The sequence below is a fragment of the Gordonia araii NBRC 100433 genome (genome assembly GCF_000241265.1).
GTDB classification, from domain to species: Bacteria; Actinomycetota; Actinomycetes; order Mycobacteriales; family Mycobacteriaceae; genus Gordonia; species Gordonia araii.
In genome coordinates, this window is sequence record NZ_BAEE01000043.1 from 1 (window position 1) to 56,479 (window position 56,479).

The window sequence follows — 56,479 nt, forward strand, 5'->3', positions numbered from 1 at the left end:
ACGATCCGCGTGCCAGCGGGCGACAGATCATGGACATGAACCGCACGGTGTACGACATGGCCAAGCTCGCCCCGCGACTTTCGACGGCCCAGAACCTGATGTCGTGCGCGTACAGCTACACCATGGGTGACCCGGGATCGGAGATGCCCAAGGAGCACGGTGACCAGCGTCCGATGGAGAGGTTCGCCGTCGAGGGCGAGAGTGCGATGTACACCCGCGGCGAGTTCGCGGGATTCTCCGCAGACGGCCGGCCGAGCAGGGTCGTCCAGATCCGCAGTCGTGCGATGCCGGAAGCGGCGGTCCGCCAATACGGGTTCACGCTGATGTCGGGGACGAGGCCGGCCAATAAGATCTGGGTGATCACCGCCGAGGAGTATCCGGACATGGCGACCTGGGTGCCCGACTTGAGGAAGTGGAATCCGGCCGGATGACGAGGACGACGGGCTCGCGAGGCGCGTCTCGGCGACAGGCGGCCGTGCCTGCCCATTCGTTTGGCGGAGAAGTCCTTGACAGCGGTGGTGGGCCTTGGTTGGCTACGTGGAAATCGCGTTACGTCGCGCATGCACAGAGCACGTTTGGGGGATCCGTTGTTGAGTGATGTTCAGAACCGCCGGTTTGATCTGGGGCCGAAGAAGTGACGCCGACGACGCCGCGCGTGCCCGAGCCGCCCAATCCGACCACGACGACACCGCGTGCCCCGATGCCTGCCGAGCCGTTGCCGGTCCCGGCTCCACCCGGCGAGCCGGTGCAGCGCTCGGCGCAGTTCGGGATCCTTCCGAGCCAGGTCAGCGCCATCGAGCAGGGATGGCGGACCGAGAGTGGAAACGTCAGCGGTCTGGACTTCTCCTCGGCGGGTTCGCTGACGGGAGACGGCAGCGCGACCTTTGCCGCGATCCGGTCGGTTCCCTCGCCAGCGAAAGAGGCGACGGATTCCATCGGTAAACGACTGAGCGACATGGCCGACAAATTGAAGGCGTTCAATTCGCGCGCGGTCGAGACCGACGACACCGCGGCCGCCGGATTCCGCGACCTCACCGAGCGCTGATGCGCCCGACGATCAGCCAGCTTCGGGCATGGGATACGCCCGGGCTGGGGACCGCGTCGACCACGGTCGAGGGAAACGCCGGAAAGCTGGACACGGCGGTCGATACGGCGATGCGCGGAATCGACGACGCCGGCTCTTGGTACGGGAAAACCCGGGATGCGGCGTACAACCGGATGAGTCAGGAGCAGGACCACGCACGAGAGGTCCGCAACGTCCTCAATCAGATCGCCGACGAAGCGGGCGACGCCGCGACGGATCTGGGTTTCGCCAAGGACCACGTGATACGCGAAGTCGACGGTGCGATCATGGCCGGCTATGACGTGGGCGAAGACGGCACCGTATCGCACCCCGACCAGGACGAGGACACTGAGATAAAGGCGGAGGTGGACCGGCTTCAGGCTGTGATCACCGCTGGGCTGAACACGGTGAACGATCTCGACGACAAGTATGGCGGACGACTGCGGAGCCTGGTCGCGGACCTGAGTTCGATGGTGAACGGCCAGCCGGATCTCGTGATTCCGGGGATCGGGCCGATTGATCCGGACGCACTGGTTTCTCGCCTGAAAGGCATGACGCCTGACCAGCGCGCCGCGCTTCTCGGCGGACTGACACCCGAGCAACTGCGTCGGCTGGCGCAAGCCGATCCGGACGAGATCGGCAACATGGACGGGGTTCCGTTCCAGACCAGGATCGACGCGAACGAAGTGAACATCCGCAACGCCCTGGACGACGAGCGGAAGAAACAGCCGCCGAACAACGATCGGATCAGCCAGCTCGAGAAGATGCTGAAACCGATCGACGACCCGCTGGCCGGCCCCAAGGGCGCCGACGACGGAAAGACTGAACGCACCTTCCTGGCCTTCAAGAACAACGCGAACGGGCACATGATCGAGATCGTCGGAGCGATCGGCCCGAACACCGGGAACGTTGCGGTCTACGTGCCGGGAACCAACACGAATCTGAACGGCAGCCAGAGCAACCACAACGCCGCATGGAATCTGGCCAATCGCTCGGGCGGACCGGTCATCCTGTACATGAACGGCGATTTGCCCCAGAACATGTGGCCGAATACTTCCGACGACGACGCGTTCGACACGACGCCGGCCAACCGAATGGCGCCGGGTTTGGTGAGCTTCGGCCACGAACTCGATCGCACCCTCGACGGCGCGGCACCCAACGCGAAGACGACCTATATCGGCCATTCCTACGGTGGCTCGGTTGTCGGAACGGCCGAGCAACTCGGTCTCAATGCCGATCGCGTCGTCTACGCGTCGTCGGCCGGGACCGGTGTCATCGACGATCAGCCGTGGAGCAACCCGAATCCGGATGTCCAGCGCTATTCCCTCACGCCTCCGGGCGATCCCATCCACTGGTCCCAGATGGCGCCGATGCAGCACGGCGGCGACCCCGATACCGCCCCGGGTGTGCAGAGGATCGACAGCGGCTATTACGGGAACGGCGATCTCGTGGAGGGGCAGAGCGCGCACGGCAAGTACTGGGACGACCCGGAATCGGATGCGTTCCAGAACATGGTCAAGATCATCAAGGGCGAGGAGCCAGAGCCGTATGTGTGGCGGGCCCCCGACCATCCGCTGGACTTCCGCAGCCCGCCGCCGGTGATCTTGGCGCCGGGACCGCCCGAGCCGGTTCAGATTCCGCCGCGATGAGTGTTCGGCCGGCACGTGCGCGGTGGCGTTCGACGCGGATCGCGGTAGGCGTCATGATTCTCACGACGCTGCTCGGCGCATGCGTCAAGTCACCTGAGGAGGTTCCGGCGATGGACATTTCGCGTGCTGAGCTGTGGCGGACGATCAACCAGAATCTGCACGCCGTGGATCCCGACTGGGTGGTGACACCGTGGCCGGACACGCTGGTGCGCAGGTATGGCTGTGCGACGAATCCGGAGAGCCACATGCCGATGGGGCCACCGTGGCGATACGAGGTATCCCAGTGGAAGTCGGATCCGTCGCCGGAATATCTCGCTCGGGTGAGAGAAGGCCTCGATGCGCTCGCGCGCCGAGGTTTCGAGGTCGGTCCTCCGCCCAAAGTCGATGACCCGCGTGATCTCGCCGCCACGGACTCGCGAGGGTTCTCCGTCAGCGTGCGTTTCACGCAGTGGACCGGCGAGCCGCTGCGGGTCGACATCAAATCGTGGTCGCCGTGCGTCCGTCATCCCGGCGAAGTCGACGATTGGTAGCCGCGGGCTAGCTGGCGGCGAGCCACGCGCGCGGCGACCGGCCGAGTCGCTGGCTGAAGACCCGCGAGAACGCCGACGGAGTCGAATAGCCCAGCTCACCGGCGACCACCGATACGGCGGCCCCGCGTCGGAGCCTTTCCTGGGCTACGGTGAGCCGCCAGTCGGTGAGGTAGTCGGCAGGGGGCTGCCCGACCTTCTCCTTGAAGCGCGCGGCGAACGCGCTGCGGGACATATTCGCCCTCGCCGCCATCGAACTCAGCGTCCAGTCCTCACCGGGTGCCTCGTGCACGGCGATGAGCGCGGGCGCCAGCCGGTCGTCGGAGAGCCCGACGACGAGCCCGACGTCGAGGCGCAGTCGATCCGGGTTGGCGACGATCCAGCGGAACAGCTGAATGAGCACGACCTCGAACAACCGGTCGACGAGTAGACGTTGCCCGCACGAGATGCGGTCGACCTCGGCGAAGAGCAGGTCGAGCGTTGGACCCAAAGTATCGACTTCGTGGAGGGGGAGCACCGTGACCGACGGCAGAGCGCGCACCAGCGGATGAGTGGGGCCGCCGTCGAAATCCAAGGTGGCGCAGGCGAAGTCTGCCCCATCGACCGGGGCGTTGTGGAACGCGTGCTCGGTCGGGCGCGGATAGAAGAGCAGGCTCGGCTCGCCGACGCGGATGCGCTCGAGGGACCGGTCGGCGCCGGGATGCGTCACCTCCATATCGCCGTCGCGCAGCACGTGGAGGAATCCGCGTCCGGGTTGAGCGGGAAACGCGGTGACGCCGCACAACGGCCCGGTGTGGAACAGGCGCGTTCGAACGCGAAAACGTTCCAGCAGCGGGGACAGCCGATCCAGCGACGTCATGCCCGCTAGTAGATCAGACGATCAGACAAGTAATCAAGACTCTAAGCATCAATTCGTCTCCGATCATTCGTCATTCTTGAGCTACGGACACATCGTCCGGCTCGAAGAAATTGAAGGAGACGCCATGCCCAACGTTCCGCTGATCGACGCTTCCGCCGCTACCGGCGAGGTCAAGAACCAGCTCGACCAGATCAACGGCGCTTTCGGCGCTGTTCCGGCCATGTTCCAAGCCGTCGCCAATTCTCCCGCCGCGCTCACCAGCATGTGGGGAGCGTTCGGCGCTTTCGGCGGTGGCGCACTCGGTCCCGCGCTCAGCGAGCAGATCGCCGTCGCGGTGGCCAACCGCAACTCCTGCGAGTACTGCCTGGCGGCGCATACGGCGCTGGGAGGCAAAGCGGGCCTCACCCGCGAGCAACTGGCCGAGGCTCAGGTCGGCACCGCCGATGATCCGAAGACCACGGCGTTGCTCGGATTCGCGCTCAAACTGGTCGAAGAGCGCGGGCAGGTATCGCCCGCCGAGGTGGAGGGGCTGCGGCAGTTGGGCTGGTCTGACGAGGAGATCGTCGAGACGATCGGTCAGGTCGCCCTCAACCTGTACACCAACTACGTGAACATCGCGCTCGGCGTACCGGTCGACTTCCCCGCGGTCGCGCTGCGCTGACACGCGAAACGAACAAGCGCCGGGCCACTCGTCGGAGTGGCCCGGCGCTTGTCGCAGGAATCGGTCAGCGCAGGTGGCCCGGCACGAGCGCGACGGGCGCGTAGAAGGAGCGCTGCTTGGCCTTGGGATCGGCGGGGATGGAGGAGACGATGCCCACGACCTGGCCGCTACCGTTGCGGACGCCGCTGCCGCTGTCGCCCGGCCTGGAGCGGAAGTTCGTCGCGACCACGTAGGTGGACTGGTTTACCAGGAGCGCGGGCGGGAGCACTCGACATGCCTCGCTGGGGGTGAGGGGAGGGCATTCGACGGCGCGTGCGAGTTTCGGCCTGGGGTCGAGCACGACGCCCCGCGTGAGGCCCGTGGTGATGCCGGATTTGCTGACCGGCGAACCGGCGGCGACCCGGGAGCCCCAGTCGATGCTGTCGACTCGCACCCGGAGCCCGGGGACGAGGGCGATGACGCCGATATCGGCGCGGCGGCCGATGAGGTTCGCGGTGATGGTGCCGATCTTGCGCCGCTGCGCGTTGTAGACCTTGGTTCCGCGCTTTCCGCAGTGGCCGGCGGTGAGTGCTCGCGACGGGCTGATCACCGCGCCGAGGGTGCACTTGCTCGGTGTGACGAGTTGTCCGGCACCGAAGTCGACGAGGACCTTCTCTGTCCTGATCTCCATTCCGGAGGTGACGGGTGCGGTGGGCGCGGCCATCGCCGGGGTGGCCATGCCAAGGGTCAGCACTACGGCGGCGGGCGCCAGCGCGGCGGTCAACAGGGTGGAAGTGCGCATAGGTGATCTGCCTCAATCTTCGAGCAAACGAACAGTTTACTGAATGCTACATTCTTGATGTTGAAGCAGCAACACGAGCGGTCCGGCGCGAGTTCAGACCCGGCACGATCGGCACCGGTGCGACGAGTGGATCAGCGCAGGTTGCCCGGTACGAGTGACACCGGCGTGTAGTAGCTGCGCTGCAGCGGCCGCTGCTTGGAGTCGGTAGCGCCGATCGCCTTGGACGAGACGATGCCGACGATGGCACCGTCACCGCGGCGGACACCGGCACCGCTGTCGCCGGACTCGGAGCGGAAGGTCGTCTCCACCACGTAGGTCGACTGGTTGACCAGCAGGCTGGGCGGTGCGAACGCGCACGCGATGGCGAAGGGGCCGGGCACCGGGCATTCGACGGCCTTGATCAGCTTCGGCTTCGCGTTGACGACGACGCCTCGGCTCAGTCCCGTGGTGGCTCCGGACTTGCTCACCGCGGCGCCCTGGGCGACACGAGCGCCCCAGTCGATGTTGTCTCGCTTGACCCGTGCGCCCGGGACCAGTGAGATCACCGCGATGTCGGCGTGGCGGCCGATCAGGTTCGACGTGATCGTGCCGATCTGGTCGCCCTTGACGGTGTAGATCTTCTCGCCCCGCTTGCCGCAGTGACCGGCGGTGAGCGCCCGCGTGTTGCTGACAACGGCGCCGAGGGTGCACTTGGACTCGGTGATGATCGTGGTCGGGCGGCGGATCTCCATCCCCGACGTGATCGTCGCGCCGCCCGCAGCGGGGGCGGCGGCGGCCGGGGCGGCCATACCCACGGCCAACGCGACGGCGGCAGGCGCCAGGGCAGCGGTCAACAGGGCGGATGAGCGCATTATTTGTGTACCTCGATCTAGTGGTGATCTGACGATCTTTGCGACGCTGACAACTCAATTGAAATTAACGGCCGGACACGACGGGCGCAATTGGTAGACGAAGTTGTCACCTAGTTGACGCATAATTTGGATGTGATTCTCAGGTTGCGGGTAGTGGCGGCAGTTCTCACCGGACTGCTCGCCGCCGTGCTCTCGGGCTGTGGTCTGCAGGAATACCTGCTCGAGCAGATCGACTCGGTATCGGACGGCTCCGGACTGCCCTCGACCGTGGCGGTCGGAGAGACCAGCACCTATATCGACACTGCCGCGCTGGCGAAGATGCTGAAATTGCCGGTGCGCCACCGTGTCTCGATGCAGGGGTACTCGCGTGCCGCCTACGGTCCGCTATGGGACGACAACGTCAACGTCGAGTTCGGTCACAACGGCTGCAACACGCGTGATGACATCCTGCGCCGCGACCTCACCAATATCGTCATGCGGCCGGGCAATTGTTTCGTCTCGTCGGGAACCCTTTTCGACCAGTACACGGCCAGGACGATGCGTTTCTTGCGCGGGCCGACGACGTCGGGGGAGGTCGAGATCGATCATCTGGTCTCGCTGGCCAACGCGTGGACGACGGGCGCCCGCTTTCTCGACGATGACACGCGACGTAATCTCGCCAATGATCCGCGCAATCTGCAGGCCGTTTCGCGAGCCGTCAACCAGGACAAGGGTCCGATGGACGCCGCGGTGTTCTTGCCGCCCAACCGCGCGTACCGGTGCGTTTACGTCAATAGACAGATCGATGTGAAACTGGCCTACCGCCTGTGGATCACCCAGAAGGAGGCCAGCGCGATGCGCTCGGTGCTGATGACCTGCCAGAAGCCCGCATGACCCAACTGCCGTGCGCCGACCTCGATGTCGTCGGCCGCTTCGCCGAGTCGCTGCGCGCCGCCGTGTTCACCACCGCCGGGATCGACGATCATCTCGGCGCCGACGTCTCGGCGTCGCTGACGGGTGGTGTCAGCTGGCCGGCGGTCGCCGCAGTCGACGACGGCCGCCCGCTGTCGACGCTGATCGCACTGTTCCTGCTCGGGCTGTCTCGTCCGGCCGAAGAGGTGGCGGCCGCACTGCCCGGCGTCGGCGTCGACGAACTCGTCGCACAGGGGATCGTCGGCCTCGACGGTGGGGCGGTCGTGCCGATCCTCGACGTGCGGCCCTACGCCGACGACGCGGGTGAATACACGGTCTTCGCCGACCAGGATTCGGGTCGGCGATCCGGCACCCTCGCCGTCGATCACGTCCTCGGGATCGGCGGAGCGTCAATCTCCTTGGCGCGAGCAGTGATTCGTCGCCCCGTCGGGCGCGCTCTCGACCTCGGAACGGGCTGCGGTGTCCAGGCGCTGCATCTCGGCGCGCATTGCGAAGAGATCGTCGCGACGGACACCAACGAGCGCGCGCTCGCGCTGGCGGCGGCCACGGCACGAGCGAGTGGTCAACGCTGGGATCTGAGGCGGGGCGGTCTCTTCGAACCGGTCGAGGGCGAACGTTTCGATCTGATCGTCTCGAATCCGCCGTTCGTCATCGGAAGCGGCAGCCAGGATTACATCTACCGTGACTCCGGGGTCGCGGCCGACGGACTGTGCGCGCGGTTGATCGCGGAGTTGCCGGACCACTTGAATCCGGGCGGAACCGCGACGGTGCTGGCGAATTGGGCCGTCGCCGATCCCGATGACTGGGCCGCGCGCCCGCGAGAATGGCTGGCCCGCACCGGGTTGGACGCATGGGTGGTGCAGCGCGAGCTGGCCGATCCGATCAGTTACGTCTCGCTTTGGCTGGCCGACGCGGGGGAGTCGCCGGCACGGTCGGCGCACCGCGGCCGCGAATGGCTCGACTATTTCGCCGACGCCGGCATCGTCGCCGTCGGCATGGGAGTGCTGACGCTGCGCCGGCCGTCGGGAGCCGGCGCAGGTGGAAGGTTCCAGATCGTCGAAGAGATCACGGGTGCGGGCGAGGAGGTGACCGGCGACGAGGCGCGGGCCTTCTTCGACCGACAGGATTTTCTGGCCGCGCATTCCGACGACGAGCTGATGGGGATGCGGCTGTCGGCGATGCCGGTAGTCCTCGAAGAGCAGTCGCTACTCGGCGAATCCGGTTGGCAGACTGTCGGTTCTGCGCTGCGACGGCCCGGCGGACCCGGTGCCGTACTAGCGCTCGACGAGGTGTCCCGCGCCCTGGTGGCGGGTTGTCGGGGCCAGGTCGAACTGACCGACCTCGTCGCGCTGCTCGCGGCGCACCAAGGTGTCGATGCCGACGCACTCGCGCGGGCGGCCCTGCCGGTCGTGCGGGAAGCGATCGCCAGAGGGATCCTCTATCGCGCGGTGTGACCCCGGTCCGTCGCACCTCAGCGGTTCATCCGGCTGCGCCGGTGTACCACGGTCGACCGGAGGCGGTCGGCCACGATCACCGGAAGCCGGTGCAGCTTGTCGACGAGCAGGGCGCGACGGAACTCCGCCCACAGCCAGCACAGGCCGAAGACCCCGACCGTGATCAGCCCGGTCATCCACCACGACCACGGGCGTGCGACGAGGAAGATCGGTATCGCGACCAGCAGCACGGCCTGGAGAACGTAGGAGTCCAGGCTGCGAGCACCGGTCATGATGAGCGGCCGAAGCCAGTTGCGTCGACGTAGATGTGCGAGCAACCACGCGAAAGTTCCGTAGATCGCGGCGACCGCCAGCCAGGAGGCGAAGACGCGGGCGATGCGGAAGTCGACCTTGTCGGCGACCTTGTATTCGATGTGATGCCACGGGCCGGCTTTGAAGCTGAAGTAGAGGACGAACCAGCCGACGGTCGCGGCCAGCAGCAGCCAGGGCAGTCGGCGCACCAACCACTCGTCGACCTTCCATCGGCGCCAGTACCACCCCAGCACCAGCGCGGGAAAGAACATGATCTGCCAGGCGGCCCAGTTCTGGATGTCCAGTCCGCCGAACGCGATCGTCCACCAGTCCGACCAGTCGGGGGACCCGATCCATCGCCGGCCGGGTGAACTGGTGATGAAGAACCAGGCGGGGCTGTTGATCTGCGAGTAGGCGTAGAGCGCCACCGAACCGAGCAGGACCAGCCAGCCCAGGCCCCGCTTGAGCAGCGGCAGCATCAACCCCGCTGCCGCGAGGAAGACCAGGTACATCAGCAGGATGTCGCCCCCCGACGGCAGGTACCGGAGAAGTAGCGACAGGCCGATCCCGGTCTCGGCGTCGTTGACCGGGCGGAGCTTCACCAGGTCGTAGTAGCCGGCCAAACCGGCCGCGACGGCGACCAGGCAGATGAGCAACTGGCACAGGTAGAGCACGACCAGCCGTTTGCCGAGTCGGCGGTAGGTGAAGCCCCATCCTCGCCTGGCGATCCATCCGCCGTAGACGATGCCCAGGACCAGACCCGACAGCAGCACGAAGGCTGCCATCCCGTCGACATAGGGATAGGAGTGGGTGGGCCGGCCCAGCCAGGATTTCGCTCCGGCGAAATGGGCGGCGACCATGCTCCAAATGGCCAACCCGCGGGTCGCGTCTATCGCCCAGTCGCGGCCCGCGGGTGCCTTGCGCTCGATGCTCTGACCGCCGTCAGGTCGGTCGGCGCGCCTATTCCTATGTGTAAAGGTCGGCAATTGCCTGCTTGTGCGCCTCGTGGATGACGTTGCGCTTCAGCTTGAGCGTCGGGGTGAGTCCGCCGTTCTCCACCGTGAAATCGGTATCGAGGATGGTGAATTTCTTGATCGCCTCGGCCTTCGACACGGTCGCATTGGCGGCGTCGACCGCCGCCTGGATCTCCTGGCGCAGAGCGGCGTTGTTCGCGACGTCGCCGATCGGGGTGTCGGCGGGCAGGCTGTTGCGCTCCAGCCAGCCGGGCACGGCCTCCGGATCGAGGGTGATCAGCGCGCCGATGAAGGGCTTGCCGTCGCCGACGACCAGGCACTGGCTGACCAGGGCGTTGGCGCGGATGGTGTCCTCCAGCTGAGCAGGCGAGACGTTCTTGCCGCCGGCCGTGACGAGGATCTCCTTCTTGCGGCCGGTGATGGAGAGGAAGCCGTCGTTGAGGCTGCCGAGGTCGCCGGTGTGGAACCAGCCGTCGACGATGGCCTCGGCCGTTGCCTTCTCGTTCTTCCAGTAGCCGCCGAACACGACCGGTCCCTTGAGCAGGACTTCGCCGTCCTCGGCGATGGCGACGCTCATACCCGCGACCGGGCGTCCGACGCTTCCGACCTGCTGCGCATCCGGGCGGTTCACGGTGACGGCGGCCGTCGTCTCGGTCAGGCCGTAGCCCTCGAAGATCGGCACGCCGGCGCCGCGGAAGAAGTGGCCGAGGCGCGCGCCGAGCGGTCCGCCGCCGGAGACGGCCGCTTCGCAGCGACCGCCGAGGGCCGCGCGCAGCTTGCTGTAGACCAGCTTGTCGAAGACGGCGTGCTTGAGCTTGAGGCCCAGCCCGGCGCCGCCGGTGTCCTGGGCCTTGCTCCATTCGATGGCGGTCTCGGCCGCCTTGCCGAAGATCTTGCCCTTACCGCCGTCGATGGCCTTCTGCTCGGCTGAGTTGTAGACCTTCTCGAAGACGCGCGGCACCGACAGGACGAAGTCGGGGGAGAAGGCGGCGAGCAGGTCGACGAGGCTGGTGAGGTCGCTGGTGTGTCCGACGATCACGCGGTTCTCCAGCGCCGTGACCGCGATGACGCGGGCGAAGACGTGGGCCAGCGGGAGGAACAGCAGCGTGGACTTGCCCTCGCGCATCATCGTCCCGAGCGAGTCGGTGACCGCGGCGGCTTCGGCCATGAAGTTCGCGTGGGTCAGCACGACGCCCTTCGGGCGGCCGGTGGTTCCCGAGGTGTAGATGAGGGTCGCGGCGTCGGCGGCACTGGCTTTGGCGTTGCGCGCATCGAGGTCCGCGTCGGACACGTCCTTGCCGCGTTTGGTGAGCTCGGCGATGGCGCCGTCGTCGATGACGAGCGTCTCGCGGACGTCTTTGCAACCCTTGATGACGTCGGCATGCGCGGAGGCATGGGCCTGCGACTCGAGGATCACCAGCGAGGTGCCCGAGTCGGAGAGGATCCAGTCGACCTGGTCGGGGGAGGAGGTGTCGAAGATGGCCACGGTGGTCGCACCGGCGCGCCAGATCGCGTAGTCGATGACAGTCCACTCGAAGCGGGTCGATGAGAGCAGCGCGACGCGGTCGCCCGGCTGGACTCCCGAGGCGATCAGGCCCTTGGCGACGGCGTCGACCTCGTCGGCGAACTGGCCGGCGGTGACGTTGACCCACGCTCCGTTGGCGTAACGGCGGAACAGCGGCATGGTGGGGCGTTCGGCCCGGTAGCGCAACACGGTGTCGACGCAGGTCTTGGACTCGTCGATCGTGAAGTTGGCGGGCGTGCTGGATTCAATCATGTTGCTGCTCCCAAGCGGTATTGAACGCGGAATGTCTGATTTGATCGACTGCCACGGTAGCAAGTCCGTGTTGGCGGTCACAGCCGGTCTCCGCTGTTGGTTCGCGGATGAGGGTTCTGGGACCGGTCAGAGATAGAGTGAACAGTCATAATGACCGAGAATCACACTGAGTCCTTTGACGACTTGGGCATCGACGACCGCGTTCGCCGAGCCCTCGACGATGTGGGCTACGAAACCCCGTCGCCCATCCAGGCCGCAACCATCCCACCGCTGATGGCGGGTCGAGACGTCGTCGGTCTCGCGCAGACCGGTACGGGCAAGACCGCCGCGTTCGCCATTCCCATCCTGTCGCGTCTCGACACCTCGGCCCGCAAACCGCAGGCGCTGGTGCTCGCGCCGACCCGCGAGCTGGCGTTGCAGGTGGCCGAGGCTTTCGGCCGCTACGCCGCGCACATCCCCGAGCTTCGGGTGCTGCCGATCTACGGCGGCCAGAGCTACGGCGTGCAGTTGTCCGGGCTCCGTCGCGGCGCTCAGGTGATCGTGGGCACCCCGGGTCGCGTCATCGACCATCTCGACAAGGGCACGCTCGACATCTCCGAGCTGGAGTTCCTCGTGCTCGACGAGGCGGACGAGATGTTGACGATGGGCTTCGCCGAGGATGTCGAGCGGATCCTCGCCGACACTCCCGACAGCAAGCAGGTGGCGTTGTTCTCCGCGACGATGCCCAAGGCGATCGGGCGTCTGGCGCAGAAGTATCTGCACGATCCTGCCGAAGTGACCGTCAAGTCGAAGACCTCGACGGCGCAGAACATCACCCAGAAGTATCTCCAGGTCTCTCACCAGCGCAAACTCGACGCGCTCACGCGGGTGCTGGAAGTCGAACAGTTCGACGGGATGATCGTGTTCGTCCGCACCAAATCGGCGACGGAAGAACTCGCCGAGAAACTGCGGGCCCGCGGCCTGTCGGCGATGGCGATCAACGGCGACATGGTTCAGGCGCAGCGCGAACGCACGATCAATCAGCTCAAAGAGGGGTCCCTGGACATCCTCGTGGCGACCGACGTCGCCGCCCGCGGACTCGACGTCGACCGCATCAGCCATGTCGTCAACTACGACATCCCGCATGACACCGAGTCCTACGTGCACCGCATCGGACGCACCGGGCGTGCAGGCCGCTCGGGGACCGCGCTGCTGTTCGTCTCGCCGCGCGAGCGACACCTGTTGCGGGCGATCGAGAAGGCCACCCGACAGTCGCTGACCGAGATCGACCTGCCGACCGCCGAAGACGTGAACGCCCAGCGTGTGGCCCGGTTCGCCGACTCGATCACCGAGAATCTCGGATCCGACCACCTCGATCTGTTCCGCGGTCTGGTGGAGAACTACGCGCGCGATCATGACGTCGCCATGGCGGACATCGCCGCGGCATTGGCGCTGGAGACGCGTGACGGCGGCTTCCTGATGGCGCCTGACCCGCCGCCCGGCGAGCGTCCGCAGCGCGACCGGTCCGAGCGCGCACCGCGTCGCAGTGGAGGGTCGTTCGCGACGTACCGGCTGGCGGTCGGGCGCAAGCACAAGGTGACGCCGGGCGCCATCGTCGGTGCCATCGCGAACGAGGGCGGGCTCTCCCGCGGAGACTTCGGCAACATCAGCATCCGCGACGACTTCTCGCTGGTGGAGCTCCCGGCGAATCTCGACGCCGAGACGATGGCGGCGCTCAAGCACACGCGGATCGGGCGCAATCCGATCGACCTGCGGCCCGATATGGGGCCGCCGCGTGCACGCGGTGGCCGCAAAGGCGGTCATCGGGACGGCTACCGCAAGGCAAACCCCAAGGTCGCTGGGCGGCGCAACCGATACTGAGATCCCATCCTTGCCAGAACGTTATCTTTCCGTAATCTAGTGGGCGTGGAACTCGACGCGGCTTCGGCTCGTTGACCACGCGGACGACGGTATTCCGGAACGATTCGTGGAAGGCAGGGCAATTCGATGCGGGAGATCTCGGCGGCGCAGGCGATGGAGCAGGCGCAACGTGGAGATGCGGTCATTCTGGATGTTCGGCCACAGGTGGTCCGGCATCAGGGGAGTGTCCCGGGGGCGGTCGTCGTCGAGCCCGGTGAGCTGACCGGAAAGCTGCGCGCGAACCCGAGTGTCCGACCCGACGCGGAGGTCGCCGTGGTGGCCTTGAACGCCCAGGCCGACGAGATCGAGTCGCGGCTGTCCCGTCTCGGATTCACGAAGCTGGCCAGGGTTGCCGGCGGCTTCCGCGCCCTCCGCGACCGCTAGGCCAGTGCCCGCCTGATCAGATCGGCGGTTTCGTCGGGATTCGGATCCCTGCGCACGACGAGCCCCTTGGCGAAGGAGAGTTTGTCGCCCTTGTGGCGCGGTACGACGTGTAGATGAGTGTGGAACACCGTCTGCATGGCCGCGCGGCCGTCGTTGACGAGAAGGTTGACGCCGTCGGCGCCCAGCGCCTCGCGCATCGCGACGCCGACCCGTTGTCCGGTGGAGAACACCTTCTCGCCGATGCCGGTATCGAGATCGGCCAAGCCGCTCGAATGTGTTCTCGGCACGATCAGCGTGTGCCCCCGCATGACGGGTCTGATGTCCAGGAATCCGACGACGTGATCGTCGGCGTAAACCTGTCGGGAAGGTGCGGCGCCGGTGATGATGTCGCAAAAGATGCAGTCGGGCATGTGGCGGACCCTACCGGAATCAGCGCGCGCGCCGATGATAACGATTTGATAACGAATCACGATCGCCGCAGGTGAGAGGGTTGAGCCACCGGCGGTGCGTCGTGAACAGGAACTTTGACCAGGCGGTGTGAAGCAGGTCACGCGGCGGAAAATGTTACTCGCGAGGCTACTGGTGGGTATACCGACGGGTCACCCCAAAACATGAGGCTGACCTCATTTTCGCATGCGAGGATGGTTCTTCGAATCCCCGAGGAATCCCCCTGAAGCATGTGCAAGGAGCCCACCTGTGACCATCGACCAGCACCGAATCTCGACCTCCCGCACGGGTGCCCCCAGCACTGGGGAAGCGCTCATCGACCGGATCGCTGACGGAGAGGCGTACGCGCTGGCGTTCGGTGGCCAGGGAACGCCGTGGTTGCCGACGTTGGCCGAATTGGTGGTCGACGCCGAGTTGCAGCGGCACCTCGATCAGATTGTCGTCGCCGCGCAGCGACTCCTCGAACCGGTCCGTGCGGAACTCGCGATGGCCGCGCCGGATGGATTCGATCCGCTGCACTGGGTGGACCTGTTCGACGCCGCCGACCTCCTCGGGGATGAGGACGACGCCGCGGGGCATCTCCCCGACGAGGGGGCGCTGCGCGCCGCCGCCGCGTCGGTCCCGGGGATCCTGCTGGCCCAGCTCGCCGCACTGGCCTCGCTGCGGAAGCAAGGGCTCGACACCGACGAGTTCCCGCCGACCAGCGTGGTCGGACACTCGCAGGGATGCCTGGCCGTCGACGCCGTCCGCATCGGGGAGAATCTCGCGGACCACCCGGGCGAAGGGGCGATGCTCGCACTCGCACGGCTGATCGGCGCCGCCGCCACGGTGACCGCGGCGCGGCGCGGGCTCAGCGCCGCGGCCGACGGCTCGCCGATGCTGTCGATCGCGAACGCTTCGCCGGCCCGGATCGACCAGGTGATCGAGCAGTACCGCGCGGACACGGCCGAGGGGGAGGCCGGACTGCCCGTCGTCGCCCTGCGCAACGGTCGCCGCGGCGTCGTCGTCGCCGGCACGGCACACCACCTCGCCGCGTTGCAGGCCCGCTGCGAGCAGATCGCCGCCGCTGAAGCCGACGATCGCAAGCGCAAGGTGACCGGCGGCGCGCCGTTCGCCCCGACCTTCGACCCGCTGGGTGTTTCGGTCGCCTTCCACCACCCCGAGATGACCGACGCCGTCGACCTGGTGGCGGAATGGGCCCAGCGCTGCGGCCTGGATACCGCGTGGGCGCGCAGGCAGGCGAGTGCCGTACTAGTCGAGCCGGTCGACTGGGTCGCCATCATCGACGAGGTGACGGCCGACGGTGCCAAATGGGTCCTCGACCTCGGACCCTCCGATGTCGCGACGCGATTGACCTCGTCACTGATCCGCGGTGCGGGCGTCGGCGTCGTCCCCGCTTCGTTGCGCGGCGGCCAGCGCAATCTGTTCGCCCCCGGCGGCATTCCCGAGGTCGCCCGTCGCTGGGACCGCTACGCCCCCAAGCTCGCCGTCCTGCCCGATGGGCGTCGGGTGATCGACACGGCGTTCACCCGGTTGACCGGCCGGTCCCCGATGCTGCTCGCGGGTATGACGCCGACGACGGTGGATCCGGCGATCGTCGCCGCCGCCGCCAACGCGGGTCACTGGGCGGAGCTCGCCGGCGGTGGCCAGGTGACCGAGGAGATCTTCGCCGAGAACGTAGCACGGCTGACCGAACTGCTCGAACCCGGCCGACAGGCCCAGTTCAACGCCCTCTACCTCGATCCGTACCTCTGGAAGCTGCAGCTCGGCGGCAAGCGGCTCGTGCAGAAGGCACGTGCGCAGGGTGCCCCGATCGACGGTGTCATCGTCTCGGCCGGTATTCCGGAACTCGACGACGCGGTGGCCCTCGTTGATGAACTTGTCGAAGCCGGCCTGCACTACGTCGCGTTCAAGCCGGGCACGGTCGCACAGATCCGCGATGTCGTGCGGATCGCCGCCGAGGTTCCCCACCACCCGGTGATCGTCCAGATCGAGGGCGGCCGCGCCGGTGGCCACCATTCGTGGGAGGACCTCGACGACCTGCTGCTCGCGACCTACGCGGAGCTGCGGGATCGGGCCAACATCGTCATCTGCGTCGGTGGCGGAATCGGCACCCCCGAACGCGCCGCGGAGTACCTGTCCGGCCGCTGGTCGCTGGCGCATGACTACCCGCTGATGCCGCTCGACGGCATCCTGATCGGCACGGCGGCGATGGCGACGGCTGAGGCCACCACCAGCCCCGAGGTCAAGCAGCTGCTGGTGCAGACCGCCGGCTGCGACGACTGGATCGGCGCGGGTCACGCCGCGGCGGGCATGGCTTCGGGTCGTAGCCAGCTCGGCGCCGACATCCACGAGGTCGACAACAGCGCCTCGCGGGCCGGTCGCCTTCTCGACGAGGTCGCCGGCGACGCCGAGGCGGTCGCCGCGCGGCGCGAGGAGATCATCGCCGCGCTCGAGGGCACCGCCAAGCCCTACTTCGGCGATGTGACGACGATGACCTACGAGCAGTGGCTGCGCCGTTACGCCACCCTCGCCGTCGGTGAGCCCGGCGCGGACCTGCCGTGGGCCGACATCACTTGGCAGCAGCGTTTCACCGAGATGCTCCAGCGCGCGGAAGCGCGGCTGCATCCGCAGGATCGCGGCACCTTCGAGTCCCTGTTCGACGACGCGGTCGACGCCCACGCGAGTGTCGACAGGCTGGTCGCCGCCTATCCCGCGGCCACCAGCGACATCCTGCACCCCGCCGACGTCGCGTTCTTCCTCGGTCTGTGCCGTTCGCCGGGCAAGCCGGTGAACTTCGTACCCGTCATCGACGGCGACGTGCGCCGCTGGTGGCGCAGCGACTCGCTATGGCAGGCCCACGACCCGCGCTACGGCGCCGACGAGGTGTGCGTCATCCCCGGTCCGGTCGCGGTCGCGGGCATCACCGAGGCCGATGAGCCGGTCGGCGACCTGCTCGACCGTTTCGAGCGCGAGCTCGTCGACGAACTGACCACAGCCGGCGATCCGGCCGTCGAGGTCGACGCACGTCGCCGCCACCTCGCCGGTGCCGCCGGCCCCATCGCCGCCGCGCTGTCCGCCGCCGACGTGCGGTGGGCGCAGCGCATCGTGCCCAACCCCGTGCTGCGGCTGGGCGCCCCCGACCGCTGGGAGATCGTCGGCGAGGACCTGGCCGAGCACGCACCGTCGGGCGCCACGCTGCGCGCTCACGACGGCGGCTCGGACTCGTCGGTGCGACTGGACCTGGTCGTGCCGATCGGCTCGACCTCGACGACCATCCCGCTGACCGTCACCCCGGCCGTGCTCGACGGGGGTGCGCCGCTCGTCGGCATCGACGACGCGGGGACGGCGATGGGCGAGATCGTGCGCGTCGCCGCCGGCGGCGACCTGACGAGCACCGACGTTTCCTCCGACGGCGAGGTGACCGCGCGAGCGAGCGTCTCGTGGGACCCGAACCTGGTCGCCGACCACCGCGGCGTCACGACGGCCTCTCTGCCGTCGACGCTCGCCCCAGAACCCGGGCTCACCGTTCCGGACGTGTTCGTCGGTCTGAGCTGGCCCTCGGTGTTCGCCCTGGTCGGCGCCGCCCGGACCGATGCTGGGACCCCCGTCGTCGAGGGCCTCCTCGACCTCGTCCACCTCGACCACGCCATCGCTGTCCACGCTCCGGCGCCGGGCGAGCGCGCCGAGCTCTCGGTGACCGCGACGCTGCGCGGCGTCACCGACACCACCGTCGGCCGCGTGCTGGCCGTCGATGTCGAGCTGACCGACGGGGCGACGCGCCTGGCATCGATGCGGGAGCGCTTCGCCATCCGCGGCCGTCTCGGCGACGGCGACCTGGCCGACCCGGTGCGCGCCGGCGGACTGCCCGACGACGAGCGCGACGCCACGCGGAAGTTCCTGCGCGCGGCGACTATCGTCGCACCCCGCGCGATGGACGGCTTCGCGCTGGTCTCCGGTGATCACAACCCCATTCACACCGACGTCAACGCCGCCGCCCTGGCCGGTCTCGGCGAGCCGATCGTCCACGGAATGTGGCTCTCGGCCGCGGCCCAACAGGTCGTCACCGCCCGCGACGGCCGGCGCGCCGGCGCGCCGCGCGCCATCGAGGGCTGGACCATCCGCTTCCTCGGAATGGTTCGCCTTGGTGATCAGGTCGACGTCCGCGTCGACCGGGTGGGTATCGATCGCGGCCGCGAGGTCGTCGAGGTGTCGATGAAGGTCGGCGGTGAACTGGTCGCCGCCGCCACCGCGTTGCTGGCCGCGCCGCTCACCGTCTACGCCTTCCCGGGCCAGGGCATCCAGAGCAAGGGGATGGGCCTGGAAGCTCGCTCGCGCTCGGCTGCCGCCCGCGACGTGTGGGACCGTGCCGACGCGCACACCCGTGCGGCACTCGGCTTCTCCATCCTCGCGGTCGTCCGCGACAACCCGACGACCCTCGTCGCCAACGGCACGACCTACCACCACCCCGACGGCGTTCTGTTCCTGACACAGTTCACGCAGGTCGCCATGGCCACCCTCGGGGTCGCGCAGGTCGCCGAGTTGCGCGAGGCCGGTGGCTTCGTGGAGAGCGCGATCACCGCCGGGCACTCCGTCGGTGAGTACAACGCCCTCGCCGCCTGCGCCGGGGTTCTCCCGCTCGAGGCAGTCCTGGAGGTCGTATTCCAGCGCGGCGAGGCGATGCACCATCTGGTTCCGCGCGACGCCAAGGGCAACAGCGACTACCGGATGGCGGCGATCCGCCCGAGCCAGTTCGGCCTGGCCGATGACGACGTCGACGGCTTCGTCGCCGGTGTCGCGGCCGAGTCGGGGGAGTTCCTCGAGGTGGTGAACCTCAACCTGCGCGGTTCGCAGTACGCGATCGCCGGAACCGTCGCCGGTCTCGCGGCCCTGGAGAAGGAGATCGAGCGCCGCGTCGCCGAGTTCGGCGGCAAGCGGGCCTTCATCCTCGTGCCGGGCATCGATGTGCCGTTCCATTCGACGGTGCTGCGCGAGGGCGTGCCCGCGTTCCGGGAACGCCTCGACGACCTCCTGCCCGAGCACGTCGACCCGGAGATTCTCGTCGGGCGCTACATCCCGAATCTGGTGCCGCGCCTGTTCAACCTGAGCCGCGAATTCATCACCGAGATCGCCGAATTGGTGCCGTCCGACCCGCTGAACGACGTACTCGCAGACTTCGCGTCCTGGTCGGTGCGCCCGGCCGAGCTGACCCGCGTCGTCCTCATCGAACTCCTCGCCTGGCAGTTCGCCAGCCCGGTGCGCTGGATCGAGACGCAGGACCTGTTGTTCGGCCCGACGAGCCAGGGCGGACTCAACGTCGGCCGGTTCGTGGAAGTCGGCGTGAAATCGGCGCCCACCCTGTCCGGGCTGGCCAACAACACGCTCAAGCTGGACCGGTTCGCCGCGGCCGATGCCGACGTTCTCAACGTCGAGCGCGACAGCGCGGTCTTGCTCGGCGCCGACGAGGGCGCCGAGCCCGAAGAGGATGTCGCGCCGGAGCCGTCATCGCAGGAGCAGGCACCCGCTCAGGAGGCTTCGGCTCCCGCGGCCCCGGCGGCTGCACCCGCCCCCGCCGCGTCTACCGGACCCCGTCCCGACGACCTGGCATTCGAGCCGGCCGACGCGGTGCGCGCGGTGATCGCCCAGTGGACCAAGATCCGCGTCGAGCAGATCGGGGCCGCCGACACGATCGAAGCGCTCTGCGACGGCGTCTCGTCGCGACGCAACCAGTTGCTCCTCGACATCGGCGCCGAGCTCGGTCTCGGCGCGATCGACGGCGCGGCCGAAGCTCCGCTCACGGCCCTGGGCGAGTCGGTGAACACGCTCGCCCGCGGCTACCGGCCGCTGGGCCCGGTCCTCACCGACGCGGTGGGCGACCAGCTGCGTCGCATCGCCGGTCCGCTCGGGAAGCGCGCGAACTACCTCACCGAGCGCGTCACCGACGTGTGGCAGCTCGGATCGGGCTGGGCGACCCACGCCGCCGTCGCGGTGGCGTTGGGCACCCGTGAGGGCGACAGCGTGCGCGGCGGTAGCCTCGGCGACCTCGCCGACGGCCCGATCGGCAATCTGGCAGCGCTCGACTCCGTCATCGACCGGGCGATCCAGTCCGTCGGCACGGCTCACGGCGTCGCGGTGGCCCTGCCCGCGAGCGGGGGAGAAGCGGGCGGAACGGTCGATGCCGCCGCGCTCGGCGAGTTCACCGAGCAGATCACCGGTCAGTCGGGCGTCCTCGCCGTCGCGGCGCGCACCGTCCTGCGCCAGCTCGGCCTCGACGAGACCGCCGAGTACGATCTCGCGGTCGACGACGAGTCGGGTGTCCTCGCCGATCGTGTCGCGGCCGAACTCGGCTCGGACTGGGCACGCACCGTCGCGCCGGTCTTCGACGATCGCCGGACGGTGTTGCTCGACGACCGCTGGGCCAGCGCCCGCGCCGACCTGGCGCAGTTGTGGCTGGCCGACGCCGACGATCTCGACGCCGAGTTCGCCGATCGCACCGAAGCCTTCCGGGGCGCGGGCGAGACCGTGGCCGACCACGCGACGTGGTGGCAGGGCAAAGCCCTGGCCCGCGGCCGCGACGTGCATGCGCGGCTGTTCGCCCAGATCGCGCAGGTGGCACAGGATCCCGAGCCGGGCGTCTACGCCGACGACATCGCCGTGGTGACCGGAGCCGCCGACGGCTCGATCGCCGGAGCGGTCGTCGCCGGGCTGCTGCGCGGTGGAGCCACCGTCATCGCCACCACGTCGCGGCTGAACACCGATCGGCTGGACTTCTTCAAGAAGTGCTACCGGGAGAACGCGCGCTACGGCGCGGCGCTGTGGGTGGCGCCGGCCAACCTGGCCAGCTACACCGACGTCGACGCGCTCGCCGAGTGGATCGGCGAGGAGCAGTCGCAAACGCTCGGCGGCGCGACCGAGCTGATCAAGCCCGCCATGCGCCCGACACTGCTGTTCCCGTTCGCCGCCCCGCGCGTCGCCGGTGATCTCACCGATGCCGGTGCCCGTACCGAGGCGGAGATGAAAGTGCTGTTGTGGTCGGTCGAGCGCATGATCGGCGGCCTGTCCGGTCTGCACGCGGACCACAACATCGACGCCCGCCTCCACGTCGTGCTGCCGGGTTCGCCCAACCGCGGCATGTTCGGCGGCGACGGAGCCTACGGCGAGGCGAAGGCGGCGCTCGACGCCGTCGTCACCCGCTGGTCGGCTGAGTCGTCGTGGGGCTCGCGCACCACGCTGGCCCACGCCCTCATCGGGTGGGTGCGAGGCACCGGCCTGATGGGCGGCAACGATCCGATGGTCGCTGCCGTCGAGGCGGCAGGCGTGCGGACGTGGAGCACCGACGAGATGGCCGCCGAGCTGCTGGCGCTCTGCACGGCCGAGCAGCGCGAGTCCGCGCGGACCGCACCGCTGCAGGCCGACCTGACCGCCGGTCTCGACCCCTCGATCGACTTGAAGGCGCTTGCCGAGGCCGCACAAGCCGACGAGAACGGCGCGACCGACGCGTCGGCCGTCGCCGCCACCGGGTCCGCGGATGTCGCCGCCCTTCCGCACCCGGCACGCGCTCCGCACGAGGCACCGGTCGCCTGGCCGGAGATCGACGTCGCACCGGAGGACCTCGTGGTCATCGTCGGGGCGGGCGAGGTCGGCCCGTACGGTTCCGCGCGCACCCGGTTCGACATCGAGGTGTCGGGCGAGTTGTCGGCGGCCGGCGTCGTCGAACTCGCCTGGAGCACCGGGCTGATCACATGGGAGGAGAACCCGAATCCCGGCTGGTACGACGCGCAGACCGGCGATGCCGTGCCCGAGGCGGAGATCGCCGAGCGCTACCACGACGAGGTCGTCGCGCGCTGCGGCATCCGCCGCTACGGCGACGACGGCGCGATGGTCGACAACTCCTCGCCGCTGCTGGAGTCGGTGTTCCTCGACGAGGACCTGACATTCACGGTCACCTCCGAGGAGGCCGCGCGCGCCTTCGTCGCCGCTGACCCCGAGCACACCCGGATCGCCGCGGTGCCCGACACCGGCGAGTTCACCGTCACCCGCCTGGCCGGCACGGAGATCCGCGTGCCGCGCCGCTTCGAACTGAGCCGCACCGTCGGCGGGCAGATCCCGACCGGGTTCGACCCGGTCCGCTGGGGCGTCAGCCCCGACATGGCGAGTTCGATCGACCGGGTCGCGCTGTGGAACCTGGTCGCCACCGTCGACGCGTTCCTCTCCAGCGGGTTCACACCCGAGGAGTTGATGCGCTGGGTACATCCGACGCTCGTCGCCAACACCCAGGGCACCGGCATGGGCGGCATGACCTCGATGCGGTCGCTGTACGTCGACACCCTGTTGGGCGAGTCGAAGGCCAACGACATCTTGCAGGAGGCGCTGCCCAACGTTGTCGCGGCTCACGTCGTCCAGTCCTACATCGGCAGCTACGGATCGATGATCCACCCGGTGGCGGCGTGCGCCACCGCCGCGGTCTCGGTGGAGGAAGGCGCAGACAAGATTCGCCTGGGCAAGGCGCTGTTCGCCGTCGCCGGCGGGTTCGACGACCTCGGCATCGAGGGCATCGTCGGATTCGGGGACATGTCGGCCACGGCCGACTCGGCGGCGATGGCCGCGCGCGGAATCGACGAGCGCCGCTACTCGCGGGCCAACGACCGCCGACGCGGCGGATTCGTCGAATCGCAGGGCGGCGGCACGGTGTTGCTGGCCCGCGGCGATGTGGCGGCACAACTCGGTCTGCCGGTGCTCGGTGTGGTCGCGTTCGCGCAGAGCTTCGGCGACGGCGTGCACACCTCGATCCCGGCACCCGGCATCGGCGCGCTCGGTGCCGCCCGCGGCGAACTCGACTCGCCACTGGCGCGGTCGCTGCGCGAATTGGGTTGCAGCCCCGACGATGTCGCCGTCGTGTCCAAGCACGACACGTCGACCAAGGCCAACGACCCGAACGAGTCGAAGCTGCACGAGCACCTCGCGGCGGCGATCGGCCGCGGCGACGGTGCACCGCTGTTCGTCGTGTCGCAAAAGGCGTTGACCGGACACGCCAAGGGTGGTGCTGCGGCCTTCCAGCTGATCGGGCTGTGCCAGGTGCTGAGTGCGGGCATCATCCCGCCGAACCGGAGCCTGGACTGTGTCGACGACGACTTGGCCGTCTACGAGCACCTGGTATGGCCGACGAGCCCGCTGCACATGGACGGACAGTTCGAACTGAAGGCCGGCTTGCTGACCTCGCTCGGCTTCGGTCACGTGTCGGGTTTGATCGCCGTCGTGCATCCGGAGGCGTTCATCGCGTCTCTGCCGGCCGATGAGCGGGAGGCCTACCGCGCCCGCCGTGCCGAGCGGCTGCGCGACGGGCAGCAGCGCCTGCTGGAGGCGATGTGCGGCGGCGACCCGGCGTACAGCCGACCGTCCGGCCGTCGTTTCGACGACACCGCCGCTCAGGCCGAGAGCGCGCAGGAAGCCGCGCTGCTGCTCGACGGCGACGCGCGCCTCGACGCCGAGGGAGCGTATCGCCGGGGCGCCGGAATCGGCCCGCTCGCCGGCGCGTCCGGCGCCGGATGCCACCGGTGACCGTGGTGGGTGTGGGGCTCGACCTCGTGTCGATCCCCGAGTTCGCCGAGCAGTTGGCACAGCCGGGCACTCGGTTCACGGATGCCTTCACCGCCGGCGAGCGGCGGGACGCGCGGGCCGGGACCGGCGGTCCCGAACGCCATCTCGCCGCCCGGTGGGCGGCGAAGGAGGCCGTCATCAAGGCGTGGTCGGTGAGCCGTTTCGCGCGGCGACCGGCGCTGCCGATGATCGTGCACTCCGATATCGAGGTGGTGACCGACAACTGGGGGCGGCCGGCGATCCGGCTGTCCGGGGCGATCGCGGAGTTCCTCGCCGAGGCGCGGGTCCACGTCTCGCTCACCCACGACGGCGACACCGCCGCCGCGGTTGCGATCCTGGAGGAGGGTGCGCCCGAGTCGGACTAGCGCTGCGGCGCGCGCGTGAAGAGGCCCGGGTAGTCGACGACGAGACCGGCATCGTCGACGGTGATCGTTCTGCGGAAGTCGGAGTCGCGCGCTTCGTAGCGATACCGGTGGGTGTCCAACCGCGTGTACCGCTGCGGGTCGGGTGCCACCGTGAGTTCGTGGACGTCGACATACGCGGTGATGATGTCGGCTCGCCGTCCGATGTCGAGCGACAGGCGCCGGATCGGCAGGGTGTTGGTCAGAGGCGATGCGGAGATATCGACTTCGCGGGCTTCGGCGAGGTCCGGTCGCCGCAGCCCGTCGACTAGCCACGTACGGCCGACTCGGCTTACCGACAGGGTTCGCCGGTCGGTGACCAGCACGAGCGAGGTGAACTCCCAGGCGGAGGTGGCATGCAGCGTGTAGCTGCAGGCCACCGCGCCACCCGCCAGCACACTCGTGACGCGGGTGTCTCGTACATTCTCAACGACATGACACCGTTCCACGCTGGCGCCGTCGGCGCTGTGCCACTCCGCCATCGTCGTCGTGGTCACCGTCGTCGCCCTTTCGTGCGTGGGTACTCTCAACCCGCGCGATTCAGCGCGTGAGCTTGTCTTCCTCGCGCAACAGATAGCCGCCGAGCAGGCGCTTGAGTTCGGCTACGACGGCCTCGTGATCCTCACCGACCTGCACCGAGAAACTCAACGCGGAATAGGCGGTGTGCACGAGCAGGCGCGCCATCGTGGCACGTCGTTCGCGCTGGTGCGGCGTCAGCGGGGCCAGGATGTGCTCGACCTGCTCGGCCAGGGCCTGCTCGTTGAGGGCCGCGGTGGCGCGTGTGGCGGGCGTCGACTGGACCGCCAGCCAGACGGCTCGTCGCGACGGATCGTGCTGCCAAAGCGCGGCGAGGTGGTCGAGGAAGCGGTCCAGCAGGTTCACCCAGTCCAGCGACGGGATGGCCGATCCGAGTTCGGCCAGCTCGGCCTGCACGGCCACGGTGTCCTGCCGGTCGAGTTCGCAGACGATCACATACTTGTTGGCGAAGAACTGGTAGAGCGTGCCGATCGGTACGTCGGAGCGAGCAGCGATCTCCTCGCAGGTCATCGACTCGAAACCGACATCGATGAGTAGTTCGCGAGCGACGGCGAGCATCGTCTCGAATTTGCGCCGGCTGCGCTCCTGCGTGGGCCGGCGCCGGGGAACCAGCGGGCGCGTCGTCGACGGGTCGCCCATCGGGTAGGCCGTCCTAGACCTTGAGGTCGCGGCGCAGCTTGGCCACGTGCCCCGTGGCCCGAACGTTGTACTGCGCCAATGAAATTCGCCCATCGGGGTCGACGACGAAGGTCGAGCGGATGACGCCGGTCACCGTCTTGCCGTAGAGCTTCTTCTCGCCGAAGGCACCCCACTCGGCGAGCACCTTCTTGTCGGGGTCGGACAGCAGCGGGAAGGTCAGTCCGTCTGCCTCGGCGAACTTCGCGAGCTTCTCGGGCTTGTCGGGCGAGATGCCGACGACGTCGAGGCCCGCGTCCTGCAGCTCGGACAGGTTGTCCCGGAAATCACATGCCTGCTTCGTGCAACCCGGGGTCATCGCCGCCGGGTAGAAGTACACCACCACCCGACGTCCGGCGTAGTCGGAGAGGGACACCGGCTTTCCGGTCGAGTCAGGGAGCGTGAACGCCGGCGCGGTGTCGCCGACGGAGAGTCGCTGATTGTCAGGCATGGCCATCAGGCTAGTCCATTCGCGAGAGTGACCAGAGTAGGCTCGAAGCTTCGAACACGACCTTGAAAAGGAGTTCACCAGTGGCGAACGACACCGAGCGCATCGAGCAGGAGATCGCGCAGGCGCGGGAGAACCTCGCGGCCACTCTCGACCAGCTCGCCGACCGGGCCAACCCGCAGCGGATCGCCGAGGACGCCAAGGAGCGAGCCGTCGCCGTGGTCAGCACGCCAGCCGTCCAGATCTCGTTGACCGGTGTCGCGGTGCTGGCCGTGTTGATCGTGTTGCGCAAGCTGCGCCGCCGTCGCTGACCCGCGTCCCCGACCGGCCAGAACCTGTAGCCACCAGCGGATTTCGTGCGCGCCGCCGACGGTGATAATGTCTTGGGGTCGCATTCGCGAGCGCCATTAGCTCAATTGGCAGAGCAGCTGACTCTTAATCAGCGGGTTCGGGGTTCGAGTCCCTGATGGCGCACAAGAAAGGCCCCTGATCTGCGGTAACGCAAATCAGGGGCCTTCGCCGTTTCCCGGAGACCTCTTTGTCGACCTTCCAACGTCCGGCTTTGGACGCGTCCAGAGGCTAGCGGGACTTCTCGGCAACTACCGTTGTCATCAGCTGACATCAGGGAGGTCGCCAATGCGATGGCGAGGAGTCAATCATGTCGAGTTCGCGGTTCTTGATTACGAGGACTCACTGGATTTCTACGACGCCATGTTCGGATGGCTCGGGTACAGCAGCTTCTCCTCGCTCAACATGGAGTACGAGTCGACTTACTACATGACCAGGAACCACGTCAGCCCACACAGCTACATCGGGATCCAGCCGGCAGCGTCCGGCGAGCGGCTCAAACACAGTGATCAGGCGGTCGGGATCAACCACATCGCGCTGTGGGCGCGCAATAGGCGCGAGGTGGATCGGTTCTATCGAGACTTCCTGCTCGCCCGTGGAACGACAGTCACCGACGAGCCGAAGGCATACCCGCAGTACTGGCCCGGCTACTACGCCGTGTTCTTCGACGATCCGATCAATGGAATCCACTGGGAGCTGGCATGGATCCCCCGGGTTCCGTCACCTCGCCAAGCGTGGGCGTCCTACCGCGCGCTCGAAGGCTACGCGGACTCTCGGGATGACCTGGCGGACTCCGTGCCCGCCCTCGGGATGCAGGCGCGCCGCAAACTTCCTCGGCGGTAGCGACTGGTCGTGGCGCGAGATCAGCGTGCCTGCGTATAGCCCTGCGTACATCTCTGACGCACGCCCTCGACGCGCGCGCCCAGCCGAATGTGGCGCGACGCCGATGCTCGCCTACAATGGACACGAATTCGCTCGCGTCGCCGGTGTCCGTGCCTGGTTCGATCCGCGAGCGCTTCGGATCGTTCGCTCTTGATGGTTGGAGAACCAATGGGTAACCCCCGTGGCCACGCCCGGAATCGTCGTTTGCCGCTCGTCGTCTTGGCGGCGCTGATCGCGCTCGTCGGCCTGTTGAGTTCGTGCACCAAGGCGCCGACCTACCCGGACGCGATCAGCGACTCGTCGCGCTTCTCGGACATGGCTGCCCCCGAGCTGACCATTACCGACGGCGGCGCCGCGCTGAAGGAGAACGCCATTGGCGTGCAGCCCGGTTCACCGGTCAAGGTGACCGTCGAGCAGGGCTCGCTGACCAACGTCAAGGTCGCCAGCGGCGGAAAGATCATCCCGGGCGAGATCTCGTCCGACGGGGCGAGCTGGACCAACAGTGCCCCGATGGACTTCGCCAGCCGCTACACGCTGACGGCTCAGGCGAAGGGCGTTGGCGGCACCTCGGACATCCAGCGGTCGTTCACGACCAGTTCTCCCGCGAACTTCACCATGCCCTACCTGGTTCCGCGCAACGGCGAGGTCGTCGGCGTCGGACAGCCGATCTCGGTGAAGTTCGACGAGCCGATCAAGAACCGCAAAGCGGTCCAGGACGCGATCACGATCAAGACCGATCCGCCGGTCGAAGGCGCCTTCTACTGGATCAGCCCGCAGGATCTGCGGTGGCGTCCGGCCGAGTTCTGGAAGTCGGGCACGAAGGTGTCCGTCGAGGTCAACGTGTTCGGCCTCGACCTCGGCGACGGTGTGTACGGCCAGAAGAACGTGAAGTCGAACTTCCGCATCGGGCGGCAGATGATCATCACCGCCGACGACCGGACGAAGACGGTCGTCTTCGAGCGCGACGGCAAGGTCGTCCGCAAGATGCCGGTGGCGTTCGGCAAGGACGCGACGCCGACCAACCCGGGCGTCTACCTCATCGGCGACAAGCACGCCCACCTGGTCATGGACTCCTCGACCTACGGTGTGCCGATCAACTCTGCCGACGGCTACCGCACCCCGGTGGACTACGCCACGCAGATGTCCTACAGCGGCATCTACTTCCACGCCGCACCGTGGTCGCTGTGGGCTCAGGGCAACACCAACGTGAGTCACGGCTGCCTCAACCTGAGCCACGAGAACGCGCAGTGGGTTATGAACAACACCCTGCGCGGCGACCCGGTCACAGTGAAGAACACCCTGGGCCCGCGCCTGCCCGGAACCGACGGTCTCGGCGACTGGAACATCCCGTGGGAGCGGTGGAAGAAGGGCAACGCCTAACGTGCCATCGGGCGATGTTACGATCGCCCGCATGACTGATTCCTCACCCTGGTCCAACGACGAACTGCGCGCCCTGCGCGAGATGGCACGAGCCTTCTGCGAGAAGGAGATCGCGCCCAACGGCGACAAGTTCCGCGAGCAGCACCACGTTGACCGCGACCTCTGGAACAAGGCAGGCGAGGTCGGCCTGCTGTGCATGTCGATCCCGGAGGAATACGGCGGCGGCGGTGGCACTTTCGCTCACGAGGCCGTGCTCATGGAGGAGCAGGCCCGCATTGCCGACTCGTCGTGGGGCGTCAGCCTGCACAACGGCATCGTCGCGCACTACCTGCTCGCCTACGGTTCTGAAGAGCAGAAGACGAAGTGGTTGCCGAAGATGGCGACCGGCGAGGTCGTCGGCGCCATCGCGATGACCGAGCCGGGCACCGGCTCGGATCTGCAGAGCGTCAAGTCGAAGGCGATCAAGGACGGCGACGATTACGTCATCGACGGCTCGAAGACCTTCATCACCAATGGTCAGCAGGCCGACCTGATCATCGTGGTCGCGAAGACCGACCCGAACGAAGGCGCCAAAGGCATCTCGCTGATCCTCGTCGAGGCCGATCGGGAAGGCTTCCGCCGCGGCCGCGTCCTGGACAAGATCGGCCAGCGCGGCCAGGACACGTCGGAACTGTTCTTCGACGGCGTCCGCGTGCCGCAGTCGAACCTGCTCGGCACCGAAGAGGGCCAGGGCTTCATCCAGCTGATGCAGCAGCTGCCGCAGGAGCGTCTGATCATCGCGGTGACCTCGGTGGCCGGCATGGAGGCGGCGGTCGAGCAGACGATCGCCTACACCAAGGAGCGCGAAGCGTTCGGCCGCCCGGTGTTCGGGTTCCAGAACACGAAGTTCAAGCTCGCCGAGTGCGCCACCGAGACGCGGATCAGCCGCGTCTTCGTCGACGACTGCGTCGTCAAGCACATCAAGGGTGAACTGGATATCCCGACGGTCGCCATGGCGAAGTGGTGGACCAGCGATCGCGCGATGGTGGTCGCGGACGAGTGCCTGCAGTTGTTCGGCGGCTACGGCTACATGAACGAATACCCGATCGCCCGCATGTGGGCCGACAACCGCGTGCAGAAGATCTATGCGGGCACCAACGAGATCATGAAAGAGATCATCGCGCGCTCGCTGTAGCGCACTGTATTCTCTTACCCCATGGGTAACAGCCGTCACCGCGCGCTCCTGCTCGCGGTGGCGGCTGCCGTGTCTGCGGCCGGTGCCGGACCCGTGGCCGAGGCGCAGGCCGCCCGAGCGCTGCCGAGTTCCGGCTGTGTCAACGATCTGCCGCCCAAGCCCAAGCCGCGCCCGGTCGGACCCGAGGATCTGCTGCCGAAGCTGCCCGAGGAGATCAGGTTCGACCTGCCGTATCCACGATTGCTTCCGGTTCCCGAGCCGGCTCCGCGCAAGAAACCGGTCCGGATCCCGTCGCAGCAGCCGCCGGAGAAGAAGAAGCGCTGCGTCGATCCGTGCCCGGACATCACCGATCCCCGTAAACCCAAGCCGTCGGGCGGCACCGGTTCGCTGGGCAGTCTGAGCCTGGCGTTCCCGAAGATCACCTTCCGGCCGAAGCCGATCAACATTCCCTACGCGGTGCCGAATCCCAACCCGCCCAAGATTCCGCCGCCGCCCGCCAAGGTGAATCCCGGCTGGGACGTCGCTCCGCTCGCGGCGGCGCCACGACCGCCGCGGGTCAGGTCGGTGCGATGGGTGTCGACGCTGACCGGTAAGGGCTCGACGAGCCGGACGGACAAGCGCTGGCAGGTCATGGGTACCGACCTCGGCATCATGTGGGAGTCCAAGCCGGGAAAGATCGCGATCGCCTTCGGGGACACCTTCGGCAAGGGCTTCAAGCCGCCGGGGGCCAACGGCGGTGATTGGCGCAGCAACATCGTCGGGTTCAGCTCGGACAAGAAGCTGTCCGACGGCATGTCGATCGACACGATGGTGCAGGACAGTCGTTGTCACGCGGTCCAGGTCGTCGACTCGCGACACATCAACTACTACGAGATGACGACGATCCCGACCTCCGGCTTCGCGCTGGGCGACCGTCAGTACATGACCTACATGTCGGTGCGGACGTGGGGGAACATCCCCGGCACCTGGTTGACGAATTACGGCGGCCTCGCCTACTCCGACGACGAGGGCTCGACCTGGACCCGCGACCCGCATCTGCGGTGGGACAACGTCTTCGGCGTCTCGCAGTTCCAGGTCTCGTCGATGGTGCCGCAGGGCGACTACGTCTATATGTTCGGCACGCCCAACTCGCGTCTCGGCTCGGTCGGTCTGGCCCGCGTCCGCAAGGACGACGTGCTCAATCGCACCGCCTACCAGTACTGGCGGGACGGACGGTGGATTCCCTCGCGCGACCCGAACGCCGCATCTGTCCTCTTCGGCGGTCCGACCGGCGAACTGTCCGTGCGCTACAACGCCGATGCGGAGCGCTGGGAGATGACCTATCTCGACACGGTTGCCGGCGCGATCGTGATGCGCACCGCGCGCAAGCCGCAGGGCGCCTGGTCCGCACCCGTCCAACTGGTCAATTCGGGGCAGCGGACGCAACTTTACGGCGGATTCATCCATCCGTGGTCGACGGGCAACGACCTCTACTTCACCCTGAGCCAGTGGTCCACCTACAACGTGAACCTCATGCGGGCCCGCGTGTACTGAACCTCGTGGCGTAGGCGGCGGTGCCCGACCGTGAATGGTTTCGCGAATTAATATAATTGACGCGCGTCAATACTACCTACACTGACCGTTGAGACGACCCCCCCCAATGCGTCGGGCTCCGTGCCGGGCGCGACGGCTGATCAGGAAAGAGGAGACGACGATGTCGATTACTCGGAAGGCGCTGGTGTGTGCACCGTTGGCGGCCTTGGCGATCGCGCTGGGCGGCGGTGCCGCATCGGCGGGAGGCTGGCATGACGACGATCCGGGCGGCCATGGGTGCGTCCTCAAGGACGGCAAGCCCGGTGTCTACAAGTACCAGCACAGCAAGAACGGGCGCCACCACTTCCACTGCGTGCCGAAGCGCTGAGACGACGATCGGAGAACATGACATGACGACGAACATCGGGCGCAAGACGGCGGCGGTTGCCGCGTTGGCCGCGTCGGCAGCAATCGGGATGGGGGCGTTGGGCGCGGGTGTCGCGGCAGCGGAGCCCCGGGTGGGTGCGCCGTGCACGAATCAGGACGGTGCTCCCGGGTACTACATCTGGGAGAACCCGGACAAGACGGCCTACCACAACAACTTGATCTGCAACATCACCGGCGATGCGCCGAGGGCCAGGCCGAGGCCCGATCCCAACCCGTTCGGCAGCTGACCGTCGGGCCGGTTTCGACTAACCGACCTTCCGGTACTTCTTGTGCATCGCCTGTTTGGACACGCCGAGTAGGGTTCCGATCTCGGACCAGGACAGGCCGGCCAGGCGCGCTCGGCGGACGGCCACCTCTTCGGCCCTGGTCGCTTCTTGACGCATGGCGGCCACTCTCAGGAGGCCCTCGATCGGGGTCTCGTCGTCGTCGCTGTCCACCGCTGTTCGCATAGTGTCAGCATGCCCGCAGTGTCGATATTCGTCAACCTATGTTGACGATCGTTGCGCGGCTCACTCGTACCGGCGGCATCGCCGCTCATTAGTTGAACCTTCAAGAAAACCCTGCTCAGGGCTCCGCGACTCGGAGGTAATGTGACGCACATCACAACACCTGGCTGAGCAGTGACAAGCATGGAATTCCGATGACCGATTTCGAGCCCGGGATGACTTTGGTCCCGGCCCGTGGTTACGGTCGATGCCAGGTATGAGGCTGTCCAAGACAAGCGCGACCACGAATACGACCAACCCGGTTGGCCTGAGGCAACCGCGGGTAGCCGATGGTTCCCGGATTCACCGCCTGGCCGCGGAGACCGGTGTTCTCGACACCAACTCCGTCTACGCCTACGTGCTCTGGTGCCACGACTTCGCGACGACATCGGTCGTTGCGGAGACCGACGACGGCGAACTCGCCGGCTTCGTCACCGGCTACCAGCGGCCCGACGACCCGTCGGTGCTGATGGTGTGGCAGGTCGGGGTCGACGCGAAGTTCCGCGGGCAGGGGATCGCTGCGCGGATGCTCCACCATCTGTTCGATGTGTTCGCCGACGCCGGCGTGCGTGCGATGCACACGACCATCAGCCCCGACAACGAGGCATCGCAGCGATTGTTCGCCTCTGTCGCTCAACAACGCGGACTGAGTCTTTCGCGCCGTCCGCTGTTCGCCGCGGCGGATCTCGGCGACGGCCACGAAGACGAGGATCTCTACATCCTCGCTCCCTGACCGGCGCCTCTCAACGCGCCCGGATCTAGACAGGAATCAGCCCGGTAATCCATGAGCACGATCAGCAACCACGAAACCAACAGTGATACGAAACCGAAGTGAGGAAATTCGATGCAACTCCTATCGCAGCCTGTGACCGATGCGGTCTTCACCTCCCACGAGTCCGAGGTGCGCAGCTACTGCCGTAACTGGCCGACGGTGTTCAGCCGCGCGAAAGGCGCGTGGCTCACCGACGTCGACGGCAAGCGCTATCTCGACTTCTTCGCCGGGGCGGGTGCGCTCAACTACGGCCACAACAACCCTGCTCTCAAGGGGCCGTTGATGGAGTACCTGGCCCAGGACGGAATCACCCACAGCCTCGACATGTACACCGAGGCCAAGGGGGAGTTCCTCCGTACCTTCCACGACCTGATCCTGGAGCCGCGCAACCTGGACTACAAGGTGCAGTTCCCCGGCCCGACCGGCACCAACTCGGTCGAGTCGGCACTCAAGCTGGCCCGCAAGGTGACCGGCCGCGAGTCGATCATCAGCTTCACTAATGCCTTCCACGGCATGACGCTGGGTTCGCTTTCGGTGACCGGCAACTCGATGAAGCGCGCCGGTGCCGGCATCCCGCTCGTCCACGCGACGCCCATGCCGTTCGACAACTACTTCGGCGGCGTCGTCGAGGACTTCCACTGGTTCGAACGCGTGCTCGACGACTCGGGGAGCGGCCTGAATCGTCCCGCAGCCGTGGTCGTCGAGACCGTGCAGGGCGAAGGCGGCGTCAACGTGGCCCGAGCGGAATGGCTGCGTGCGCTGGCCGAGCTGTGCCGCCGCCGCGAAATCCTGCTGATCGTCGACGACGTCCAGATGGGCTGTGGCCGCACCGGCTCCTTCTTCTCGTTCGAGGAGGCCGGCATCGTGCCCGACATCGTGACGCTGTCGAAGTCGATCGGCGGCTACGGCATGCCGCTCGCGCTGACGCTGATCCGCCCAGACCTCGACGTCTGGGGACCCGGCGAACACAACGGCACCTTCCGCGGCAACAACCCGGCATTCGTCACCGCGACGGCCGCACTGCGCGAGTACTGGTCCGACGACCAACTCGAGCGCGACGTCATCGCCAAGGGTGATCGCATCGCCACCGCGTTCACCGAACTCTGCGAGAAGCACGAGGGCTTGTCGCACCGCGGCCGCGGCATGGTGCGGGGACTCGTATTCGAGAACGCGCCCGACGCCGCCAAGGTCTGCGCCGCCGCCTTCGACGCGGGTCTGCTGGCGGAGACCTCCGGACCGGCCGACGAGGTCGTCAAGCTGCTGCCGCCGTTGACCATCAAGACCGAGGATCTCGAGGTCGGTCTGGCTATCCTCGCGCAGGCAGTCGAGGAGGTCGTCGGATGATCGTCCGCTCGACCAAGGAGATCACCGGGACCGAGCGCGACGTCGCCGATCCGAAGGGCAACTGGCGCTCCAAACGCATCGTTCTCGCCGGCGACGGCGTCGGCTTCTCGTTCCACGAGACGACGATCGAGGCCGGCACGGTCAACGAGTTCCACTACGCCAACCATGTGGAGGCCGTGTGGCTCGTCGAAGGGGAGGGGCTGCTCACCAACCGGGAGACCGGCGAGGTGCACGTGCTCTCACCGGGGACGATGTATCTGCTCGACGGCAACGAACGGCATACCGTCGCCGCATCGACGCAGCTGCGCATGCTGTGCGTCTTCAACCCGCCGGTCGTCGGCACCGAGGTGCACGACGAGAACGGGGTCTACCCGCTCGTCGAGATCGAGGATTCGCAACCGGCGAGCGCGGCCGCCAAGTAGTCGTCTTCGGCCTCGTTCCCCGGCAGTTCGAGCGCCCGACGGTACGCGGCGGCGGCCGCATCGTCGTCGCCGAGTTCCACCAGGGTGAGCGCGCGGGCGACGTGATAGGGCCTGAACTGTGCGAGCGCGGGGTCGTCGGCCAGGGCGTCGAGAAGGCGCAATCCTTCGGCCGGCCCCGTGGCCCGGCCGTGCGCGACCGCACGGCCGAGGCTGACGACCGGTCCGGGTTCGCGAGACTCGAGCATTCCGTAGAGCACCGCGATCTGTTCCCAGTCCGTTTCGTCGGCGCAGGGGGCTTCGGCGTGCACGGCGGCGATCGCGGCTTGGATCGTGTACGTGCCCGCATCGGGTGATCCGGCGGCTCGCTCGGCCAGCGAGGTTCCCTCGGCGACGAGACCGGAGTCCCACAAGGCGCGGTCCTGCTGCGCCAGCGGAATGGGTGAGCCCGTGCCGTCGACGCGGGCCGGCCGCCGTGCCTGCGTGAGTATCAGCAAGGCGAGGAGTCCGGTGGTCTCGGCGCCCGGGAGCAGCGCCGCGAGCAGCCGTGCCAGACGGATCGCCTCGGCGGTGAGGTCGTCGCGGATGTGATCGGTTCCGGCCGAGCGTGCGTACCCCTCGGCGTACAGCAGGTAGACGACGCGCAGCACGCCCGGCAAACGCGTGGGCAGGTCGTCGGGCCCGGGGGCGTCGAACGGGACCCCGAGGGTGCGGATGCGCTTCTTGGCGCGCACGATGCGCTGCTGCGCGGTGGTCACCGGCAGCAGGAGCGCGTGTGCGACCTCTGCCGTGGTCAGGCCGGCAACGAACCGGAGAGTGAGCGCGACCCGGTCCTCGGCTTTCAGCACCGGGTGGGTGCAGGCGAAGAACAGGCCGAGCCGCTCGTCGGGGATCGTCGGGGGTTCCGCCTGCTCTGCGGGGTCGGTGAAGCCGGCGGGCAACGGCGACCGGTCGGAATCGACGTGCAGGCGCGCCAGCTTTTGCGCCAGGACGCTCTCGCGACGCAGCACGTCGAGCGCCTTGCGTTTCGCGGTGGTGGTCAACCATGCCTCCGGCGACGAGGGCACGCCCGTCCTCGGCCAGGTGACCAGCGCCTGGGCGATCGCCTCCTGCAGGGTGTCCTCGGCCAGGTCGAGATCGCCGAACCGGCGCGCCAAGGTGGCCAGGAGCCGCGACCTGGAGTCGCGGTCCATGTCCGCCACGGCGCGCCGGGCAGCGATTTCCCCGTCGTGCGCGGTCACGGCTCAGTACGGGGCGAGCGGGCGGATCTCGACGTGGCCGCCGGGAGCCGAGGCAGGACTGCGTCGTGCCCATTCGATCGCCTCGTCGATCGTCGCGACCTCGATGATGTAGGCGCCGCCGACGAACTCGCGTACTTCGGCGTAAGGGCCCGACGAGACGACGCGTTCGCCCTTCTCGTCACTGGCGACGACGGCCCCCTGGTCGGGGTCTTCAAGGGCGAACGAGCTGACCACGACACCGGCGTCGGTGATCTCCTTGTCGAAGGCGAAGAACTCTTCGGGGGTGGCCCCGCCGTCCTCGCCGCAGGCCGGGTCGTTGACGTGTCCCATGAGAAGCAGTGCGTACTTCATGATTCCTCCTGTGTGGCAGTGCTGACGTCGCCGAGCCGATCGGCCCGACACCATGGTGACGGATGGCGGCGGCCGATATCGACAGCGAGCCGAGATTCGTCCGACTAGTCGTTGTCGACGGCTCGGCGAGGCCGCCACGACTCCCGGGCGGCGCGAGCGCGGTCGTCGCCCTGGGATCCGGTGCGCAGCACGGTATCGCCGGTCCGGACATTGCGGGCCAGCCAGCGCAGCAGTCGGCGGCCGACCGTCGGCAGCGCGAGAGCGGGGTAGTAGATGCGCGGGAACACCACGCGTGTCCGATCGCGTTCCAATGCCTTGGCGATCCGGCGGGCGAGCACCTCAGCGCCACCCATCGGGAGCCGGTCGAGGACGCGCGCGCTTCCGGGGATCAAGCGGATCTCTGCTTGAACGGGGGTGTCGACCGGCCCGGGGATCACCTCGATCACCAGGGTGTCCGGCAGCTCCATGCGCAGCGTTTCGGTCGCGACGGACAGTGCGGCTTTGGCCGCCGCGTAGCCACCGGACAGCGGCCACGGGGTTACGGACGCCAGCGAGGTGACGTTGACGATCGCCTGGGGCCGCAGTGCCGCGACGAGAGCCAGTGGGCTCCAGTAGTTGAGTTCCAGTGCGGCGCGGGCGTTTTCGTCGTCACCGACCGTGGCCACCGGAGCTGCGAGTCCGGCGCCGGCATTGTTGACGAGAACGTCGACGGGCCCGACGCGCTCGGCCAGCTCGGCCGCGGCTCCGCGTACGGAAAGATCCACGGGGTAGACCTCGGCATGGATCTGCGCGGCCAATTCTTCGAGCTTGTCGGTGCTGCGTGCTGCGACGGCCAGACGCGCTCCCCGGTTCGCGAGTTCGACGGCCAGTGCGCGGCCGATTCCGCTCGACGCACCGGTGACAAGGATTCGGCGGCCGTCGAGATTCACAGGTGGGAGCCTATGCGGCTACCACACGTACATGTCGTTGGTGTTGTCGTCGGCACGGGACTCGGCGCGGTGCTGCCCGTCGTGGCCGACGGGCAACGCGCAGCGCGGCTTGTGCGGCGTACGGCGCCGCCCGGGCCACTCGGCAGGGCAGCGGGCGACGGAATCGCGCGGCATCGTGGAGACCGGGTTGTTCACGGCGCAACTCCTAGCGGTTGGGTGATTAAGTATATGAAATCACGTGCGCGCGGTGGGCGACACCGCGAAAGCGGCGTACGGCCCGGATCCACAACAACTGCACAGGAAACAGGAGCGTCCCAAAGACAGCGAGGCCCCGTGACGCCTTCTGGTTACCTTCGCGGGCGCTGAGTGAGCAGCGTCGGAACGGCGGAGCTGGCCGAGATATGGTCTCCGAGTTGATTGTCGAGCAGGGCCGCGACGTGGAGAAGGTCGTGGTGCAGACTGCTCGTGTTCAGCGCGAGGAGAGGCTCGTGGTGGGCGACTCGGTTGCGCAGGGCGTGGAGTCGCCCTATACGGGTGTCGACTTCGGGACGCGCCGTGCCGGGTGGGAAGGCGTGGTGCAGAGCGGGGCGCCAGAGGGTGGTCTCATGGGCGGCGGACGTGAGGTAGCGCCAAAAGCCGAAAGTGAGTTGCGCGATGACCTTGCCGGGCAGCGCGTTGGGCCCGCCGGCTTCCCGGATCGCGCGGTCCAGTGCGGCTCGGGGTTTGGCGTTGATGTCGACGCTGACCTTGCCGTGACGTCCGCGTCTGCGGGTGCGCATCACGGGCGCGAAGACTTGGTTGCCGCAGGCGGTCCAGTGTCTCGGCAAGGTGAGATGCGTTGCCAGCACGCGGTCATAGGCGTTGCGCAGACCGACTTCCAGGTGGGCAAGGTCGTGCGCGAAACCGGCGCTGAGCCGGGCGTTCCACTCGTATAGTTCGAGCGCGCAGGCACGGTCGCCCTGTGCAGTGGTCAAGTAGACGGCCAACCTCGGCTCGCTCAGCCAGCGCGTCACCCACTCATCGGTGGGGCGATCGTCGACTGTGGCTGGCATGGCCTGTCCAGTATCGCTAGACTGACTGACAGAAAGCCCCGGTGGACCTCTGACTTCGGTTACGTCGCCGGGGCTCAGTCGTTCTGGAGTTCGACGGTGACAGAGTTCGATCGTCGCGAGAGCGGCGTACGAGGCCTGAGGTAGGCGTAGAAATGGTTCGGCCCCAGCATTGGGATGCTGGGGCCGACCTAGGGGTGGCTGACGGGGCTCGAACCCGCGACATCCAGGATCACAACCTGGTGCTCTACCAACTGAACTACAGCCACCATCGGCGCTGACCGACGGGATCGCCATCGTTCAACGCCAGGCACCTACTTTAGCCGGTGAACCTGCACGAAAACCAATCGGTTAGCACCCGGCGTGTTCGTGCAGGTGAGAGCTGTTTACGCCGAATCGAGGCCGTCGACGATGGCGGTCAGCTCGTCGGTGTCGGGACCGGGCTGGGGAATGAAGGCGGCGGCGCGGTAGTAGCGCAGCTCCTGGATGGACTCGCGGATGTCCGACAACGCCCGATGGGAAAGGCCTTTAGCCGGCTGACCGAAGTAGATCTTCGGATACCACCGGCGGCACAGCTCCTTGATCGAGCTGACGTCGACCATCCGGTAGTGCAGATAGTCGTTCAGCTTCGGCATATCGCGCGCCAGGAAGGCGCGGTCGGTCGCGATCGAATTGCCGGCCAGCGGCACCTGGCCGGGGGAGGTGACGTGCTTTCGGATGTAGGCGAGGACCTGTTCCTCGGCGTCGGCGAGCGTCACCGTCGATGCGCGGACCTCCTCCGTGAGCCCCGACGCCGCATGCATCTTGGTGACCACGTCGGGCATGTTCGCCAGCGCCTCGTCGTCGGCGTGGATCACGATGTCGACGCCGTCGCCGAGGATGTTGAGGTCGCCGTCGGTCACGAGTGCCGCGATCTCGATCAGCTTGTCGGACGCGGTGTCCAGGCCGGTCATCTCACAGTCGATCCACACCAGTTTGTCTTGCACGCGGTCAACCCTAGTCCGTCGCTACTCGCCGAGCTTGCGGTAGAAGCTGCCGACGATGGGAGCCGTGATCTTTCGCGGCGAGTAGCCGCCGGCCACCGACATCGCCTTCGACAGCACGCCGGGCACGACTCGCATCTTGTTGCGGCCCAACGCGTCCAGGCTCATCTTCGCCACCTTGGTGGTGTCGTGCCACAGGAACCCGGGCACGTTCGCGTCGATGTTGCTGGCCTCGTCGTCGCTGGGTGTCTCGGCCCTTACCGGCCCCGGCGCGAGCAGCGTGACGTGGACGCCGGCGTCGGCGACCTCTCCTCGCACCGACTCGCTGAACGTGTTGACGAAGGCCTTGCTCGCCGCGTAGGTGGCGTTGTTGGGAATGGGCATGTTGCCCGCGGCGGAGCCGACCATCAGGATGCCGCCCGCACCCCGCCGGACCATCTGGGGAAGTACCGCCAGCGTCAGGTCGTGCACCGCGTTCACGTTCAGCCGTACCTGTGCCCGCTCGTAGTCGGAATCGAGTTCGACCAGCGGGCCGAAGGTCGCCACCCCGGCGTTGTTGGCGAGAATCGAGATCTCGCGCCCGGCGAGTTCGCCGCACAGCACGGTCACCGCCGTCGGATCGGACAGATCGATCGCCCGGACCTCGACGGCCACGCGGTGGCGTTCGCGCAACTCGGAGGCCAGCTCCTCGAGGACGTCGCCGCGGCGGGCGACGACGATCAGGCCGTGCCCGCGTGCCGCCAATTCCCGCGCGAGCGCCATGCCGATGCCCGACGACGCGCCGGTGACGACGGCGCGGGCTTGCGGCGACGGCTCTGGAATACCCATACCCCGATGGTAGTCAGGGCAGGGACCACCCGATCAGGGCAGGGATGCCGCGACCTCGGTGCCCTGGCGGATGGCCCGCTTGGCGTCGAGCTCGGAGGCCAGGTCGGCCCCGCCGATGACGTGCGTGGTGATCCCCGCGACGGTGAGCGGATCGACCAGATCGCGCACGGACTCCTGGCCCGCGCACACGACCACGTTATCGACCTCCAGCACGCGCTTGCCGGTCTCGTTGCCCTCTTTGTCGTGCACGGTGATGTGCAGGCCCTCGTCGTCGATCAAGTCGTAGGTGGCGCCCGAGATCTGCTCGACGCCCTTCATCTTGACCGCGGCGCGGTGCACCCAGCCGCTCGTCTTACCGAGCGTCTTGCCCTGACGTCCGGGTTTGCGCTGCACCAGGAAGACCTCCCGCACCGGAGGCAGCGGCCGCGGTTTGGTGACGAAACCGGGAATGGACAGGTCCTCGGACACGCCCCATTCCTGCTCCCACTCCTTCAGGTTGAGGGTGGGCGACTCGTCGACGGTGAGGAACTCGGTCACGTCGAAGCCGATGCCGCCGGCTCCGATGACGGCGACGCGCTTGCCGATGTCGCGGCGGCCGAGCACCGCGTCGGCGTACGACATCACCATCGGGTGGTCGATGCCGGGGATGTCGGGGATCCGGGGGACGACGCCGGTCGCGATGACGACGTCGTCGAACTTCGCCGCCTCGCCCTTGGCGGCGCTGGCGCTGCCGTCCAGGATCTCCTCGGCGCTCACCCGCTTACCCAGGTGCACGGTGACATTGTTGATCTCCAGTTGCCTGGTGTAGTAGCGGATCGTCTCGTTGAACTCCTCCTTGCCCGGGATACGGGCCGCGATGGAGAACTGACCGCCGATGGATTCGCCCGCTTCGAACAGCTCGACGCGGTGCCCGCGCTGAGCCGCCGAGACCGCGGCGGCGAGCCCGGCGGGGCCGGCGCCGATCACCGCGACGTGCCGGGCGCGACGGGTGGCGCCGAGAGTGAGGGTCGTCTCGCGGCCGGCGCGCGGGTTGAGCAGGCAGGACACCTTCTTGCCGACGAATGCGTGGTCGAGGCAGGCCTGATTGCAGCCGATGCAGGTGTTGATCTCGTCGGACCGGCCGTCGCGGGCTTTGTTCGGCAGGTCCGGGTCCGCCAGCATCGGGCGCGCCATCGAGACCGCGTCGACCCGTCCGCGCTCGAGGATGTCCTCGGCGAATTCGGGAGTGTTGATCCGGTTGGAGGCGATGAGCGGAATCGACACTTCGTCACGCAGGCGCTCGGTGAACTTCACGAAGGCCCCGCGCGGGACCGAGGTCACGATGGTCGGTACGCCTGCCTCGTGCCAGCCGATGTCGGTGTTGATGGCGTCGACGCCGAACTCCTCGGCTTTACGGGCCATCAAGGCGATCTCGTCCCAGGTCTGGCCGTTCTTCACGAAGTCGGCGATCGACTGGCGCAGGATGACCGGGAAGTCCGCCGAGACCTGCTTGCGCACCTCTTTGATGATCTCCACGAGGAAGCGCTGCCGGTTCTCCGTCGAGCCGCCCCACTTGTCGGTGCGGTCATTGGTGTGCGGGCACAGGAACTGGTTGATCAGGTAGCCCTCGCCGCCCATGAGTTCGATCGCGTCGTACCCCGCGCGTTCGGCGAGCTTGGCCGACTGGCCGAACGTCTTGATGGTGTGCCAGATGATCCGGTCGGTCATCTTCAGATGCTTGAACGGGTGGATCGGCGACGGCTCCGAGCCGGCGGCCACTTTGAACGGGTTGTAGCCGTAGCGCCCGGCGTGGATCAGCTGCATCGCGATCAGGCCGCCCGCCTCGTGGACGGCACGGGTGATCGTGCGGTGGCGGACGACTTCGAGCGTGTTGGTCATCTTTCCGCCGAGGATGACGAGCTGACCGGCCCGCGATGTCGCGAAGCCGCCGGTGATGATCAGGCCGGCCCCGCCGCGGGCCCGCTCGGCGTAGTAGGCGGCCAACTTGTCGGTGTCCCACACGCGGTCCTCGAGGCCGGTGTGCATCGAACCCATCACGATCCGGTTGGGCAGCGTGAGGCCGTTGATCTGCAACGGGGTGAACAGGTGCGGGAAATGCGGGTTCGGGGTGACCGGAGCGGTAGGGGAAGTCACGGTGATCCTTGGGTAGTCGGTGGTCGGGGGGCTGTTTCGGTATTCAGGGGGCGGGAGTGCCGGGCTGGGCTGCTCCGTCGTCGGAGAGTTGACGTTGTTCGCGGGTGAGGCCGTCGACGACCTCGTCGCACCATTCGACGGCGCTTTGTGCGGCACGGATGCCGCCCCGCAACACCAGGTACTGGTGCAGTTTGCGGCCGGACAGCGAGTCGGGGTCGGGATAGTCCTGTTCGGCGAAGCCGCGGTAGAGGTCGAGTAGGAGACGACTCTTCTCCCGGTACTGCTCGACTTCGAGGATGATCGACCCCAGGTCGCCGTGCTCGGCGCCCCGGACTTTCACCCCGAGTTCGTTGCGAAGCGGGGTGACCGGCGTCGGTGTCGATACCCACTTCGCGAGACTCTCGCGACCGGCATCGGACAGTTGGTAGACCTTCTTGTCCGGCCGGCCGTCTTGCACGACGGGCTCGAAATCGACGAGTCCGTCGGTGTGCAGGCGCTTCAACGTCCGATAGACCTGCTGGTGCGTCGCCGACCAGAAGTGGCCGATCGATCGGTCGAATTGCTGGGCGATCTCATAGCCGGTACCCGGCCGTTCGGCCAGGGAAACCATGATCGCGTGCTCCAGCGCCATATCCGCACAGTAGCAGTGCGCCTCGTTGCTATGCAACAGTGCGCATAGCGATTTGTTATGGTGCTTCGGTCGGTGGCTGCCGGGCGCTCGCCCGCGGCTACAGGATCTGGGCGACGGCGGGAAGGACGGTCTCGCAGCGCTGGTCGATCTTGAGCGCGGCCAGCGAGTCGCCGCGGGTCGCACCGCGGTTGAGGATGGCCACGGGTTTGCCGTTCTTGGCGGCATGCCGGACGAATCGCAGTCCCGACATCACCGTCAGCGAACTGCCCGCGACCAGCAGGGCGTCGGCGTCGTCGATCATGGCGTAGGCGCTCGCCACGATGTCCTTGCGCACCGATTCGCCGAAGTAGACGATGTCCGGCTTGAGGATGCCTCCGCATTGCTCGCAGTCGACCGGGACGAAGGAGGCGGTGTCCTCCAGGACCACGTCGGCGTCGGGGGCCACTTCGATCGCTCCGCGCCCGGCGACGCGGTCGGCGAAGCCGGGATTCGCCTCCTGCAGACGGGCATGCAGCGCGTAGCGGGAGACAAGGCGACCGCAACCCAGGCAGACGACGCGACCGTAGGAACCGTGCAGGTCGAGCATTCGGCGGGAACCGGCTTTGACGTGCAGCATGTCGACGTTCTGCGTGATGATGCCCGCGATGTGCCCGGACCTTTCCATCGCGGTGAGAGCGTGATGCGCGGCATTCGGCCGTGCGGCGTCCATGTGGCGCCACCCGAGATGGTTGCGCGCCCAGTAGTGACGCCGATACTCCGGGGAGGAGAGGAACATCTGAATGGTCATCGGCGTGCGCGGCGGTGCGCCGGGACTTCGGTAGTCGGGGATCCCCGACGGCGTCGACAGCCCGGCCCCGGTCAGCGCGATGGTGCGCCGACCGTCGAGGAATCGGGCCAGCTCGGCGGCCCGGCCCCGCGGATCAGGGTCGGGGAGCGTTTCGGCCGCCGGCTCCCAGGCTGCTACCCGCATGAGCCGATCGTCCCACAATCGCCGAGGAGCGGCAGAGACTATTCCTCGCCGTTCTTCTCCTGCTCCTGGGCGCGTTGCTCGCGGGCTCGGCGGCGTTGTTCCTCGGCGCGCGCACGTACCTGTTCCAGGAACTCGCGGTCCGCTTCGGGGTCGGCCGCGACGTGGCGGCCGGGTCGCTCGTACTCCGGAAAGGCTCCGCGCTGCGGGTCGGGTCGAGGCACATCGTCCGCGGTGGGGCGGCCGACGGCGATCCAGGCCAGCGCGCCGACGAGCGGCACGATGACGACGAGGATCACCCAGGCGATCTTGGGCAATCCGCGCACGCGGGCGTCGTCGGTGCGGATCACGTCGATGAGCGTCAAGACCATGACGGCCAGCAGGATCAGACCCATGTAAGGCATGCGTCGCAATGTATCAGCGTGATCAGTCTCTCGCGCATCAACGAATTTCCGACACGGGAACTACGCTTCTCGCATGCCGGAAACCGAACAGCGCCGTACCCCCGAAGGGCTCAAGCGGCTGGTCGCCTTCGCCGACGCGGTCGTCGCCATCGCGATGACGCTGTTGGTGTTGCCGTTGGCCGACCTCGCCAGCACCCTGCGCCAAGAGCGGAGTCTGATCGACGCGATGAACGCGCACAGCGATGCGCTGCTCGGCTTCTTCATCAGTTTCGCCGTGATCTGGGTGCTGTGGCGCAACCACCACGAGATCCTGGAGAACTTCCGCGGCTACAACGCCACCCTGTTCAACCTCCACTTCGTGTGGCTCTTGTCGATCGTGCTGCTGCCGCTGGCAACGGCCTTGATCTCCAACGAACGGGTGCACTGGGCCGACGCCTTCTACATCGTCGTGCTCGGCTTGGCGATCTGTTCCCTGATCGGAATCTCCCGGCAGGGTCTGCGGCATCCGGAACTCATCGTCGACAGCGATGCCGTGCGCCGCAGTCTGGCCGGCTGGTCGGGCATCGGCACGCTCATCGCCTTGGCGGTCGCGCTGATCGTCACGCTGATCCGGCCGTCGCTGGGCAGTCTGCCGCTTCTCCTGCTGCTGATTCCCGGCCCGGTCACGGCGATCATCACCAGGGCGAAGGGCGGCTGACGCCGGTCAGCCGTGACACAACACGGCGACGGCCGCGACGATCAGGCCGATCACCTTGACGAGTTCGAAACCGACGTAGTAGAAGTGCGCGTTGCTGCGCCGGTCTTTGGCGGTCGTACCGTCACCGGCGAGAACCTCGTTCGACCGCCGCGTCAACGCCGGGCGCACCCCGATCACCTGCGCGAGCAGGCACACCACCGCGATCGCCACGCCGATCCAGACCGCGGACGAGTAGTCGACGTCGGAGGTGGCCATCAGCACGACGCCCACCGCGGCGACGACTCCCAGCAGTGCCTCGACGCTGTTGAGCGCGCGGAAGACCTTGCGCCCGATGCCCAGGCCGATCGCCAGCGTCACGCCTGGCGCGGTGAACTTGAGCGGTGCCTCCAGGAAAGAGATCGCCAGGACCATGCCCAGCCAGACCAACACGGCGGCAACGGTCAACCCGGCTCCGAATGTGCTCACGCGCACCCACCTCCTACGGCTCGTACCTTCAACCTAGTGGCGAAGCGGCGAATCGAGATCCCGGACCAAAGTCCCCGTTGCTGCCGGTCAGCACCCGGGTTCTTGCCAGCCCGCGTCGCCGTCGGCGTAGGTCTCGTACTTCCAGATCGGGACGGACGACTTGACGTCGTCGATCACCGCGGCGCACACGGCGAACGCCTCGCGCCGATGAGCCGAGCTGACCGCGACGACGACGGCGACCTCGCCGATCGTCAGCTCCCCGACGCGATGTTGCGCCGCGACGCGCACCTCGCGAGTTCGGTGGCGCTGGCAGGCCTGTTCGAGGAATTCCGCGGCGCGCGGGTGCGCCTCGTAGCGCAGCGAGGTCACGGTGCGGCCGCCGTGGTGGTCGCGGACGGTGCCGGTGAATGTGACGACCGCGCCGTCGGAGTCGGTGCGGACCGCTGCCTCGCAATCGCGGGGGTCGAGCCGCCGGCCGACGATCGGTTCGGGCACGCCCGCCCCCCGGGTGTCAGTCATGACCGCCGCCGTCGGCGAGGTGGAACAGGTGGGTGATCAGCGGGTCGAGTACCGATATCCCGTCGCGCACCCCGCCGCGAGAACCGGGCAGATTCACGACGAGGGTGCGGCCGGCGAAGCCGGCGAGACCGCGGCTCAACGACGAATAGGGGGTCGACGCCCGGCCGGTCTCGCGCAGCGCCTCGGCGATGCCGGGTAATGCCGTCGTCAGCAGCGGCGCGGTCGCCTCCGGCGTGTGATCGTCGGATGTGGGGCCGGTTCCACCGGTGGTGATCAGCAACGACGGATGATCGGCGAGGGCGTCGGCGAGCGCGCGGCCGATGTCAGCGTCGGCCACGATTTCGGGGTCGGCGACCTGAAATCCGCGCTCGGTCAACCATTCCAGCAGAATCGGTCCGGTGGCGTCGGCGCGTTCACCCGATGCCGCCCGCGTCGATGACACGACGATGCGGGCCCGTTTGCCCGGATAGACGTCGACCGTTCCGGGGGCGGCGGTGCGCGCGGGCTGATCGCGGGTCCACTCACCGCTTTTCCCGCCGGTCTTGCTGTGCAGCCCGACGTCGGTGACGGTGGCCGCCGGATCGACGGCTTTGACCATGTCGTGCAGTGTCAGCCCGGCGACGCTGACAGCGGTCAGCGCCTCCATCTCGACGCCCGTCTTGCCGGTTGTGATCGCGGTCGCGGTGATGTTCACGTGGTCATCGCCGAGGGTGAAATCGACGTCGACGGAATCCAGCGGCAGCGGATGGCAGAGCGGGATCAACTCCGCGGTCCGTTTCGCGCCCATGATCGCGGCGACGCGCGCCACGGCCAGCACGTCGCCCTTGGGGTGGCCGCCGGAACCGATGAGGGCGACGACCTCCGGTGTCGTACGAAACACGCCGCGCGCCTGCGCGACCCGGCGGGTGACCCGCTTGCCGGAAACATCGACCATCCGGGCGGTTCCGGCGGCATCGACATGCGACAGCCGGGGATCTAGGGGGTCAGTGGCCACAGCGGCACCTCCATGTCCGGAGTGAGTTCGGTGACGGCGGCGTCGACCTCGACGAGAACGTCGGCCCGCGCGGCCGTGGCGATGAGGTGGCTGCCCGGGCCGCCGACGATCTCGACGCGCGGCACGCCGTCGCCGCCGGCGCGACGCCCCCGCAGGAATTGAGTCTTGCCCGGCGGTGAGGTCGTGGGGGAGACCACGCGGCAGCGTTCGCCGGCGACGGCGGGCAGACCGGCGACGGCGCGCAGCGCGTCACGCACCAGAACCTCGAAAGAGACCAGGACGCTGACCGGGTTGCCCGGCAGGCTGATCACCGGCACCCCTTGCCAGCGCGACAGTCCCTGCGGACCGCCCGGCTGCATGGCGAGGGCGCCGAACCAGGATTCTGTCGCACCCGCGGAAGAATCGGCCAACAAGTCCCGCACCGGCTCGCGTTCGCCCGCGGACACACCGCCGGAGGTGAGGACGACATCGGCCGATCTCGTGGCCTCGTCGAGACGTTCCCGGAACTCGCCGGGCCCGTCGCCGACGACCGCGACGCTCACGACCTTCGCGCCGTGCGAGGCGGCGAGGGCGGCGAGGGCGACCGAGTTGGATTCGTAGATCTGCCCGGGCCGCAGCGAGGCGGACGGGGGAGCCAACTCAGAACCGGTGACGATGATCGCGACGTCGGGCCGCCGCCACACCGAGACCGCCGCCACGCCGGCGGCGGCCAGCGCCCCGAGGTGGCGCGGCGCGAGCGTCGTCCCCGATTCCACGATCACCTCGCCCGCGGCGATGTCCGAGCCGGCGCGGCGCACGAAGGCGCCCACCGACGGCCGCGCGTCGAACGTGACGGTGGACCCTTCGCCGGCGGCGACCTCGTGCGATTCCTCCACGGGAATCACCGCGTCCGCGCCCTGTGGGACGGGTGCGCCGGTCATGATCGCACTGGCGGTTCCGCGCGGCAGGGGATCTGCGGCCGAGCCGGCGAATACCCGCTGCACGACCGGCAGGGCCACCCCCTCGGCGACGTCCGCGGCGCGCACGGCAAAGCCATCCATCTGCGAATTGTCGAACACCGGCAGCGCGGTCGTGGCCGTCGCGGTCCGGGCCGTGACCAGCCCGTACGCGTCACCGACATCGATCTGGTCGACCGCCGCGATCGGGCGCAGCAGGGCGGCGATCGCGCTCCGATGCTCGACCACGGGACGACGGGACATGGTCTTAGCTTAGGGATGCGGCGCCAACCGGGGTGAACGGAACATGCGCGTAACAATCTGGGCGTAGCGTCGTCGGTGTGACTGCGCTCGACTCGCCCGCGCAGCCGTCAATGCTGTTTGACGGTCTGGGACGCCGGGCACGCGATCTGCGGATCTCGTTGTCGCAGGCATGCACGTTGCGCTGCCGCTACTGCATGCCCGCGCAGGGCTTGCCGCTGATCCCGCGCGACGAACTGCTCTCGGCCGGCGAGGTGACCCGACTGGTCGACGTCGCGGTCGGACGACTCGGCATCGACGAGGTCCGGCTCACCGGAGGCGAACCACTCGTGCGCGGCGATCTCGAACTCATCGTCGCCGGCATCCGGGCCCGCCATCCCCGGTTGCCGATCGCGCTCACCACCAACGGCATCGGCCTGGCGCGGCGGGCAGCCGGCCTCGCCCACGCCGGACTCACGCGCGTCAACATCTCACTCGACACCGTCGACCGGGAACTCTTCGAGCAGGTCACCCGCCGGGACCGGCTCGACGATGTCATCGCCGGCATCGACGCGGCCGTCGCGGCGGGACTGGCACCGGTGAAAGTGAACGCGGTGCTGCTGCCGGAGACGCTGAGCAGAGCGCCCGAACTGCTCCGCTGGTGCTGCGAGCGGGGCCTGGAGTTGCGGTTCATCGAGTCCATGCCCCTCGACGCCGAGCGCGCCTGGTCGCCGGAACGGCTGGTGAGCGCCGACGATCTGCTCGAGGAGTTGGGCACGACGACGACGCTCACCCCCGTCGGCCGGGACGACCCGAGCGCGCCGGCGGCACAGTGGCTCGTCGACGGCGGGCCGCATCGAGTCGGGATCATCGCGTCGATGACACGGTCCTTCTGCGGCAGCTGCGACCGGACCCGGATCACCGCGGAGGGGCGCGTGCGGCCCTGCCTGTTCTCCGACGACGAGATCGACCTCGCCGCCATCCTGCGATCCGGCGGCTCCGACGACGACCTCGCCGATGCGTGGCGAGCGGTGACGTGGCGCAAGCGCGCCGGGCACAGCGGAGTCGAGGACGTGGTGGCCCCCCGGCGCACGATGGGGGCCATCGGTGGCTAGCGCTCCGGCAACGGTGACGGTGACCTACTTCGCCGCACTGGCCGACCGAACCGGGTGCCGCCGCGAGGAACTCGATCTGGCCGTCGCCACCGTCGGCGGGCTGCGCGCCGCCGTCGGCCAACGACACGGCGCCGACGTGGAGGCCTTGGCCAGACAGTCGTCGGTGTTGACCGGAGACGAGCTGGTCCGCGACGACGAGGCCGCGATCGGTCCGGTCGTCGACCTACTTCCCCCCTTCGCAGGAGGCTAACGATGAGGAAACGACTGGCGGCGGCCGCCGTCGGCGCGGTGATGGCGGCGTCGCTGGCCGGATGCGGCTCCGACGATTCGCCCACGATTCGGGTGCTGGCGGCGGCGTCCCTGGTGGATGTACTCAAGCCGCTGGTGGCGGCGTACGAGCAGGCCAATCCGGGCGCGTCGGTCCAGGTCGACACGGGTGCTTCGTCGGCCCTGGTGCAGAAGCTCGAGTCGGGCGCCACAGGCGACGTTCTCGTCACCGCCGACGAGGCCACGATGACGAAGGCCGTCGACGCGGGAGTGGCCCGCGATCCGAAGGTGGTCGCGACGAACCGGCTGGTCATCGTCGTGCCGAACGGTAACCCCGGCAAGGTCGCCGACGTGCGGTTCTTCGCGGTGCCGGGTAATCGCGCGGTGGTCTGCGCGCGCGAGGTGCCGTGCGGAGCGGCGGCGGAGAAGGCGATCGCCGCGGTCGGCGGCACGCCGCAGCCGATCAGCCGCGCCACCGACGTCCGCGCCGCGCTCGGCTCGGTCACCAGCGGTGAAGCCGATGCCGCACTCGTCTACGCCACGGACGCGGCGTCGGCGGGCGACCGGGTGGAGACCATCGCCATCCCGGATGCCCCGGTGAACCGGTATCCGGCGTCGGCCTTGACCGACGCGGGTGCCTCTTTCGTCGCGCTGCTCGCCGGACCGGACGGACAGCGCATCTTCCGGGAGGCGGGATTCGGGCCGGCGTGAACAGCTCACGTCCGGCCCGCGCCGTGAGCGCGGTCGGTCTCCTCGGTCTCGCCGTGCTTCTCGCGCCGCTGGCGGCCTTGGTGCTGACCGCACCGTGGGGTCAAATGTGGGGACTGCTCACGTCGTCGTCGGCGCGCTCGGCCCTGGTGCTGTCGCTGGCTTCGGCATCGCTCGCGACGGTGATCGCGACGGTCCTTGGCGTCCCCCTGGCGGCGCTCCTCGCCGGGGGCATTCGGTCGGATCGGGTGCGCACCGCCGTGCGCCTGGCGGTCCTGGTGCCGATGGTGCTGCCGCCGGTGGTGGTCGGCGCCGGGCTGCTGGCCGCCTTCGGCCGGCGGGCGCCGATCGGCTCGCTGCTCGATTCGTGGTTCGGGTGGACGCCGACCTACACGTTCGCCGCCGTGGTTCTCGCCCAGCTCGTCGTGGCCATGCCCTTTCTCGTCATCAGCGTCGAGTCGGCGTTGCGGAGCCGCGACATCGAGGCCGAGGAGGTGGCCCACACCCTCGGCGCCGGGCGATTGGCCACTTTCTGGCATGTGACCTTGCCCATGATCCGTGTCGGGATCGGAGCGGGCGCGCTGTTGTGCTTCGCCCGCTGCCTCGGCGAATTCGGCGCGACGGTCACCTTCGCCGGCAACGTCGAAGGTGTCACCCAAACCCTTCCGCTGGCCATCTACCTGGCACTTGTCCGCGATGACCAGTCCGCGGTGGCCATGTCCGTCGGCCTGGTCCTGGTGAGCGTGGCGGTGCTCGTCGGGCTGCGCCGGCGATGGGTCCCCGGACTGTGGCCGCAGTCGCAGACGGACCGCACACGGTCGAATACCGTCGCGTGAGGTTCTGGTTACGTACCGGTGACCGCGGGTGCCGAATTCCGCAACACGCGATCCATAGCGTCGGGCCCACCAAGACAGCCGCAGCGGTGGGAGGCAACGTGAAAGCAACGCGAGATCGGTCGGACCAGCAGATCCTGGCCAAGTGGGATCCGGAGAACGTCGAGCAGTGGGACAACGGCGGGGCGAGGATCGCGCGCCGCAACCTGATCTGGTCGGTGGCCGCCGAACACATCGGTTTCTCCGTGTGGTCCCTGTGGTCGGTCATGGTCCTGTTCATGCCCACCGACGTCTATGGGCTGTCGACCGGCGACAAGTTCTTGATCGGCGCCACGGCGACGCTCGTCGGCTCGCTGCTGCGGTTCCCGTACACCATGGCGACGACGCGTTTCGGCGGCCGCAACTGGTCGGTGTTCTCCGCGTTCGTCCTCATCATCCCGGTCAGTGCGACGATCTGGATCCTGGCCAATCCGGGACTCCCGCTGTGGGTCTATCTCGTCTGCGCCGCGCTGACGGGACTGGGCGGCGGAAACTTCGCGTCGTCGATGACCAACATCAACGCGTTCTACCCGCAGCGCCGCAAGGGCTGGGCGCTGGGACTCAACGCGGGCGGCGGCAACCTCGGCGTGCCCGCCGTGCAGCTCGTCGGCCTGCTGATGGTCGCCTGGATCGGCGACGCCGCTCCGTACTGGGTGTGCGCGATCTACCTGGTGCTGCTGACCGCTGCCGGCATCGGCGCGGCGCTGAAAATGGACAACCTCGCCATCCCCGGCGTCGACCTCAAGGCGATGGGCCGTGCCGTCGCCAACCGGAACACGTGGATCATCGCCGTTCTCTACATCGCCACCTTCGGGTCCTTCATCGGCTATTCCTTCGCGTTCGGACAGGTGCTCGCCGGATACTTCCGCGACCACGGGGACACCCCGGCGCAGGCCGCGCTGCACGCCGCGCAGATCGCCTTCATCGGGCCGCTGCTCGGATCGATCAGCCGCGTCTACGGCGGCAAACTCGCCGACCGCATCGGCGGCAGTCGCGTGACGCTGTGGGTGTTCGTCGGAATGACGGCCGCGGCGACGGTACTCATCGTCGGTGAAGGATCGCTCGCCTTCTACGTCGTCGGCTTCATCGTCCTGTTCGTGCTGTCGGGCATGGGGAACGGATCGGTCTACAAGATGATCCCGTCGGTGTTCGACGCGGCCGCGCAGTCGAAGCGATTCCCGACGGCCGAGCAACGCGCCGACTATTCGCGGGCGCTGACGGGCGCGGTGATCGGCATCGCGGGAGCGGTCGGCGGCCTCGGGGGAGTCGGAATCAACCTGGTGCTGCGCCAGTCCTACCTGAGTTCCGGTGCGGCCACCTCGGCGTTCGTCGTATTCGCCGGCTTCTACGTCGTCGCCGCCGTCATCACGTGGGCCGTCTACCTGCGCGTGCCGCGTGCGGCCGCGGGCGACACCGTCGAGGTGTCCGGTGCCGAGATCGTCGAGACACCCGAGGTTTCTGAGAGACTGGGGTGATGATCGCCGACGTGACGACCCAGAGCGGGCTGCGCGGATTCACCGTGGCGATCACCGCCGCCCGTCGCGCCGACGAGTTCGCCATGCTGCTCCAGCGCCGTGGGGCCCAGACTCTCAGCGCCCCGGCGATGGCCATCATCCCGCTGGCCGACGATGTCGCGCTGCGCGCCGCGACCGACGACATCATCGCCACGGCGCCCGATCTGCTGATCGCCACCACGGGCATCGGGTTTCGCGGCTGGGTGGAGGCGGCGGAGGAGTGGGGGCTGGCCTCCGCGCTGATGTCTCAGCTGGCGACCACCCGGGTACTGTCCCGCGGGCCGAAAGCGACCGGGGCGCTGCGCGCGGCGGGTCTGCGCGAGGAGTGGTCGCCGGAGTCAGAGTCGACCACCGAGGTCTTGGCTCACCTGCCCGACGACCTGTCCGGGATGCGGATCGCCGTGCAGCTGCACGGGGCGACCGACGACTGGGATCCCAATCCCGGGTTCCTGGCGGAGCTTCGCCGGCGGGGTGCCGAGGTGATCGGGGTGCCGGTCTACCGCTGGACCGCACCGGCGGACCAGGACCGATTCGACGCGCTTCTCGGTGAGATCGCTTCCGCCCGCGTCGATGCCGCCGCGTTCACGTCCGCCCCGGCCGTGGCGGCGATGCTCGAACGCGCCAAGGAGCTGGGCCGGTCCGGTGAATTGCATGCGGCGTTGAACGGCCCGGTGGTGGCGTACTGCGTCGGCCCGGTGACCGCGGGTCCACTGCGGGACGCCGGCATCCCCAGCGTCGCGCCGGAGCGGATGCGGTTGGGTGCGCTCGCCCGCCTCATCGGCGACGATCTGCCGAAGCGGCGTCCCGAACTCTCCGTGGCAGGACGCCGGGTCGGCGTGCGCGCCAACGCGGTCGTCGTCGACGGCGAGACGCGCGAGGTCTCGCCGTCGGGATTGGCGCTCATGCAGGCTTTGGCCGCCAACCCGGGCGAGGTCGTGTCCCGGTCGGAACTCCTCGCCCTGCTTCCGGTCGCCGGCGGCGACGCCCACGCCGTCGAGGTGGCCATCGGCCGCCTCCGCTCGGCACTGGGGGCGCGGGATCTGATCGCGACCGTCGTCAAGCGCGGCTACCGCCTGGCGGTGGACTGAGCGGTCACCCCGCCGGTTCGAGCCGGACCACAACCGCTTTCGACACCGGCGTGTTGCTCTCCAGGGCGGTGCTGTCGAGCGGGACGAGAACGTTCGCCTCCGGGAAGTACGCCGCGGCGCAGCCTCGCGCGGTCGGGAACGCGACGACGCGCAACCCGCGCAACACCCGGTCGGGCTGGTCGGCCCATTCGCTGTAGACATCGACGTGCTGGCCGTCGCGCAGACCGAGTTCGGCGAGGTCGTCGGGGTGGACGAAGACGACGTGTCGCCCCTTCTTGATGCCCCGGTACCGGTCGTTGAGGCTGTAGATCGTGGTGTTGAACTGGTCGTGGGAACGCACCGTCTGAAGCAGCAGCCGCCCCGGCGGGCATTCGACGTGTTCGAGCTCGTTGACCGTGATTCGCGCGCGCCCGGTCGCGGTGTCGAAGCGGCGTTCGTCGCGCGGACCGTTGGGCAAGACGAAGCCGTCCCGCGTCCGCGTCTTCGCGTTGTAGTCCGCACAGCCGGGTACGACTCGCGCGATGTGATCGCGAATCACGTCGTAGTCGCGGATCATCGCCGGCCAGTCGATGCCGTGGCGATCGCCGAGGGTCGCGTGCGCCATCCCCGCGACGACCGCGGTCTCCGACCGCACCTGGTCGGAGATCGGCGGGATCTGTCCGTGCGAGGCGTGTACGGCGCACACCGAATCCTCCACCGTGACGTACTGCGGGCCGGACTCCTGCAGGTCGACCTCGGTGCGTCCGAGTACCGGCAGGATCAGCGCCTCCTCGCCGGTGACGACGTGGGAGCGATTGAGCTTGGTCGACAACTGGACGGAGAGTCGCGTCTTTCGCATCGCCGACTCGGCGACGCGCGTATCGGAGATCGCGCCGAGCAGATTGCCGCCGAGCCCGACCCACACCTTGACCCGGCCGGCGTCGAGCGCCCTGATGCCGTGCACGGCGTCGACGCCGTGGTCGCGGGGCGGATCGAAGCCGAACTCCGCGGCGAGAGCGTCGAGAAACGAATCGGGCATCTGCTCCCACACGCCCATCGTGCGGTCGCCCTGCACGTTGCTGTGGCCGCGGATGGGGGAGGCGCCGGCGCCCGGACGGCCGATATTACCGCGCAGTAGCAGCAGGTTGACGATCTCTTTGATGGTGTCGACGCCCTTGCGGTGCTGGGTGATGCCCATCGCCCAGCAGACGATCACGCGCTCGGCGCCGATATAGCGCGCGGCGAGTTCGTCGATCTCCTCCGACGGGACGCCGGTGGCCCGCGCCACCTCGCCGTCGTCGAGCGCGGCCAGGTGCTCGGCGAACGCCTCGAAACCGTCGCAGTACCGTTCGATGAACTCGTGATCGAGCACGGTGCCGGGCGCCGCCGCTTCGGCCGCCAAGACGCGTCGGGAGACCGCTTGCAGCAATGCCATGTCCCCGCCGGAGCGGATCTGGATGAACTGGTCGGCGATCTTGAGTGCCTTGCCCAGATAGCCGCGCACCTGCTGCGGGTCCTTGTAGCCGATGAGGCCCGCCTCGGGGAGCGGATTGATCGCGACGATCGACGCGCCGTTCTTCTTGGCGTGCTGGATGGCGGTGAGCATCCGCGGATGGTTCGTGCCGGGATTCTGGCCCATGATCACGATGAGATCGGCCTCGGCGAAGTCCTTGTACGCGACGGTCGACTTGCCGATGCCGAGGGAGTACTACATGGCCGCACCGGTGGACTCGTGACACATGTTGGAACAGTCGGGCAGATTGTTGGTGCCGAACGCGCGTGCGAACAGTTGGTAGACGAATGCCGCCTCGTTGGAAGCGCGCCCGCTCGTGTAGAAGGCGGCCTCATTCGGATCGTCGAGTCCGCGCAGCCGATCCGCGACGATGGCGAAGGCGGTGTCCCACGAGACCGGCTCGTAGTGATCGGAATCCTTCGCCTTGTACACCGGCTCGATCAACCGGCCCTGCTGTCCGAGCCAATACTCGCTCTTGTCCCGCAGCGAGCTGATCGGGTTCTCGCGCCAGAAGGCGCGCTCGACCTTCAGCGGCGTCGCCTCCCAGGTGACCGCCTTGCCGCCGTTCTCGCAGAATTCCGCGAGTTTGCGGTGCTCGGGATCGGGCCACGCGCAACTCATACAGTCGAAGCCGTCCTTGTGGTTGATCTTCGACATCAACCGCACGGTGCGGGTCAGCCCCATCTGCTTGATAGCGGGTTCCATCGAGTGGAACACCCCGCCGATCCCCGCCGCGTACGTCTTGGGTTCGCCCACTTCGATATCCGCGTCCGTGTAGTCCTCGCGGGGTGCCTTGGCGCTCACGGCGTGCCTGCTTTCGCCGTCTCGACCGCTTCCCGGGCGCTGATGCGGTCGGCGCGGCTGTAGATGACCATCGAATCGTCGCGGAGGAAGCCGACGAGGGTGAGACCGGCGTCGACGGCGAGGTCGACCGCCAGCGACGACGGTGCCGACACCGCCGCGAGGATCGGTATTCCGGCCATGAGCGCCTTCTGAGTCAGTTCGAAGCTGGCCCGCCCGGACACCATGAGTGCGCATCCGCGTGCGGGCAGGCGATCGTTCATCAGTGCCCACCCGACCACCTTGTCGACCGCGTTGTGCCTGCCG

The 56,479-nt window shown here is 68.0% G+C and carries 54 protein-coding genes, 2 tRNA genes and 1 pseudogene (1 of these 57 cut by a window edge); 29 read left to right on the plus strand and 28 right to left on the minus strand.

Annotated elements, in window-relative coordinates; all coding sequences use genetic code 11:
- The 4 genes from GOARA_RS06825 to GOARA_RS06840 form a co-directional block, all read left to right on the plus strand.
- A partial coding sequence (locus GOARA_RS06825; protein ID WP_007321601.1) for a hypothetical protein occupies positions 1-431 on the plus strand: 431 nt, incomplete at its 5' end.
- Positions 432-634: 203 nt separating this feature from the next.
- The gene (locus GOARA_RS06830; RefSeq protein ID WP_007321602.1) at positions 635-1,045 is read left to right on the plus strand and encodes a hypothetical protein; all 411 of its coding nucleotides are present in this window, start codon (positions 635-637) and stop codon (positions 1,043-1,045) included.
- The gene (locus GOARA_RS06835) at positions 1,045-2,712 is read left to right on the plus strand and encodes an alpha/beta hydrolase (RefSeq protein WP_007321603.1); all 1,668 of its coding nucleotides are present in this window, start codon (positions 1,045-1,047) and stop codon (positions 2,710-2,712) included. Before GOARA_RS06830 ends, GOARA_RS06835 begins: the two co-directional genes overlap by 1 nt.
- Positions 2,709-3,242: a hypothetical protein gene (locus GOARA_RS06840; RefSeq protein WP_138947584.1), complete on the plus strand. Its 534-nt coding sequence runs from the start codon at positions 2,709-2,711 to the stop codon at positions 3,240-3,242. The genes GOARA_RS06835 and GOARA_RS06840 overlap by 4 nt, the downstream gene beginning before the upstream one ends.
- A gap of 7 nt (positions 3,243-3,249) precedes the next feature.
- Here the strand turns inward: GOARA_RS06840 and GOARA_RS06845 are convergent, their stop codons facing one another.
- Complete coding sequence (locus GOARA_RS06845; protein WP_007321605.1) at positions 3,250-4,098, minus strand: AraC family transcriptional regulator; 849 nt, start codon at positions 4,096-4,098, stop codon at positions 3,250-3,252.
- 124 nt (positions 4,099-4,222) lie between these two features.
- On the opposite strand from GOARA_RS06845, the gene GOARA_RS06850 reads away from it, so the two are divergent.
- A complete protein-coding gene (locus tag GOARA_RS06850) occupies positions 4,223-4,759 on the plus strand; it encodes a carboxymuconolactone decarboxylase family protein (protein ID WP_007321606.1) in 537 nt (178 codons plus the stop codon).
- 64 nt (positions 4,760-4,823) lie between these two features.
- Here the strand turns inward: GOARA_RS06850 and GOARA_RS06855 are convergent, their stop codons facing one another.
- Positions 4,824-5,540 carry a trypsin-like serine protease gene (locus GOARA_RS06855; RefSeq protein ID WP_007321607.1) on the minus strand — a complete coding sequence of 239 codons (717 nt, stop codon included), beginning with the start codon at positions 5,538-5,540 and terminating at the stop codon, positions 4,824-4,826.
- A 131-nt stretch (positions 5,541-5,671) separates the two neighbouring features.
- Positions 5,672-6,391 (minus strand): trypsin-like serine protease, encoded by a 720-nt coding sequence (locus tag GOARA_RS06860; protein ID WP_007321608.1) that lies wholly within the window; start codon positions 6,389-6,391, stop codon positions 5,672-5,674.
- 153 nt (positions 6,392-6,544) lie between these two features.
- On the opposite strand from GOARA_RS06860, the gene GOARA_RS06865 reads away from it, so the two are divergent.
- Both GOARA_RS06865 and GOARA_RS06870 read left to right on the plus strand, forming a co-directional pair.
- Positions 6,545-7,264: an HNH endonuclease family protein gene (locus tag GOARA_RS06865; protein WP_245548378.1), complete on the plus strand. Its 720-nt coding sequence runs from the start codon at positions 6,545-6,547 to the stop codon at positions 7,262-7,264.
- Positions 7,261-8,757 (plus strand): DUF7782 domain-containing protein, encoded by a 1,497-nt coding sequence (locus GOARA_RS06870; RefSeq protein ID WP_007321610.1) that lies wholly within the window; start codon positions 7,261-7,263, stop codon positions 8,755-8,757. Before GOARA_RS06865 ends, GOARA_RS06870 begins: the two co-directional genes overlap by 4 nt.
- 17 nt (positions 8,758-8,774) lie before the next feature.
- Here GOARA_RS06870 and opgC read toward each other — a convergent pair whose 3' ends face one another.
- A complete protein-coding gene (opgC, locus tag GOARA_RS06875; RefSeq protein WP_007321611.1) occupies positions 8,775-9,908 on the minus strand; it encodes an OpgC domain-containing protein in 1,134 nt (377 codons plus the stop codon).
- A 106-nt stretch (positions 9,909-10,014) separates the two neighbouring features.
- The gene (locus tag GOARA_RS06880; protein WP_007321612.1) at positions 10,015-11,799 is read right to left on the minus strand and encodes an AMP-dependent synthetase/ligase; all 1,785 of its coding nucleotides are present in this window, start codon (positions 11,797-11,799) and stop codon (positions 10,015-10,017) included.
- A gap of 150 nt (positions 11,800-11,949) precedes the next feature.
- Between GOARA_RS06880 and GOARA_RS06885 the strand changes: the two genes are divergently transcribed.
- Complete coding sequence (locus GOARA_RS06885) at positions 11,950-13,659, plus strand: DEAD/DEAH box helicase (protein ID WP_007321613.1); 1,710 nt, start codon at positions 11,950-11,952, stop codon at positions 13,657-13,659.
- Between the two features lie 126 nt (positions 13,660-13,785).
- On the plus strand, positions 13,786-14,082 hold the full coding sequence (locus tag GOARA_RS06890; protein WP_007321614.1) for a rhodanese-like domain-containing protein: 297 nt from the start codon (positions 13,786-13,788) through the stop codon (positions 14,080-14,082).
- On the opposite strand, the gene GOARA_RS06895 is transcribed toward GOARA_RS06890, so the two are convergent.
- A complete protein-coding gene (locus GOARA_RS06895) occupies positions 14,079-14,492 on the minus strand; it encodes an HIT family protein (protein ID WP_007321615.1) in 414 nt (137 codons plus the stop codon). The genes GOARA_RS06890 and GOARA_RS06895 overlap by 4 nt on opposite strands.
- 286 nt (positions 14,493-14,778) lie before the next feature.
- Between GOARA_RS06895 and GOARA_RS06900 the strand changes: the two genes are divergently transcribed.
- Entirely contained in the window at positions 14,779-24,087 is a 9,309-nt protein-coding gene (locus GOARA_RS06900) for a type I polyketide synthase (protein WP_007321616.1), read from the plus strand.
- Positions 24,075-24,491, plus strand: a complete 417-nt coding sequence (gene acpS, locus GOARA_RS06905; RefSeq protein ID WP_212763192.1) for a holo-ACP synthase AcpS — start codon at positions 24,075-24,077, stop codon at positions 24,489-24,491. The genes GOARA_RS06900 and acpS overlap by 13 nt, the downstream gene beginning before the upstream one ends.
- Here acpS and GOARA_RS06910 read toward each other — a convergent pair.
- The 3 genes from GOARA_RS06910 to bcp are packed head-to-tail and all read right to left on the minus strand — an operon-like array spanning position 24,488 to position 26,190.
- Complete coding sequence (locus GOARA_RS06910) at positions 24,488-25,024, minus strand: putative glycolipid-binding domain-containing protein (RefSeq protein WP_007321618.1); 537 nt, start codon at positions 25,022-25,024, stop codon at positions 24,488-24,490. The two genes, acpS and GOARA_RS06910, sit on opposite strands and share 4 nt — an antisense overlap.
- Before the next feature lie 43 nt (positions 25,025-25,067).
- Positions 25,068-25,703 (minus strand): TetR/AcrR family transcriptional regulator, encoded by a 636-nt coding sequence (locus GOARA_RS06915; RefSeq protein WP_007321619.1) that lies wholly within the window; start codon positions 25,701-25,703, stop codon positions 25,068-25,070.
- A gap of 13 nt (positions 25,704-25,716) precedes the next feature.
- Positions 25,717-26,190, minus strand: a complete 474-nt coding sequence (bcp, locus tag GOARA_RS06920; protein ID WP_040522130.1) for a thioredoxin-dependent thiol peroxidase — start codon at positions 26,188-26,190, stop codon at positions 25,717-25,719.
- A gap of 80 nt (positions 26,191-26,270) precedes the next feature.
- Between bcp and GOARA_RS06925 the strand changes: the two genes are divergently transcribed.
- The 8 genes from GOARA_RS06925 to GOARA_RS06955 all read left to right on the plus strand — a co-directional run bounded on the left by GOARA_RS06925 (position 26,271) and on the right by GOARA_RS06955 (position 32,157).
- Positions 26,271-26,498, plus strand: a complete 228-nt coding sequence (locus tag GOARA_RS06925; protein ID WP_007321621.1) for a DUF3618 domain-containing protein — start codon at positions 26,271-26,273, stop codon at positions 26,496-26,498.
- A gap of 90 nt (positions 26,499-26,588) precedes the next feature.
- Positions 26,589-26,661: transfer RNA gene (locus tag GOARA_RS06930), tRNA-Lys, on the plus strand.
- 162 nt (positions 26,662-26,823) lie between these two features.
- Positions 26,824-27,378, plus strand: coding sequence for a VOC family protein (locus tag GOARA_RS06935; protein WP_007321622.1), 555 nt, complete (start codon positions 26,824-26,826; stop codon positions 27,376-27,378).
- A 207-nt stretch (positions 27,379-27,585) separates the two neighbouring features.
- Positions 27,586-28,797, plus strand: a complete 1,212-nt coding sequence (locus tag GOARA_RS06940; protein ID WP_007321623.1) for a L,D-transpeptidase — start codon at positions 27,586-27,588, stop codon at positions 28,795-28,797.
- A gap of 31 nt (positions 28,798-28,828) precedes the next feature.
- Positions 28,829-29,971, plus strand: a complete 1,143-nt coding sequence (locus GOARA_RS06945; protein WP_040522105.1) for an acyl-CoA dehydrogenase family protein — start codon at positions 28,829-28,831, stop codon at positions 29,969-29,971.
- Between the two features lie 21 nt (positions 29,972-29,992).
- Complete coding sequence (locus GOARA_RS06950) at positions 29,993-31,504, plus strand: glycoside hydrolase family 183 protein (RefSeq protein WP_007321625.1); 1,512 nt, start codon at positions 29,993-29,995, stop codon at positions 31,502-31,504.
- Positions 31,505-31,664: 160 nt separating this feature from the next.
- Positions 31,665-31,871 carry a hypothetical protein gene (locus GOARA_RS19775; RefSeq protein ID WP_007321626.1) on the plus strand — a complete coding sequence of 69 codons (207 nt, stop codon included), beginning with the start codon at positions 31,665-31,667 and terminating at the stop codon, positions 31,869-31,871.
- Positions 31,872-31,893: 22 nt separating this feature from the next.
- Positions 31,894-32,157, plus strand: a complete 264-nt coding sequence (locus tag GOARA_RS06955) for a hypothetical protein (RefSeq protein ID WP_007321627.1) — start codon at positions 31,894-31,896, stop codon at positions 32,155-32,157.
- An 18-nt stretch (positions 32,158-32,175) separates the two neighbouring features.
- On the opposite strand, the gene GOARA_RS06960 is transcribed toward GOARA_RS06955, so the two are convergent.
- Positions 32,176-32,379, minus strand: coding sequence for a hypothetical protein (locus GOARA_RS06960; RefSeq protein ID WP_040522106.1), 204 nt, complete (start codon positions 32,377-32,379; stop codon positions 32,176-32,178).
- A gap of 253 nt (positions 32,380-32,632) precedes the next feature.
- On the opposite strand from GOARA_RS06960, the gene ectA reads away from it, so the two are divergent.
- The 3 genes from ectA (at position 32,633) to GOARA_RS06975 (ending at position 34,953) form a co-directional block, all read left to right on the plus strand.
- Entirely contained in the window at positions 32,633-33,148 is a 516-nt protein-coding gene (gene ectA, locus GOARA_RS06965) for a diaminobutyrate acetyltransferase (protein ID WP_007321629.1), read from the plus strand.
- 111 nt (positions 33,149-33,259) lie between these two features.
- Entirely contained in the window at positions 33,260-34,531 is a 1,272-nt protein-coding gene (gene ectB, locus GOARA_RS06970) for a diaminobutyrate--2-oxoglutarate transaminase (RefSeq protein ID WP_007321630.1), read from the plus strand.
- Positions 34,528-34,953 carry an ectoine synthase gene (locus GOARA_RS06975; protein ID WP_007321631.1) on the plus strand — a complete coding sequence of 142 codons (426 nt, stop codon included), beginning with the start codon at positions 34,528-34,530 and terminating at the stop codon, positions 34,951-34,953. The genes ectB and GOARA_RS06975 overlap by 4 nt, the downstream gene beginning before the upstream one ends.
- Here the strand turns inward: GOARA_RS06975 and GOARA_RS06980 are convergent.
- The 12 genes from GOARA_RS06980 to GOARA_RS07030 all read right to left on the minus strand — a co-directional run bounded on the left by GOARA_RS06980 (position 34,899) and on the right by GOARA_RS07030 (position 44,466).
- Positions 34,899-36,143 (minus strand): RNA polymerase sigma factor, encoded by a 1,245-nt coding sequence (locus GOARA_RS06980; RefSeq protein WP_083834811.1) that lies wholly within the window; start codon positions 36,141-36,143, stop codon positions 34,899-34,901. The two genes, GOARA_RS06975 and GOARA_RS06980, sit on opposite strands and share 55 nt — an antisense overlap.
- Before the next feature lie 51 nt (positions 36,144-36,194).
- The gene (locus GOARA_RS06985; protein WP_007321633.1) at positions 36,195-36,542 is read right to left on the minus strand and encodes a YciI family protein; all 348 of its coding nucleotides are present in this window, start codon (positions 36,540-36,542) and stop codon (positions 36,195-36,197) included.
- Between the two features lie 104 nt (positions 36,543-36,646).
- Positions 36,647-37,471 carry an SDR family NAD(P)-dependent oxidoreductase gene (locus GOARA_RS06990; protein WP_007321634.1) on the minus strand — a complete coding sequence of 275 codons (825 nt, stop codon included), beginning with the start codon at positions 37,469-37,471 and terminating at the stop codon, positions 36,647-36,649.
- An 18-nt stretch (positions 37,472-37,489) separates the two neighbouring features.
- Positions 37,490-37,666, minus strand: a complete 177-nt coding sequence (locus tag GOARA_RS20185; RefSeq protein WP_007321635.1) for a hypothetical protein — start codon at positions 37,664-37,666, stop codon at positions 37,490-37,492.
- 152 nt (positions 37,667-37,818) lie between these two features.
- On the minus strand, positions 37,819-38,523 hold the full coding sequence (locus GOARA_RS06995) for a THUMP domain-containing protein (RefSeq protein ID WP_007321636.1): 705 nt from the start codon (positions 38,521-38,523) through the stop codon (positions 37,819-37,821).
- 193 nt (positions 38,524-38,716) lie between these two features.
- Positions 38,717-38,789, minus strand: a tRNA-His gene (locus GOARA_RS07000).
- A gap of 117 nt (positions 38,790-38,906) precedes the next feature.
- Entirely contained in the window at positions 38,907-39,506 is a 600-nt protein-coding gene (gene orn / locus GOARA_RS07005) for an oligoribonuclease (protein WP_007321637.1), read from the minus strand.
- 21 nt (positions 39,507-39,527) lie between these two features.
- Positions 39,528-40,331, minus strand: a complete 804-nt coding sequence (gene cmrA, locus GOARA_RS07010; RefSeq protein WP_007321638.1) for a mycolate reductase — start codon at positions 40,329-40,331, stop codon at positions 39,528-39,530.
- Positions 40,332-40,364: 33 nt separating this feature from the next.
- Positions 40,365-42,464 carry an NADPH-dependent 2,4-dienoyl-CoA reductase gene (locus GOARA_RS07015; RefSeq protein ID WP_007321639.1) on the minus strand — a complete coding sequence of 700 codons (2,100 nt, stop codon included), beginning with the start codon at positions 42,462-42,464 and terminating at the stop codon, positions 40,365-40,367.
- Between the two features lie 43 nt (positions 42,465-42,507).
- The gene (locus GOARA_RS07020) at positions 42,508-43,095 is read right to left on the minus strand and encodes a PadR family transcriptional regulator (protein ID WP_050947186.1); all 588 of its coding nucleotides are present in this window, start codon (positions 43,093-43,095) and stop codon (positions 42,508-42,510) included.
- Positions 43,096-43,192: 97 nt separating this feature from the next.
- On the minus strand, positions 43,193-44,065 hold the full coding sequence (locus GOARA_RS07025) for a Sir2 family NAD-dependent protein deacetylase (protein WP_040522109.1): 873 nt from the start codon (positions 44,063-44,065) through the stop codon (positions 43,193-43,195).
- A gap of 38 nt (positions 44,066-44,103) precedes the next feature.
- Positions 44,104-44,466 (minus strand): PLDc N-terminal domain-containing protein, encoded by a 363-nt coding sequence (locus GOARA_RS07030; protein ID WP_007321642.1) that lies wholly within the window; start codon positions 44,464-44,466, stop codon positions 44,104-44,106.
- Between the two features lie 73 nt (positions 44,467-44,539).
- On the opposite strand from GOARA_RS07030, the gene GOARA_RS07035 reads away from it, so the two are divergent.
- On the plus strand, positions 44,540-45,163 hold the full coding sequence (locus GOARA_RS07035; protein WP_007321643.1) for a TMEM175 family protein: 624 nt from the start codon (positions 44,540-44,542) through the stop codon (positions 45,161-45,163).
- Positions 45,164-45,169: 6 nt separating this feature from the next.
- Here the strand turns inward: GOARA_RS07035 and GOARA_RS07040 are convergent, their stop codons facing one another.
- The 4 genes from GOARA_RS07040 to GOARA_RS07055 form a co-directional block, all read right to left on the minus strand.
- Positions 45,170-45,574 carry a hypothetical protein gene (locus tag GOARA_RS07040; RefSeq protein WP_050947193.1) on the minus strand — a complete coding sequence of 135 codons (405 nt, stop codon included), beginning with the start codon at positions 45,572-45,574 and terminating at the stop codon, positions 45,170-45,172.
- A 141-nt stretch (positions 45,575-45,715) separates the two neighbouring features.
- Positions 45,716-46,147, minus strand: coding sequence for a molybdopterin synthase catalytic subunit (locus GOARA_RS07045; RefSeq protein ID WP_007321645.1), 432 nt, complete (start codon positions 46,145-46,147; stop codon positions 45,716-45,718).
- Positions 46,140-47,141 (minus strand): bifunctional molybdenum cofactor biosynthesis protein MoaC/MoaB, encoded by a 1,002-nt coding sequence (moaCB, locus tag GOARA_RS07050; RefSeq protein ID WP_007321646.1) that lies wholly within the window; start codon positions 47,139-47,141, stop codon positions 46,140-46,142. Before moaCB ends, GOARA_RS07045 begins: the two co-directional genes overlap by 8 nt.
- A complete protein-coding gene (locus tag GOARA_RS07055; protein ID WP_007321647.1) occupies positions 47,123-48,340 on the minus strand; it encodes a molybdopterin molybdotransferase MoeA in 1,218 nt (405 codons plus the stop codon). Before GOARA_RS07055 ends, moaCB begins: the two co-directional genes overlap by 19 nt.
- A 110-nt stretch (positions 48,341-48,450) precedes the next feature.
- On the opposite strand from GOARA_RS07055, the gene moaA reads away from it, so the two are divergent.
- From moaA to GOARA_RS07085, 6 genes are all read left to right on the plus strand, one after another.
- Positions 48,451-49,431 (plus strand): GTP 3',8-cyclase MoaA, encoded by a 981-nt coding sequence (gene moaA, locus GOARA_RS07060; RefSeq protein ID WP_050947188.1) that lies wholly within the window; start codon positions 48,451-48,453, stop codon positions 49,429-49,431.
- On the plus strand, positions 49,424-49,681 hold the full coding sequence (locus tag GOARA_RS07065) for a MoaD/ThiS family protein (RefSeq protein ID WP_007321649.1): 258 nt from the start codon (positions 49,424-49,426) through the stop codon (positions 49,679-49,681). Before moaA ends, GOARA_RS07065 begins: the two co-directional genes overlap by 8 nt.
- Positions 49,682-49,683: 2 nt before the next feature.
- Positions 49,684-50,409, plus strand: coding sequence for a molybdate ABC transporter substrate-binding protein (gene modA / locus GOARA_RS07070; RefSeq protein WP_007321650.1), 726 nt, complete (start codon positions 49,684-49,686; stop codon positions 50,407-50,409).
- A complete protein-coding gene (gene modB, locus GOARA_RS07075; protein WP_007321651.1) occupies positions 50,406-51,242 on the plus strand; it encodes a molybdate ABC transporter permease subunit in 837 nt (278 codons plus the stop codon). The genes modA and modB overlap by 4 nt, the downstream gene beginning before the upstream one ends.
- Before the next feature lie 98 nt (positions 51,243-51,340).
- On the plus strand, positions 51,341-52,753 hold the full coding sequence (locus GOARA_RS07080; RefSeq protein WP_007321652.1) for a nitrate/nitrite transporter: 1,413 nt from the start codon (positions 51,341-51,343) through the stop codon (positions 52,751-52,753).
- Positions 52,753-53,880, plus strand: a complete 1,128-nt coding sequence (locus GOARA_RS07085; protein ID WP_007321653.1) for a uroporphyrinogen-III synthase — start codon at positions 52,753-52,755, stop codon at positions 53,878-53,880. The genes GOARA_RS07080 and GOARA_RS07085 overlap by 1 nt, the downstream gene beginning before the upstream one ends.
- Before the next feature lie 4 nt (positions 53,881-53,884).
- Here GOARA_RS07085 and GOARA_RS07090 read toward each other — a convergent pair.
- Positions 53,885-56,176 (minus strand): annotated as a pseudogene (locus tag GOARA_RS07090) (FdhF/YdeP family oxidoreductase).
- Positions 56,173-56,479, minus strand: partial view of a formate dehydrogenase accessory sulfurtransferase FdhD gene (gene fdhD, locus GOARA_RS07095; RefSeq protein WP_007321656.1) — the end only. 575 nt of this gene lie beyond the right edge of the window; only the last 307 of its 882 coding nucleotides appear in the window; the start codon falls outside the window, past its right edge — the gene reads right to left on this strand; the stop codon is at positions 56,173-56,175. Before fdhD ends, GOARA_RS07090 begins: the two are co-directional and overlap by 4 nt.

Excerpts from the sequence above, each read along its gene's own strand:
- GOARA_RS07025 (WP_040522109.1), bottom strand. The coding sequence starts at position 44,065 with ATGCGGGTAGCAGCCTGGGAGCCGGCGGCCGAAACGCTCCCCGACCCT.
- ectA (WP_007321629.1), top strand. The coding sequence starts at position 32,633 with ATGAGGCTGTCCAAGACAAGCGCGACCACGAATACGACCAACCCGGTT.
- GOARA_RS06975 (WP_007321631.1), top strand. The coding sequence starts at position 34,528 with ATGATCGTCCGCTCGACCAAGGAGATCACCGGGACCGAGCGCGACGTC.
- GOARA_RS06880 (WP_007321612.1), bottom strand. The coding sequence starts at position 11,799 with ATGATTGAATCCAGCACGCCCGCCAACTTCACGATCGACGAGTCCAAG.
- GOARA_RS06950 (WP_007321625.1), top strand. The coding sequence starts at position 29,993 with ATGGGTAACAGCCGTCACCGCGCGCTCCTGCTCGCGGTGGCGGCTGCC.
- moaA (WP_050947188.1), top strand. The coding sequence starts at position 48,451 with ATGCTGTTTGACGGTCTGGGACGCCGGGCACGCGATCTGCGGATCTCG.
- GOARA_RS06895 (WP_007321615.1), bottom strand. The coding sequence starts at position 14,492 with ATGCCCGACTGCATCTTTTGCGACATCATCACCGGCGCCGCACCTTCC.
- GOARA_RS06840 (WP_138947584.1), top strand. The coding sequence starts at position 2,709 with ATGAGTGTTCGGCCGGCACGTGCGCGGTGGCGTTCGACGCGGATCGCG.
- GOARA_RS06850 (WP_007321606.1), top strand. The coding sequence starts at position 4,223 with ATGCCCAACGTTCCGCTGATCGACGCTTCCGCCGCTACCGGCGAGGTC.
- GOARA_RS06985 (WP_007321633.1), bottom strand. The coding sequence starts at position 36,542 with ATGAAGTACGCACTGCTTCTCATGGGACACGTCAACGACCCGGCCTGC.
- GOARA_RS19775 (WP_007321626.1), top strand. The coding sequence starts at position 31,665 with ATGTCGATTACTCGGAAGGCGCTGGTGTGTGCACCGTTGGCGGCCTTG.
- GOARA_RS07045 (WP_007321645.1), bottom strand. The coding sequence starts at position 46,147 with ATGACTGACACCCGGGGGGCGGGCGTGCCCGAACCGATCGTCGGCCGG.
- GOARA_RS06835 (WP_007321603.1), top strand. The coding sequence starts at position 1,045 with ATGCGCCCGACGATCAGCCAGCTTCGGGCATGGGATACGCCCGGGCTG.
- GOARA_RS06980 (WP_083834811.1), bottom strand. The coding sequence starts at position 36,143 with ATGGACCGCGACTCCAGGTCGCGGCTCCTGGCCACCTTGGCGCGCCGG.
- GOARA_RS06870 (WP_007321610.1), top strand. The coding sequence starts at position 7,261 with ATGACCCAACTGCCGTGCGCCGACCTCGATGTCGTCGGCCGCTTCGCC.
- GOARA_RS06890 (WP_007321614.1), top strand. The coding sequence starts at position 13,786 with ATGCGGGAGATCTCGGCGGCGCAGGCGATGGAGCAGGCGCAACGTGGA.
- GOARA_RS07030 (WP_007321642.1), bottom strand. The coding sequence starts at position 44,466 with ATGCCTTACATGGGTCTGATCCTGCTGGCCGTCATGGTCTTGACGCTC.
- modA (WP_007321650.1), top strand. The coding sequence starts at position 49,684 with ATGAGGAAACGACTGGCGGCGGCCGCCGTCGGCGCGGTGATGGCGGCG.
- GOARA_RS06945 (WP_040522105.1), top strand. The coding sequence starts at position 28,829 with ATGACTGATTCCTCACCCTGGTCCAACGACGAACTGCGCGCCCTGCGC.
- GOARA_RS06955 (WP_007321627.1), top strand. The coding sequence starts at position 31,894 with ATGACGACGAACATCGGGCGCAAGACGGCGGCGGTTGCCGCGTTGGCC.
- acpS (WP_212763192.1), top strand. The coding sequence starts at position 24,075 with ATGCCACCGGTGACCGTGGTGGGTGTGGGGCTCGACCTCGTGTCGATC.
- opgC (WP_007321611.1), bottom strand. The coding sequence starts at position 9,908 with ATGGTCGCCGCCCATTTCGCCGGAGCGAAATCCTGGCTGGGCCGGCCC.
- GOARA_RS07020 (WP_050947186.1), bottom strand. The coding sequence starts at position 43,095 with ATGGCGCTGGAGCACGCGATCATGGTTTCCCTGGCCGAACGGCCGGGT.
- bcp (WP_040522130.1), bottom strand. The coding sequence starts at position 26,190 with ATGCCTGACAATCAGCGACTCTCCGTCGGCGACACCGCGCCGGCGTTC.
- cmrA (WP_007321638.1), bottom strand. The coding sequence starts at position 40,331 with ATGGGTATTCCAGAGCCGTCGCCGCAAGCCCGCGCCGTCGTCACCGGC.
- GOARA_RS06855 (WP_007321607.1), bottom strand. The coding sequence starts at position 5,540 with ATGCGCACTTCCACCCTGTTGACCGCCGCGCTGGCGCCCGCCGCCGTA.
- GOARA_RS06960 (WP_040522106.1), bottom strand. The coding sequence starts at position 32,379 with ATGCGAACAGCGGTGGACAGCGACGACGACGAGACCCCGATCGAGGGC.
- GOARA_RS06935 (WP_007321622.1), top strand. The coding sequence starts at position 26,824 with ATGCGATGGCGAGGAGTCAATCATGTCGAGTTCGCGGTTCTTGATTAC.
- ectB (WP_007321630.1), top strand. The coding sequence starts at position 33,260 with ATGCAACTCCTATCGCAGCCTGTGACCGATGCGGTCTTCACCTCCCAC.
- GOARA_RS06885 (WP_007321613.1), top strand. The coding sequence starts at position 11,950 with ATGACCGAGAATCACACTGAGTCCTTTGACGACTTGGGCATCGACGAC.
- GOARA_RS06860 (WP_007321608.1), bottom strand. The coding sequence starts at position 6,391 with ATGCGCTCATCCGCCCTGTTGACCGCTGCCCTGGCGCCTGCCGCCGTC.
- GOARA_RS07055 (WP_007321647.1), bottom strand. The coding sequence starts at position 48,340 with ATGTCCCGTCGTCCCGTGGTCGAGCATCGGAGCGCGATCGCCGCCCTG.
- GOARA_RS06845 (WP_007321605.1), bottom strand. The coding sequence starts at position 4,098 with ATGACGTCGCTGGATCGGCTGTCCCCGCTGCTGGAACGTTTTCGCGTT.
- GOARA_RS06940 (WP_007321623.1), top strand. The coding sequence starts at position 27,586 with ATGGGTAACCCCCGTGGCCACGCCCGGAATCGTCGTTTGCCGCTCGTC.
- GOARA_RS06915 (WP_007321619.1), bottom strand. The coding sequence starts at position 25,703 with ATGGGCGACCCGTCGACGACGCGCCCGCTGGTTCCCCGGCGCCGGCCC.
- GOARA_RS07035 (WP_007321643.1), top strand. The coding sequence starts at position 44,540 with ATGCCGGAAACCGAACAGCGCCGTACCCCCGAAGGGCTCAAGCGGCTG.
- GOARA_RS06995 (WP_007321636.1), bottom strand. The coding sequence starts at position 38,523 with ATGCCAGCCACAGTCGACGATCGCCCCACCGATGAGTGGGTGACGCGC.
- GOARA_RS07040 (WP_050947193.1), bottom strand. The coding sequence starts at position 45,574 with ATGGTCCTGGCGATCTCTTTCCTGGAGGCACCGCTCAAGTTCACCGCG.
- GOARA_RS07085 (WP_007321653.1), top strand. The coding sequence starts at position 52,753 with ATGATCGCCGACGTGACGACCCAGAGCGGGCTGCGCGGATTCACCGTG.